The following is a 57,671-nucleotide window of genomic DNA, read 5'->3' on the forward strand; positions in this document are numbered from 1 at the left end:
TTCCTTTGACCCCCCCTCCTCCTTTTTGCACCAGCGGCGAGGAACAACCGAGGGGAACACCCCGATGGGAGGGTGTGTTGGCTTCTCTGGAGTTCTCCCCCCCCCCCCCCCACCGGCGCAGGCTCCAGGGGGATGGCAGCCGCGCAGGCGATCGGCCAGGGGGTATAGCCGATCGTGGTGACCAGGCTACCCGTACTCGCGGGTGCCCGGCCGGGAGCTAGCCGAATTCACCGTCTTTCACTCCGCTCAAGAAGGCGGCGAACTCGCCGGCGGACAGGTGCAGCACGGGGCCGCGGCCGTTCTGTTTGGTGTCTCGGATGCCAATGGTGCCATTGGGGTAGCGCCCGACCTCGACACAATTTCCGCTGTTGCCACTGAAGGACGACTTGCGCCAGGTCGCGCTGTCGTGGTCGGTGTTCATCGGGAGAGTCCTTCCATTGCCGATCTGATGAGCTCTTGCGATTCAGTTGTGTTCAGGGCGTTCTTTTTCAAATCACGCCAGACAAGTTCGTATGCGGCGACTTCCTCGGGCTTGGACATGTAGAGGCTGCCGGTGAGCGTGTCCATATAGGCCAGAGGTTGCTCCATCGGCTCCCCGTTCTTGCCCTCGGGGAACTCCAGCAGCGAGAACGGGTTGGACACCATCCCGCCGTGGACTCCGACAGTGGCCGGCAGGATCCTGACCGAGATCCTGCGGCGGGCACCGACATCGAGCAGGTGCTGCAGTTGGCGGCCGATGATCTCGGGATCGGCGAACGGTCGCCGGATCGCGGCCTCGCCGATGATCACCTCCAGGCGCGGCGGCGGCGCGTTTTCGTCGTCTCGATCCAGTAGCGCCTGGCGGTCCATCCGTACCCGGACCAGGTCCGATACCCGCTCCTCGCTGACATAACCCGCAGGTGTGCGGGCCAGGATCTCGGCATACTCCTGGATCTGCAGGAGGCCGGGGATCAGTTCGGATTCATACTGGCGGATCGACACCGCTGAGTCCTCGAGCATCACGTACTGGCTGAACCATGTCGGCAGCGACGGCTCGGTGTAGTCGTGCCACCAGGCGCGACCGTTGCGCCGCTCGCGCGTTTCGGCGGTCAAGCTCAGGATCAGGTCACGGTCGGTGGCGGACGCGCCGTAGTAGTCGAGCAGGGCTTTGACGTTCGGTTCCGGGAACTTGACGCCGTCCACGCCCTCCTCCATGCGGATCATCGTCGACCGTCCAACTCCGAAGGCCTGGGCGGCTTGTGTCTGCGTCGGATGCTTGCCCTCCGGCGTTCTGGCGTTCTCCCGCAGACGGGTGAGCTGCCGGCCGATGTAGCGACGCAGAAAATCCGCGCTGACCTGCTCGAGTGCCATCCGGACGCCTCCACTTCCCTCGGAAATGTGTCACCCAAATTAAACATTTCACCCAACGGTAGCAAACGCCGCTGTCTCATATGAGCCTCAATCAAACCGGTCGGTACTGAAACGAACAGATTCTTTTGAAACAGTTCCATTCTGTTCTGTCCTACTTTACTCTGGGTCGTACGACACGGTTTCAGTGATGGGGCAGGGGTGCCGGAGACAGCGAAATGCGCTGCGCGACAACCACCACTGGACCGCCCAGCTCGATGAGTCAGGGGTGAGAGCATGCAGCTCGCGAGTCCACACACTGCGCTGATCAGATATCGCGGCGGCGGTGAAAGAGCAGTCGACCGGTGTGCGCGTTACCGCCAGATGAGGATTCCGGCGAATGTCGCGCCGGGAACCGATCTGATCGTTGTGTCCCTGTCCGATGGCGTTGATTCGGTGACCGCGCCGCGCCTGCTGGCCCGGACCGCGTTCGACACACTGGCGGTCCGCGCGCAACTGGGCCCGGTCGTCGAGCACCAACGAAGCGACCGCCTCACATTTCTCACTGCTCCCGCCCCAGCCCAGCACGACTACAACAGCCGCCTGGTACATCTCAATGTCATTGCCGGAGGACAGCTCGCGCTGCTTCCGTCACCCGCCGATGAGCATGCACGGACCCGACGCTGGGCAATCGAACCCACCACCGCTTCGGCGCTCCCGGAGTTGCCCGCAGTAGTCCACGCGCTGAAAGAGGCCGCCACCCAGTTGAGGCCGGTCTCGCCGGCCGCGGACTGGGTGAGAAGTGGCGAGCGCTGATGGACCCCGAGCTTTCACCGAGGCCGCACGAGCCGGACACCCATATCCGGATCAAGTGGCGCGAGGTCGACTTCCACTTCCGTGCGTGCCTGACCGCGGCCCGCAACTTCCTCGAGAAGTGGGCCGACAGCCACGCACCCACTGCCGACGCCGCCGAGATCGGCGACGGCTGCCTTCCTGCCCGCCGATTGCCTTGCGAGGAGCTCTGGATATGACAGTTGTGACCGATTCCGTTGACGTTATCAAGGCCGACCGAACCACGGTCGTCTACATGTCCGGCGCCATGCCGATCTGGCATGTATCACCCAATCGAAGCACAGCGCGGTCGAGAAACACGCTGCGGCGATCCGTCAACAACTCAGCGTTTCTCGGGCATGATCAGCGTGGTACAGCGGAACCCGGTGTCGTTGTCGCGCATGGTCCGGGAGGCGTCGTTGAATGCTGCTGGTTGTGCACGGTCGAATGGCGAGGTGAAGGCCGATCCCTTGAGTTCGTAGCGATCTGGCGTGGTTTCTGTTGCGAGCCATTCCCAGACGTTGCCGCACAGGTCGTAGACGCCGTAGGGGGAAGCGCCGGATTTGTAGCGGTCGACCGGTGTGGTGGTGCCGGGTCCCGATCCGCGGCAGTTGCATTTTGCCGGTGTCGGCTGGTTGCCCCAGGGCCAGGTGGCTCCGCCGGTGCCGCGTGCGGCTTTTTCCCATTGCAGGCTGGTGGGGAGCTGTTTGCCTGCCCAGTGTGCGTAGGCTTCGGCGTCGTCGTGGCTGACCCATACGACGGGGTGGTCGGCGATCTCGGGCGGTGGCCGGTGGTCTGGCCAGTGTTGTGGTGGCCGGTGGCCGGTGGCGGAGACAAAGCGCGAGTAGTCGGTGTTGCTGACCGGATAGGTGTCGATGTAGAAGCCGGCCAGCCACTCCGGCTGGTCCTGGGGGCCCGAGAGGAAGACCCCTTCGGGTATCCAGGTCACGAGCTTTCCGTCGCCAGGGTGACGGATATATGCAGGTTGCACTACTACATCGGTGTCGTGGGCTTCACCGATTGCCTCGGGTGCGACCGAGCCGGTGAACCGTATTCGTTCAGCGGCATCGAGTCTGGCCAGCGAGGTGTCAAGCGCAGCTTGGTTGACAGGTCGTGGTGTGACTCGCGTGCCTCCCGCTTCCCATTTCGAGACCAAGCGCTCGTGGACGCCGAGGTGTGCAGCGAACTCCCTGATGCTCATGCGCCGCGCCTCGCGCATGGCACGGACGTCGGCTCCTGTCCAGGGCCGAACCAGGCTGATCATGGCGTGCAGTGTCCTTTTCCCGTGTGGTCGGAGTTCAGCCTATCGACGCGGGCGACACTTTTTCGGTCAGAGTCGCTGGGGCGGAATAGATTCGTATTCTTTGCGCAATGTGTCGATCAGTTCGTGCTCGGCGGGCCAACGGTGGTTGTCGAGGCCGGATACGGGCCGCACACCGACAGCAGCGTTGGTCGCTACGACGCCGGTAAACCGGTCGAGCTGGGACAGCGTGATGCGGTCGGTGACGACGTCTTCGTCGCGGGCTTGGTTGATCAGTCGCATGGTGGTGCCGACCAGGACGTCAGCGTGCGGCCAGACCAGCTGTCCGGCGGTGGTGATGAATCCGATATTGCTGGTGGCGATTTCGGTGATCGTGCCGTCGGGTTCGCTGAATACGACATCGTCGTAGCCGGCGCGTTGCGCGCTGGCGCGGTGGTGCATCGCGCCGAAAAGTCCGAGGTGTTTGACTTTGGGCAGGTCGCGGGCGTAGACCGCCGATTGCAGTCGCAGCGGGGGCGGCGGTGTCGAGGACGCCGCGCGCATGGTGACCAGGATGTGTGGCTCGGCGGCAGCGCCGGGCCGGCCCATCTGGATCGCGGGGTCGTAGACACTAACCCGCACGACGGCAGGCCGCTCGGTGTCGCGCAGTGCATGGCGGACGAGTTCGCGGACGCGTTCTGCGTCCAGATCGGTGTCGAACACTGCGCGACAGTCCCGGGTCAGCCGATCCAGGTGCAGCGTCAGTCCTCGGACAGCGCGGTCTTCGACTCGCATCGAGGTGAAGTGACCGAAGTTGACCAGCCCCAATGGAGCGAGGTCGGCGAGCGTGACCGGCACACCGTTGAGTTCCATGCGGCCAGTGTTTCACCGCCGCACGGTGTGATGGGAGTCGCCTGGCACCGAAGTTCGGCGCAAGGGCGGCGAGGTTCAGTGGCAGGGCAGTTCCCGATGGACAGATCCGAACCGAAGCTGAAGCGTGTGACGCCGGCGCGTCGTACGTCGGCGCCGGGGTGGCCGCATCCACGAACAGCCGGGCCTGTCGTCGCCGGTGCAAGAGGCGGTGCGAGTTCCAGAGCGGTAGGTACCGGAGCCACCACGCGATCGCGATGACTTCTGACAGGAATCGGCCTCGCGTCCACCGAGTCGAGGCACCGAACAACCGAATGGCAGGGGAGATTCACTGGTGAATGATCGAGCGGGGGAACCCGATATGGGCAACGGGACGGGTAATGACCGCGTCGCAGCGCTGGCTGCGGCGTTGGCGTCGACCGATCTGGAACGGATCGATGCGTGGGGTCGGATGATCGCGGACCGGTTCCGCCGGGGTGGCCGGGTGCTGGTGGCCGGTAACGGTGGCTCCGCGGCGCAGGCACAGCATCTGGCCGCGGAGCTGGTGGGCCGGTTCGAATGTGAGCGCAACCCGTTGGCGGCGCTGGCCTTGACACCTGATGCGGCGGTGGTAACCGCGATCGGCAACGATTACGGATTCGAGGAGGTGTTCGCTCGGCAGGTCCGTGCGCACGGCCGTGAGGGTGATGTGCTGGTGGCCCTGTCGACGTCGGGGGCCAGCGCGAACGTGGTGGCTGCGGTGCGTGAGGCGGATGCGCGGGGGATGCTCACCTACGCGCTGACCGGGCCGGTCGGCAGCGTGTTGAGCAGGATTTGCGATGAGACCGTGTCCGTCGACGCGGCGGCGACCTCGACGATCCAGGAAGCTCACCTGGTGCTCGCGCATCAGATGTGTGCGGTCATCGACGCCAGCCTGTCCGCCCCCGATGCCGGTCTAGTCGAGGCGCCACCGGGCGCCGAAAGCCCGTGTTCGCCGGAGCCGGTCCGGCATTTGGTGGTGGTCGGTGATGTGCTCGCCGACTGCGACTGGAACGGCGAGGTCACGCGCGTATCGCCGGAGGCGCCTGTCCCGGTCCTGGGCCCTGTGCACCGCCGATGGCGCCCAGGTGGAGCGGGTTTGGCAGCGACGCTCGCCGCGGCCGACAGGTGCGCGGTCACTCTGGTGACCGCTGTCGGCGATGACGACCCGGGCCGCCGGGTTCGTGCGGATCTCGAAGCGGCCGGAGTGTCAGTGATCGATTTGGGCTCGGCAGGACCGACCGCGGTGAAGATGCGGTTGCGGGCGCGCGGGCAAACTTTGCTGATGGTGGACGATTCTGGTGCGCCTGCCGCGGTGGGTGATCCGCTACCGGAAGTGGCTGATGCGTTGGCCGAGGCCGACGGTGTGCTGGTGTCCGACTACGGGCGCGGTGTCGCTGCGCAGCCGCGACTGCGGGCGCTGTTGTCGGCGGTGGCCCGGCGGATTCCGGTGGTGTGGGATCCACACCGCCATGGCGCCGAGCCGGTCGAGCGGGTGAGCGTAGTCGTGCCCAACCAGGATGAGGCCGCCATCCTCGACGGCGATCGTTGTGCTGTACACGATCTGGATAGCGTTGTCCGCCGGGCACGCAGTCTGCGGGATCGGTGGGGATGCGGGTATGCCGTGATCACCCGCGGAGCCGACGGCGCGGTTCTGGTCGGAGACGCCTCCGACCCCCCACAGGTGTTCCCCGCGCCTCGCAGCGAACAAGGTGACAGTTGCGGAGCCGGTGACCGGTTCGCGGTGGCGCTGCTCCACGAGCTGGTCGACAGCCAGGTCCCGGCGGTGGCAGCGCAGAAGGCCGTCGTTTCGGCAGCGGAGTACGTGGCCGGGTACCGCCCTGGTACTCCACCGCCTCCTCTTCAGCCCGGCGGCGGCCAGGACGCGGTGACGGTGGCGGCCCGGGTGCGTGCGGTCGGCGGCACGGTGGTCGCGACCGGCGGGGTGTTCGATGTGCTGCACGACGGGCACCGCCAGCTGCTGGAATCCGCGCGGGCGATGGGTGACTGCTTGATTGTGCTGGTCAACAGCGACGCGTCGGTGCGGCGGTTGAAGGGCCAGTCCCGTCCGTTGGTCCCCGCCGCCCAGCGCGCGGCACTGCTGGCTGCGCTGCGCTGCGTGGACGCGGTCATGGTGTTCGACGACGACACCCCCGCCCCGGTGCTGGAGGGGTTGCGGCCGACGGTGTGGGTCAAAGGTGGTGATTATGCTCATGGCCGGATGCCCGAAGCCGAGGTGGTTGAACGCCACGGTGGTCAGGTGGTCCTGGGCCCTTACCTGGCCGGGGTCTCCACGACGGAATTGATCGAACGCGCCGCCGATCGTCGGGCGGTGCTGTCATGACCGGCCGCACGGTACTGGTGACCGGTTCCTCCGGGTTCATCGGCGCGCACACCGCAGCTGGCTTACACGCCGCCGGATGGGGGGTGACCGGCGTCGACCAGGTGCCGACGCGGCAGTTCACGCAGTGGGAGTCGATCACCGCTGATGCCGCGGACCCGGCACTGCTGGACCGGATCGCGCGGGGAGAGTTCGCGGTGGTCGTGCACCAGGCGGCGGTCACCGATACCGGTGCTGCGAATGACCACCGGTTGCGGTGGGCGAACTCCACGGTGCCGTTGCGGATTTCGCGGGCATGCGCCGCGTCCGGGACGCGGCTGGTGTATGCCTCCTCGGGCAGCGTGTACGGGCGGGTTCCGTATGGGGTGGCGGTACGCGAAGCCGATGCCGAAGACCCAGCGCGCTGCTCCGGGCCGCTGAACTTCTACGCGCGGTCCAAACTCGCGGCCGACCGCGCCATGCGCCGCCGCGCGGTTGTGCTCGGCTTGGACTACGTCGGGCTGCGCTACACCAATATCTACGGCCCTGGTGAACACACCAAAGGACCGATGGCGTCGATCCTGTGGCAGATCGTGACCGCCGCGGCGGCCGGTGCGCCCGTGCGGTTGTTCGACGACACCCTCACTGCTGCCCGGGATTACCTGCCGGTGCAGGTGCTGGTGTCGACGCTGATTCGGTTGCTGGACACCCCGCGCGTGTCCGGTGTCTACAACCTGGGCTCCGGGATCCCGGTGCGGTTCGAGACGCTGCTGGGCTGGTGCACCGAATGGGCGGGTGCTCCCGTGCCGATGGTGGGCGTGCCGAACCCGGTTCGTGACCGTTACCAGTACTGGACGTGCGCCGATATGCACCACCTGGCCAAGGCCCTGCCCGGTCTCGAACCGGTGAGCGTGGACACGATCCGCGCCTATGCCCGGCGATTGTTCGACCTGGCCCGCCGCGACTGTGCGGCTGCGGCCGGTGAGCTCGTGAAATCCCTGTGATCGGAGGTCATCACCCCATGTCTGTCACCGAAGTCCTCGCGACCGAGAAAGCCCTGCGCCACCGAATCACCGCGTTGTCGCGGTCGTTGCGGGAGGTGACCGTCGTCGAGCATCTCCAGAAGCCGCGCTATGTCGGCTACGACACCATCCGCGACGCCGACGGCACCACCCACGGCCGCAAGAAAGCGATTCTGATGTCGGGCGGATGCAGCGTGCCCACCTGCACGATGTGCCCGTTCACCAACTACAACAACTTCGGTCTGCACGCCGCGAATCCCAACGGTTTGCGTGATCAGGTCGCTACGCTGCTGCACCGCAGCGACGACGAACCGGACTACGACGTGCTCGCCCTCTACAACGACGGCTCGTTCTTCGCCCGCCGCGAAGTCCCCGCCGACGTGCAGATCGATATCGCGCGACGGGTCGCGGCCACCGGCGTGCGCCGCCTGGTCGTCGAGAGCTTGCCGCAGTTCGTTACCACCGACACGTTGGAGCCGTTCGTCGATGCGCTCGGCGACGTGCAATTGGAGGTGGGGATCGGGTTGCAGTCGGCGGACCGGCTGGTGCGCGAAACTCTGGTCAACACCCGCGTGACCCGTGAATCGTTCGAGGCGGCGGTGGCGTTGATGCAGGCGCACACTGTGATTCCCAAGGTGTATCTGATGGTCGGCCCGCCGTTTCTCACTGAGGCCGAAGCGGTGACCGATGTGATCGACTCGACCGCGTATGTCGCATCGCGGGGCGTGGACGGGGTGACGGTGTGCCCGACTCGGCTGGCGCCGAACACTGTCGCGTGGTGGCTGTATCAGCGCGGCCACTACCACGCGCCGAACCTGTGGTCGGTCGTGGACGCGGTCCGCGGTGCGCACACCAAGGCGGCGGTGCGGGTGGCGTGCATCAACATGCGCGGCACCGACTTCGACTCGATCTACCCGGACTCGTGCGAACGCTGCGCGAATCCGATCGTGGACGGGCTGGTCTCCTACAGCATCAGCGGTGACCTCGTCGATCTGCCGGCCGCGTGCCGGTGCCGGGAGCCGATCCAACCGGTCGCCCTCGACCACGACCACATCCTCGCCCGTACCGCGGCCACGATGGATGCCTGCGAGGCGATCGCATGAACCTGCCACCGATCGTGGCTGGGCACCCGCCACCAAATCTGCCCGGATTCCTCACCACGCAGCGGCGCCGGCTCGGCGACGTCTTCGCTATCGAACCCGCCGACGGTGCGCCGACCGTGTATTGCCTCAGCTCGGCCGCAGTGGCCGAGATGTTCGCCCGAGAACGCGAGGGCGCGGTGGAGATCCACAACACCGACGTGGTGCACACCTTGTTCCAGCGCGCGGTATTCACCCTGCGCGGCCGCGAACACACCGCCGCCCGCACCTGGTTGTCGACAGGGCTACGCCACGACGCGGTCGCAAGCTACCTGCCGACCGTGGCCCAGATCGCGCACCAGCATGCCACCGGCTGGACGGCCCGGTCGGTGGTGGCGCTGGATCAGGCCGCACGCGACTACACCATGGACCTATGTCTCGCGGCGATCCTCGGTCTCGCTGCTGACGACGCTGTCGCGAAGCGAGTACCGGAACTGTTCGACCTGTTCGTTGCCGGCGCCGAACTACCCCCGGACGACAGTGATGATGAGATCTTCGCGGCCGCTGTCGACGCGGCCACTGAGCTACGCGAACTACTGCGCACCCACCTTGTGCACGTCACCGAGGCTGCACCGCCGTCGGTGCTGTCCACGCTGCTCGCCTCCCACCAGGCGCCCGGCCCGGCGATGGTCGATCATCTGTTGGCGCTGCTGATCGCGGCCCGGGAGACCACGGCGAGCCTGATCACCTGGCTACTGATCGAATGCGCCCTCGACGACCAGCTCGCCGACGCCGTGCGCGGCGAAGCCCACGCGGTCCTCACCGATCCCGTGCAGGTCATTGACCGCGGGGGTGCGCCCTTGCTACGGCGGGTGCTGACCGAATGTACGCGCCTGCACACCCCCAATACCGTCGCCACCCGCCACGCCGTCACCGATACGCGAATCGGCGGCTACACCGTCCCTGTCGGATGGCATGTGGCCTACAGCGCTCCGGCCACTCACCAGTTGCCCGAGCTGTTCACTGACCCTCACACATTCGACCCGCAACGCTTCTGCGGCCCGGCCGGGGCACGCCGCGCCGGCGGGCTCCTGGCGTTCGGGCGCGGCGCGCATGCCTGCGCAGGCCGCGGGTTCGCCGAAGCCAGTACCCTGTTGATGGCGGCGGCGGCATTCGCCGGGCATCGCATCACATTGGCTGCGCCGCAGCGGCCGCGCGTGGCCCGGTTCCAGCCGGTGCGCACCCCCGCCGGTCCGGTACATGCCACCGTGACGGCGGTGAGCCGGTGAACATCACCGATATCGTCGGCCACCTGGCGCGGTTCGACGCGCAGTCGAGCCAGCGGCTGCATTTGGTCGCCAGTGAGAATGGGATGCCTGATCAGGCACTGACCCCCTATGTCACCGACGCGTTGACCCGATACTGCTTCGGCACCAGCGCGGACACACACTGGGCGTGGCCGGGCCGCGACGTGCTCGCCGACCTGGAAGCACATGCCCAAGCTTGTATCGGCACGCTGCTGGGTGCTCGGTTCGTCAACCTCAAACCGGTGTCAGGGCTTTCCGCCATGACCGTGGCGGTCTCCGCGCTGTCCGGTTCGGCGGGCACCGTGTTCAGCCTGGCCGAGGCCGATGGCGGGCACGGCTCCACACCATTCGTGGCGCGCCGGTTCGGTCTGCACTGGCAGCCACTACCGGTCGACCCCCACAGTTGGGGTGTCGATGCGGAGGTACTCGCACGGCGCGCCCGCTGCCTCAGCGGGCCAATGCTGATCTATCTCGATTCGTTCATGGCCCTGTTCCCACACGATCTGGCCGCGATCCGCGCCGCAGTGGGAGAACACGCCCGCATCCATTACGACGGCTCCCATACCCTCGGATTGATCGCCGGCGGCCGATTCCAACAGCCGCTGGCCGAGGGCGCCGACAGTCTCGGCGGCAGTGTCCACAAAACCTGGCCCGGCCCCGTCGGCAAAGGCGTTCTCGCGACGAACGACCCACAGCTGGCAGGGGAAATCGACCTCCATGCCGCGGGCTGGATCTCGCATCATCACCCCGCCGATGTGGTCGCGTTGGCGATCTCGGCGACCTGGATGAGCGAGAAAGCCCCCGCCTACGCCGCGCATGTCGTGGCCAACGCCCGCCGTTTGGCCGCCGCGCTCACCGGCGCGGGGTTCACCGTGTGCGCGGCCGAGCGCGGCGGCACCGGCTCGCATCAAGTGTGGGTCGACATCGCCCCGGTCTGTCCGGCGGCGACCGCCGCACGGCTGCTATACGAGGCCGGGATGGTGGTGAACGCCATCGATATCCCGTACCTGCCCGCCCCCGGGCTGCGTCTGGGGGTGCAGGAGGCCACCTTCCTGGGCTTCGACCAGAGCGGGATGGACGACATCGCCGCGCTCACGGCCCGCGTACTGATTCACCGTGAATCGACCGCCACCGTCGCGCCCGCGGTCACCGCGCTACGCGACCGATACCGCCCCGCCGCCGAGCATCTGGTTTCCGACGAGCTGGCGCAGCGCCGCGGTTGGCGCGCCGAATCGAGGACTAGGACATCGTGACTACTAGTGATCTGCCGTTGACCACGAACGAGTTCACCTGGCGACCGGAATGCCGCCACTTCGTCGGTGGCCTGCCGTGTCGGCACTGGCGGGCCTGCCCGGGCTGCGACCTCTACGATCCGGTGACCCGCCGGATCTTGATCGTGATGCTCAAACGGATGGGCGACATGCTCATCGCCTCCCCGCTTCCGGCTCGGCTCAAGGCCGAACACCCCGGCGCGCACATCACCTGGGTTGTCGGCGCTGACTCCGCGCCCATCGTGGAGATGATCCCGCATGTCGACCGGGTCTTGATCTGGGACGCCGACACCGCCGAGACCCTGCTCGCCGAAAGCTACGATGCGATCTACTCTTTCGAGCGGCATCCGGCCGCCGCAGGTCTGGTGCCTCGAATCCGGGCCGACCATCGCGCAGGACTCGCCTACGGAGGCCCGCACAACAGCCTCTACCCGATCGGCACGCCAGCACGGCATTTCTTCGCCATGAATACCTGGAATGACTACCGCACCCGCGGCAACCAGAAAACCTGGACCGAACTGTATTTCGAGGTCGCCGGATACACCTACACCGGTGAGCCCTACCAACTAAAGGTCCCCGACCGAGCCCGGTCACAGGTGATGTCACGGCTGGGGCTGAGCGGCGGCTGGATCTGCCTCAACGTCGGCGGCTCCAAAACCACCAAACTCTGGCCGCCCGGGTGCTGGATCGACCTCGGGCAGAGGCTCCTCGACGACGGAAACCGCCTCGTCATCACCGGCGGCCCCGGAGACGCCCGCGTCTGCCATCAACTGCTGCGCGCGCTGGACACCGGTGTCGGCCGCGTCCGCCACGACCTGATGACCCTCGAAGAGTTCGCCGCGGTCCCCGACTTCTGCGAGGTGATGGTCACCGGCGATTCTCTGGGTTTCCATCTCGCCCTCGCCCACGACCTGCCCGTGGTGCTGCTGCTGGGCCCGAGCAATGGCGCCGAAGTCGTCCCCAAACACGCTGACACCGTCACCGTGCTGCGGTCATCCCTGGCGTGCTCGCCGTGCGCACATCAGGTCACCTGCGGCGGGGCCGGTGGCTGTATGGACACCATCACCGTCGATGCCGTCCACGCCGCCGTCCGTAACTCACTGGCCCCGTTCCCAGCCCGATCCGTGCGAGAGGGGTGACCGGATGGGATTCGTACTCGGGCTCGGCGGCCCCTACCACCACGACGCCTCCGCCTGCCTCGTCGCCGATGGCCACGTCATCGCGTTCGCCGAGGAGGAACGCTTCTCCCGGATCAAGCACCACCGCCACTCCCGCTCAGCCGCGGCCGCGGCCGCGTGGTGCCTGCACCAGGCCGGCATCGGGTGGAGCGATATCGATGAAGTCGCTGTCGCATGGAACCCACACTGGCCCAACCGCTGTGAGTACCTCACCGACGAGGACGTGATCGCCGAACTCATCGGCCCCCATGCACACCACGCGGGCGGACCACGGCAGCTGACCGTCATCGGCCACCACCGAGCCCACGCCGCGAGCGCCTTCTATCCGGCCGGTGTCACCGACGCCGCCGTAGTCGTTGCCGACGGCTCCGGGGACGGGGTAGCCACCAGCATCCACCACGGCACCCGCACCGGACTGCACACCGTGCACGAGATTCCTTTCACCCAGTCGCTGGGCTGGTTCTACCAAGCCGCGACCACCCACGCCGGGCTCGGAGACTGGACGAACGCCGGCAAGCTGATGGGCTTGGCCGCCTACGGCCGACCGGCCATCGATCTGGACTTCCTGCGCCCCACCCGCGGCGGCTACCACCTTGATCTCACCGGCTATGGACTCGCGCCCAGCATCGACCAGACCGCCCGCTACAGCGACTTCTCCTACTACCGCAACCTGCACCGCACCTACAGCAAAGCGTTCACCGACGCCGGAGTTCCCGCTCAACCATCAGCAGGATACGACACGCACCGCGGCATCGCCGCCGACCTCGCGGCCTCCGTGCAACTGCTGCTGCAACAGTGCCTGATCAGCGTGGTGACCACTGCGGTGAAGGAGACCGGGGCAAGCGCGGTGTGCCTGGCCGGCGGCGTCGCGCTCAACTGCACCACCAACGGAATCCTCGCCCGCACCCCCGAGATCACCTCCCTGTTCGTGCAACCAGCGGCCGGTGACGCCGGCTGCGCGCTCGGCGCCGCACTCGAACTCGCACACCGCCGCGGCGAATACACAATGCCCGGCCCGCACCAAACCCATGCACTGCTGGGCCCCGCCTACGACAACCACGCCATCGAGACCGCCTTGCACGCCGTTGGCGCGAACTACACCACCCCACCCGATATCGCGGCCGCCGCCGCCCGCTTGCTGGCCGACGGAAGGGTCATCGGCTGGCACCAGGGCCGCGCCGAGGCCGGACCCCGCGCGCTCGGTGCCCGCAGTATCCTCGCCGATCCCCGCACCACCGCACTGCGCGACCGCATCAACCGCGACATCAAACGCCGTGAACTGTGGCGCCCACTCGCACCGAGCATGCTCGACCTGGCCCCGTGGACGACTACACCGGACGGACCGGCAGAATTCATGATCGTCGCCCACGACGCCACACCCCAAGCACAGCAACACATCCCCGGTGTCGTCCACGCCGACGGCACCCTGCGCCCACAGCGAGTCACCCCGGACAACCAGCCCACCTATGCGCGACTGCTGCACGCGTTCGAAGCCGAGACCGGTATCGGCGTCGTGCTGAACACCAGCTTCAACGTCCCCGGCGAACCGATCGTCGAATCACCGGCCGATGCACTGCGCAGCGGCGCCCGGTTGGGCCTGGACGCCCTCGTGATCGGCGACTACCTCACCATCCCGCCCCAGAACACCACCCGATAGCACCAGCCGACGACCAGGACAGGATCATGACCAGCGTGACCGACACCAGCGCCCTCCTCATCGACCGGATCCACGCCCGCCACGGCGACGCGGTGCGCATCGGCACCGGCTGCGACCTCGCCGACGACGTCGAGTTCGTCATCGACCCCGACGCCACGATCACCCTCGGCGACCGGGTCAGCATCCGCCGCGGCACCACCCTGCAAGCCAACACCGGCGGGCACATCATCATCGACGACGACACCGCGATCGGCGAGAACGTCGTCCTCTCCGCCATGACCCACATCCGCATCGGCCGGGGCGTCGGCATCTCCAACATGGTCGACATCCACGACCACAACCACCGCCCCCGCACCCACGACACCCTCACCACCGACCAGCCGATCACCCCGTGGGCCAGCGGCTTCGACGCCGCACCCATCACCATCGAACCCGGCGCGATCATCTCGAACAAAGCCACGATCACCGCCGGGGTCACCATCGGCCAAAACGCTCTCATCGGCGCCAACGCCGTCGTCACCACCTCGATACCACCGAACAGCACCGCCCTCGGCGTGCCGGCCCAGGTCAAAGATCGCCACCCCGGCCCGCTCGACCCAAGACACCCCCGCCGACAACTACACATCGGCTGGTTCGGCACGTCGCTGATGGAGCATTACGAAGCCCATCACCCCCGCCTGTCGACTCAAGCCGATCTGCCTGCCGTCGGGGAGCAGATCGAGGTCACCGAATGGCGCCACCGCGGCTACGTTCACGCCCTGACCACCCGCTGGCAGTCGAGCTACCCATGGATCACCATCACCACCGACAACCGGGGCGAAGGAGGCGCGACCAGCCGAGACGTCCTGGTCAACGTCAACACTGCCGTCCACGGCGGCGGCCGCTGGGATCTCGCATTCCTCGGTGTCGGCATCAATGACATCTGGCGCCACCACCAAGGCCGGATGAGCGAAGCGGTCGGGATCGACGAGTACGACACCAATATCCGCACCGCCCTGGCGCTTCTGTCAGAGGCCACCCGCCGCATCGTTGTGATCGGCGAACCTCCGATCGGCTGGGACCCGGCCATCGACGTAGCCGCCGCGAACCGCGACCTGCTCGAATACAACCAGCGGGCTCGCCGCGCTGCCGACGATCACCACGCGCAGTACATCGACCTCTGGGACGACATCACCTACACCGCCACCTGCTTCGGCTGGTCACCCACCACCCCGACCGCCCCAACTCGGGGAGAACCCAGTATCTGGAGCGACGGCGTACACCTGTCCGAATACGGCGACGACCTGCTACACCAAATCGTTGCCCGACACCTCAGCGATCACCGAATCCACGACGGACTGCTCACCCTCGACCGTTTCGACCGCGCAACCGCAGCTCGGCGCTACCACGTTGCACGGTGACCGCGACAACCCCGCGGTTCGCGCTGATCGACCGCCTCGTGCAGGGCCCGAACCGGCCACGCGTCATCTTTTGTGATTGGCACGGGGTGCTGTGCCAGAAACCCTACTGGCACAGCATCACCGACGACAGCAACAACCCGCTACACGCGATCCTCGCCGGCGAACTGGACCGGTTGTTCACCGCAGGAAACCGAAACGGACGCGACTGGATGCGTGGGCTACACACCTCACACGATATTCTCCGCGCGCTCGCCGACAGGCACACACACCTTGACGTCGACGAACTCCTGGCTCGTCTCGTTGAGGATATCGCCCGGATGCCCGTCGACCAGCCACTGCTACAGACGCTTCGCCATGCTCGGGCTTTCGCAACGATAGTCCTGGCCACAGACAACATCGATACGTTCACCACGACGTTCCGAGACATCCAGAATGGTCGTGTCAGTGCAGGTACAGACCCAGAAGTGCTTTCGGGTGTCGTATCGGTGTTCGACGACATTCTCAGTTCCAGCGAACTCGGTGTGCTGAAATCCGAGAACTCGCAAACGTTCTTCGGTCCATGGCTGAGGAGGGCGGGCCTCTCCTTCGCCGACGCACTCCTTATCGACGACCGCGAAGACAACTGCATCGCATTCGAGCGGCACTCCGGGGCTGCATTACAGTGGGGCGCCGTGTAGCGCGGAGGCAACCGTTTTGGTCCGGCCAGTACAGGGGGCGAAACCTAGCCGATGCACACGGCCCGCCACCGGGCAGACCGAATGACAGCGTGTGGCTAGTCCAGTGCTGCCAGCATCGCGACTGCTGTCCCGGTTCCAAGGAGTTGCCCGGCAGCCAGCAGCCCAGCGGTCTCAGCTACTGGAACCTATGCGAGTTGTCCTGCTTCCTCGCCCACTGGCCGGGTGGCATCACATGGGAAAGGTGCCGCCTTCGTCGGACCTCCAGCATGGCGCGGGCGGAACAGACATCGGCGTGCGACGGATTCGAGAGCGGGACAGTGACCGGAGTTCAGGTGAGGCGGGTCGGGGTGGACAGTGAGTTCGGGGAGTTGCGGTCGGTGATCATGCGGTATGCCGGGCCGGTCACGCTGGACCTTTCCGGGTCGCTCGATCCGGTTCTGGCTCGTCAGCGCGAGACCAGCTGCTGGCGGACGTATTCGCCTGGCCGGGTGCGCGCGCAGCAGGCCCACTTCATCGATCTTCTGCGCCGTCGCGGTGTGGAAGTACTATTCGCCGACCAGGCTCCGGCCTCCTACGGCCAGCACTACACCCGGGACATCGGGTTCGTCATCGACGATGCGTTCGTGGTGTCCCGGTTGAATTCGCGGCGACGGCAAGCCGAGTTCGCGGGAGCACGGCACCTGGCGGAGCGAATCGAGAGGGTCGCCTACCTCGATGCGGGCACGATCGAGGGCGGTGATGTGATGTTGCACGACAGGCTGGTGCTGGTCGGCCTCAGCGAAGAGACTTCGCCGGCCGGGGTCGATGCGCTGCGCTACCAGCTCACCCGGCTCGGGCTCGACCGCACCATCCGGCCGATCGAGTTCGCGTGCGGTGGCATCGTGCACCTCGACGACCATTTCAATATCGTCGCCCCGCAGGTGGCGTTGGTGAATCCCGGGGTATTCGGCGATGCACAGATGCGGTGGTTCGCCGCACATTTCGATCTGATCCCGGTGACCGGCGCCGAGGCCGCGGCGGTGGAGGTGAACGCGCTGGCGCTGGCGCCGGGGGTGGTGGTTGTCGCCGAGCGCAGCGAGCGGATCGCCGCGCAGCTCGATGCCCGGGGGATCGAGGTCATCCCGCTGGATTATTCCGAGGTCACTCGGATTCCGGGCGCGTTCCGCTGTTCCACTTTGCCGTTGGTCCGCGCGAGCACGGTGGTGCCGTCACCGGGAGGGCAGCAGTTCGAATGCGGCCTCGGCGACGCGGCGGCCGTTGACCTGGATATGCAGCCGTCCGGTGCCGGGACCAAGCTTGCGGCCCGACGTTGACCGCAGCGGCTGAGTCCTCGACACGGTGCGGGATTCACCGGGTGCCAGCGTGAGCGTGGTGCCTTTGAATACGGCCTCAGCGTGGCTGCCGCGGGCCCGCGGGTAGGCCAGGACGTAGTCGATGACGAGGTGTTCGGTGGTGGTGCCGGTGGCCCGCAAGGTGCAGTCGATGCCGAGGCCGTCTCCGATGGCCACTTCTGTTGCGTCCAGGCGCAGGGTGATGACCTCGACTAGCGGGGTGGTCGAGAGCCCGAGGAATTCGAACGCGCCCGGGTGCCCCTTTTTGATGAGTGTGCGCAGCGATTGCCGGATGAGGAATTCCATTTCTTTCGGGCGCTGCCGGTTCGCCGCGCGCCACCGGCCCAGTGTGGCCAATGCCAGTTCAGGATCGATAGTGGTGATGTCGTTGAGGTGATTGGCGACCGATTGGGTGACAAACCGGGAACTGTCGGCGAATAGTTCGTCCAAAACCGGAATTGCGGCGTCGATGGGCAGCGTGATTCGCGACGACCACGGCAGTTTAGGCCGTGTTCCTTCGCTGACCAGGCGGCGGACGTGATAGTCGGGGTCCCGACTCCATTGCGAGACCGCTTTCATCGTCTCGTCCGGATAGGCGTTGAGAAAATAGCGCAGCGCGTCTTCGGCGGTGAAGTGCTTGGTCATTTCCTTCAAGGCATCGAGTGAAGTATCGAGGTTTTCACGGGTACAGCCGTAGCGGGCGATCCAGTCGGAGTACGGGGCGTAGGTGTAGAGGCCGAAATCGCTACCGGTGAAGGTCGCATCGTCGTGCGGGGGCAACGCAGCGATCAGGATCTTTGTCGCCGCGCCGACATCGGTGGGCAGATAGGATGCTAAAGCATCTGCAACACAAGCGATTCGAGACTTGAGTTCCAGGCGGGGAAGTCGGTCCATCACGGTCGCGATGAACCCATCGGCATCGAATCCGGCCGCGACCCGTGACAGGTCACCGGCCAGTGATTCGACCCGCGCACGGTTCATCGCGGACTCTTTCAGCGGAATCGACTGAGTCATACTGCAAATGATATCCCTATTCCCCAAGTCGCAAACGGACCGCCGCCCGGATGGGTTCGATTCGAACCCTGCGCAGGCTTGCCCAGTTGCTCAGTCGCGCACTTGGTTCCGGGTTTCTTGCTAGAATTTCTCGGTGCGTCGCTATCATATCGACTCGTTGACATCCACATTCGGTGCCCGGATTTTCGGTGTCGATCTGTCCCGCCCGTTGGAGGAATCGGTTTCGGCTTCCCTCGTGGGGGATCTTCTGAAATACAGGGTCCTGGTGATCCGGGGTCAGTCGTTGTCGCACGAAGACCATATCCGGGTGAGTCGATTGTTCGGAGAGCCGGAAATACATGTGCAAGATCAGTACGCGGTGCCGGGGTTCGCCCAAATCGTTACGATCAGCAATATTCATCGCAACGGGGTGCCCATCGGCTTGTACGACGGTGACAACGAACAGGAGTGGCACACCGATTTGTCGTTCCGGCCGGCGATGAGTTCGGTGTCGCTGCTGTATTCGGTGATCGCCCCGGAGTCCGGTGGGGAAACCCGGTTCGCGGATACGACCACGGCCTACGACGATCTACCCGCTGGGCTGCGGGCCCGGGTCGACGGGCTCAGCGCGGTGCACTCGATGGTGCATCTGTTCGAGCGCCAGGCAGCTGACAACCCTGCGAAAGTTCCGTTGACCGACGCTCAGCGGGCGCAGGTGCCGGATGTGGTGCATCCGCTTGTGCGTCGGCATCCGCGCACCGGGCGCCGGTCGCTGCTTCTGGGCGAGTTGATCATCCGCAATATCGTCGGTCTCGGCGAATCCGAGTCGACCGGCCTGCTCGAACAGCTGCACGCCCACGCCACCGCCGAGCGGTACGTGTATTCGCATCGGTGGGCGGTGGGAGATCTGGTGGTCTGGGACAACCGGGCCACGATGCACACCGCCTCGCCCTGTGATCGCACCCGCCACCAGCGTCTTCTCTATAGGACTACGGTCATGTGATCACGGCGGGTTGTGCCGGGCAGCGTTGCCCGGCACAGCCGGCCGTGTGGTCGGTGCAGGTCAGGGTTCGGCGTCGACGGTCTCGATGACCGGCAGCCACGGCACCGCGTTGTTCTTGAACGACTGGTGTACCGGGACCAGTCCGGCGCTGTCGTCGAGACTTGTGATCGTGACCCCGACCGTGCCGGGCGCATCGCCTTTGGAGGCCACGCTGGATCCGCATTTCGGACAGAATCCGCGGCAGATGCCGGGGAAGGTCTCGAACCAGGTCGGTTCCCCGCCGGGACCGATCCACTCGAATCCGTCGGCCGGGAAGTCCACCCAGGTCATCACCGGGGCACCCGATAGCCTCTGGCAATTCTGACACGAACAGACATGTGGCCAATCGGGCTCACCGTCGGCGCGGTATCGAAGAAGCCCGCACAGGCATCCACCTTCATGCATCACACGCACCCTCTCTAGTCGAAATTCATTGTCAATAAATCGGTTTGGTGGGTCCGCCTACGGGGGCCGGGCACCGTCCCGGCCAGACTAGAGCAGCACCCGCGGTGGATCCGGGATGCCACAGGTGTGCCGGATCGACCGGCGTCAGAAGACCGCGGATTGCCAGAACAGGTGAATGTCGCGGACTCCGGTGGCAGCCATGGCGAGCCGTTCGATCCCGATACCGAGACCGACACTGTGGGAGGGCACGGCACCGGCGAGGATCGCCTGCTGCACGAGCGATTGTTCGGGGTTGTACAGGCCGATTCCGCTCGCACGCTGGACGAAGGCTTCGGAGTCGGTCTCGTCCTCGTAGCCGTGGACGACCTCGATGCCGTCGATGAACACCTCGAACCGGTTGAGCACCGCGGCAGTGTCCTCGCGCAGTTTGGCGCAGGGCTCGTTGCCGCCGAGGGGCATATCGACCAGGAACAGTGCGGTCCCGGCGCTGCGCGGCTCCAGCTCGGCGGCGATATAGGCGTCGAGCAGCTCGTGCAACGGTGTTTCGGCCGGCACGTCGAGGTGCCGCGCGAGGGCGCCGGTGTGCCGGTCCAGGGTTTCGCGGGTGAGGTCGACGCCGAGGGTGGCACCGAGATGGTCGGCGACCGAGATCCGCTCCGCAGTGCCGGGGTGGGCGAGATGAACCAGGTCCTCGGCGAGGCTGATCAGGTATTCGTAGCTTTCCTGCGCTGCGTAGAGGTCGAGCATGCTGAATTCGGGGAGGTGGGTGTGGTCGGCGGGGTCGTTGCGGAAGCAGGGGCCGATCTCGAACGCCCGCGGGGTGTGGGCGAGTTGGTAGCGCAGTGCGGGGCCGATCATGCTGCGCAGCCACCCGTCTTGGCTGCCCACGGTGGCGTGGGCTCGTTGCCCGGTCAGGTCGTCGGCTTGCCGGAAGGTCGGGGTGGTGACTTCGGCGAACCCGTGGCCATGGAGGAGGGTTCGGAGTTTGTACAGCAGGTCGGATTTGGTCTCGATGGCCTCGCGCGGCGTCAGTGTCGGCCTGGTGGTGGTGCGGCTCATGCGAGGTAGTCCTCGGGGCCGCCGGCGCGGACGGTGTCGAGGGTGAAGCAGTGGAAGCCGCCGCCGAAGAGGCGGCGGTGGCGGTGCTGGACGGGGATGACGGTCAGACCGTGTTTCTCCAGGGTGCGCATCAAGTCGGTGCACAGGCTGTTGACGACGACGGTGTCTTCGTCAATGGACAGGACGTTGATGTCGATGTAGCGGCTGGTCAGGTTGAATCCGAAGTCGCTGTAGTCCGGGAAGGCATCCTCGGACTGTTCGGGTGGAATGATGATGTCCCAGCTGTGCAGTGGTTCGGGCAGCGTGTCGAGGTAGTCGCGCGAGCGCAGCATCAGCAGGCCGGGCCGCAACGGCACCACGATGGAATCGATATGACTGTCGGCGATGGCATCGACCCGGTGGAATCGCAGGCCGGGAAACGCGCGGCGCAGCCAGGTCAGGCCGAGGTCGTGGTTGGTGTTGGCGACGTTGACCAGGACGTCGCGGCCCAGGCGGATGCACTGGGCGCCATCGAAGATCAGCTCGTGTCCCAGTCCGGGTAGCACGCGGGTGTCGGTGTCGCCGGTGACGGCTGACAGGTCGACCGGCTGGCCGTCGAAGAAGCTGGGGTCCAGGGACTGGCGGGCCAGCGCCGGCCGCGGCATCGACAGCCAGCCGGATCCGGCGTTGAGGTAGCGGTAGAAGTGGGGTTTGAGGTAGTCGTTCTCGAACACCCGGCCCCGGATATGGGGCGCGGTTTCCACGATGGTGTCACCGAGGATGATCGTCTGGTCGCGCACGTTCAAGGGCGGTGTTTCCCGGGCCGACCACCAGGGTGAGCAGATCACGGTGCGGTCGGTGACCGGCTCGGGGCGCAGCACTTGCACTCCGGCCTGGGTCAGCGCGGCGCAGAAGCCCTCCACGTCTTCTTCCAGTTCGTCGACCAGCTGTGGTGGGATCGCCAGTTCCCGGCCGCCGGCGGCCGCGGTAGGAGTGACGTTGTCGAGGTAGAACAGGCGGAAGCTCGAATCGGCGTCGTGGGAGGTGTAGCCGTGAGGTTCACCGACGATCACCTCCCGTAGCCGGGTGAACTCGTCGAAGCTGTTGACTGGCAGAGACATCGGGTTCCTGTTCGGGTTTGTTCTCGCGGCGCGGGTTCCGGGTGCGGTCAGGTGTTTGGCTGGTGTTCGGCGAGCTGGCGGTGCAGGGTGGCCACGATGTCGTCGAGCACGCAGGGGATGTCCGGGGTGGCGCGGCGGCGGCGGAAATAGCCCGAGCACCAGGGCACTTCGTCCCAGCGGGGGTAGTGCGCGCGCAGAATTGCGGCGGCTTCGGGCAGCTCGCGCCAGCCGATATTGGGGAACCAGTGATGGATCGGGTGATACATGTCGTCGTTGTGGCCGCCGAGCAGGTGGCGGGTCAGCGCGTGCGAGGTCCAGCCGCGGGTCTGGCGGATGACGTCGCTGTTGTGAATGAGGCCGGCGTGGTTGCCCAGGTCGGTCAGCCAAGTGACGATGGGGCGCACCGCGATCAGCGGCAGCGCCCAGTAGAGCGCGAAATGCAGGCCCTGGCCGAGCGCGGTGGCCGCGGCGGCGGCCGCGGCCCAGGTCGCCCATCGGCTGGTGGCGGCTTTCCAGCTCTCGTCACCGGCCTTGCCGACCAAGGTGAGCAAGCCGTACGCGGGCAGCTTCCACACCGCGTTGCCGAGGATCACGTGGAGGACGAATGTCTTCTTGTCCGGCCATCCGGCGTGCGCGCGGCGTGAGATGTAGGAGCGCAGCATCGGATCTTCGGGGCTGCCCAGCTTGGCGTGGTGGATGCGGTGGCTGCGCCGGTACGGGGTGAACGGTTCGCCCAGCGCCATGCAGTTGAGGTGCCCGAGCAGGGTATTCGCGCGCCGGGAGCGGGTGAGCTTGGTGTGAATTGCCTCGTGGGTCAGATTCGACAGGTGCCGTTGCCGGATCCCGATATAGACCATGCACGCCACGGTCAGGACCGGGTGGCCGACGGTGATGCCGACCGCAGCGGTGGCGGCGGCCGCGAGGTAGTCCCGGGCCAGATCGCGCGGGCCTTCGGCGCGACCGCGGGCACACAGCGCGTCCATGCGCGCGACCAGCTCAGGGCCGAAAGTACGGCGGACCGGGCCGGATGCTCCTGCCGAGGGGCGTCGCCGGGTGGACTCACGCACCGCGATAGTCATGCTCACTTCTCCACGCTCAGTTCGGGGACGAGACCAGCCACGACCCGCACCAGTGGTTCGGGCGGGAAGGATGGCCTCGGGATTTTCGGGGTGGCGAGGCCACAAGACAGCACAACACTGGTGGTCTTGTGGCCCGCGCAGTTCGGGCTTAGGACGTCAGGAAGCGTCCGGACGCACCCCGGCTTTGAGGGCGTCCGGACGGACACCGGCTTTGAGCGTGGCGTCCGGACGCACCCCGGCTTTGAGGGCATCGGGTCGGACACCGGCCTTGAGTGCGTCGGGTCGGACACCGCTCTTGAGCATCTGCGACATGGTTGTTTCTCTCCTTCTTTTCGGTGGGTTACTGCGGAATTCAGGGGAGGGCGGCGGCGCGGGCGGTCAGCTGCGTCCACCACGCCGTCATGCCTTCGAGGATCTGGAGCCAGCCGTCCACGATTTGGGGCAGGTCCAGGCCGAACAGCTCGTAGTTGCGGATGAACCGGGCGATGCCCTCGATGTGGGCGGCCTCGACGCTCAGCCCTTCCACAGCTGCGGCCTCGTGGCCTTCGTCCAGGTGCAGCGAGTAGTAGTAGTTCAGGTGCGGCAGTTTCGCGTCGGCGCCGACGGTGAGTTCGGCGTAGCGGTCGGTGATCGCGCGCAGCAGTTCGGTTTCATCGATCGCCACGCCCTCGGTGGCGTAATAGCCGCCGCAGATGCGGCTGATCGAGGAGCCGATGACCAGCCAGTCGTGCAGCGACACCAGGGTCAGTGTTTCCGGTGCGGGCAGGTGCCCGTTGACCAGCAGGCCCAGATCGGCCAGTAGCGCCCCGGAGTAGAGGGTGTAGTGCGCGGGCACTTTGCCCCGTTCTCCGCCCTCTTCGAGGTGGTTGCGGCGGAATTCGTGTGCCAGCTCCATGCACCCGCCCTGCACCGTGTCGGCGGCCTGGCGCAGGAAATCGGAGTTGTATCGGGCGAATACCGACAGCTCGCGGATGTAGAGCGCGGCTTGCTCGGTGGTCAGGGTCGCCGGGGACACCTCGGCGGTGATCTGCTCGAACAGGGCGGCGACCATCGGCACCATGTGCTTGTCGACCAGGTCGTCGCCGCTGACTTCGGGGGTGTTGAGCAGCACGCTGGTGACGGCGGCTTTGGTGTCGGGGTGCTCGTCGAGATAGCTCGCGACCTTCGAACCGATCATGCCGACTCCTCCATCGGGTCGGTGTCGGTGAGGACCTGGATGCCGCCGGTTTCGAGCAGCAGCGCCAGCGTGTCCCCGCCGAGCTCGCCGGTGATGCGCACGGTGCGGCCGGCGGCCAGCGACGCCAACGCAGCCCCCCAGGCCGGGGACTCCGGCACCTGCAGCACCAGACCGCGGACTGTGACACCGATGTGCAGATGCTCGTCGATATCCGGATCGGCGTGCAGCGTGTACGGCGGTGCGACACGCACGTGGGTGCCGCCGGCGGCGAGCGCGGCCGCAGCCTCCCGCGCCGCATCTGCTCGGGCGAGGTCATGTTCGCTGGTCTCCCACCCGCCGTTGCTGAGCAGGGTGCGCCACCGTGCGGCGACCAGTTCAGCGACCCGAGTCTCCACCTGCTCGGAGACGGTGGCGAGCATGTCGGTGGCGGCCGAAGCCAGACCGGCGGCCACCAGGCCAGGGCCCGCAGTCAGCGCGTGCATCGGCGACGGTGTCTCGTCCGCGACGTCGCCGACTGCGGACTCGAGCACGGCGGGCAGGACCGACAGGGCCAGCATGCGCGTATCGGAGAACGTGTAGAGCGGGATCGCCACCGAGATCGAGAATTCGTCTTGGACCCCGACGTGGAACACCCGCCGCGGCAAGAACAACACATCACCGGGTTCGAGGTCGAACCGTTCGCCCTGCTCGAGCAGCGCGGTGTAGTCGCCGAAGGTCGGGGCCCGGCCACCGGTCAGCTCCCGGTACAGCTCACCGGACCAGCAGTAGAAGTGTTTGGTGCCGGGCCCGAGGTGGACCAGGAAAGCGTCCTCATACCCTTCGTGCACCCCGAAGGCCGTGCCCGCGTAGTTTCCGGCGAACGCGACCTGCTCGCTGCCGCCAATCGGCACGCCCCAGCCAGCGTGGGCGGATCCGATCAGCTCGCCGAGCACCGCGGCCAGCTTCGGGGAGGTGGTTTCCAGATTGTTGATCACCAGCGAGAATCGGTCGGCGCCAGTGAGATTCTGCATCCAGGCGACGAATTCCTCATCGGACCACGGCACCGACAGCACGGTGTCGATCACCTCATCGCGACGCTGTTCTCCGACGTAGACGCGGGTGCGGGCACTGGTGGGCTCCCCTTGGATGGCCGCGCGGCGCAGCCGGCGCAGGCCGTCGAGTACGTCGCCGGGACCGAGCCGATCAGCCGGCACGAGGCCCTTGAACAGATACGGCGCCACCGCACCACCGGTTCGGGCCGGAAACTGGGTCGACCAGAACTCCGGCGAGGGCGGCCAGGCGAGCACGGGTTCTGTCGCCGCGGTGGTCATGGCATCAGCCTCGTCGCGGGCGAGGACATGCAGATGATCAAGGTCTCTCCTCTCCTGCTGCACCACCCGCAGGGGACCCGCCTAACTCCGGCGGTGGATATCTCGGGGGTGCATGTTCCATCTGCTAAGGCTGCCGCCGGACCTGCCGCCGCGGCGACAGCCAACCTGGCCCGATGCCGATGTGCCAACTTGGCACATCGGCATCGGAATCGGCTCCCGCCGCCTAGATTTGAGCAATACGACCACGGGTCCGGATCAGGGGATGGTGATGACAGGGCAAGCCGGTGTCAGCGTGTGGGACTCACCCGAGTTCCAGCGGTTGCTCGCGCAACACCACGTGGGACCAGCATTCGCGCTACTCCGCAAGCAATACGGCCTGACACAGGCCGGATTCGGCGCCCTGGTCGGATGGGATCGCACCAACACCGGCCGGATCGAACGCGAAGAACGCCAGACCCTGTCCGACATACGCGAACTGGTGCGGGTTGCCGATGTCCTGGGAATTCCCCGCCGAAAACTGCTACCTGTCTTGCTGGGGGACGATGGTGCAGGCACCATCGAAGATACATACGCCAGCGGAGGAGACGACGTGGATCGCAGAGAATTCGGGCTAACCCTATTCGGTGCGGCGCTGGCAACAGCCGCCGTTCCCGCCGCCGCGGCAACCGCTGCCGCGCCCACCACCCCGACCAAAGTCGGTAGCGACCACATCGACTACCTGGGCCGCGTCGTCGACCACCTCTGGGAGATGGACAGCGCCGGTGGTAGCGGCGGCCTCGTCGATACCGCACTCACCCAATACCGCAACGCTCGCCGCCTGCTCGACCACGGCGACTACGGCACCCGCACCGGCACGCAACTCGCCGGAGTCACCGGCAGGCTCGCCAATTGCACGGGCTGGCTCGCCTTCGACTCCGGCCGACCCGACATCGCCCACGCCTGCACCCTCGACGGATTGGCCCTTTCCGAACGCGCCGGGGACGCCGACCTGCGCGCGAACAGTGTCGATGACCTCCGCCTGCAGGCATGGGGTAGCGGCCGGCGCCAAGAAGCGCTTCAGTACAGCCTGCGCGCCAGCGACATCTGCCGCCACGTACCGTCCTCACGACTCCAGTCGCTCTATGCCGCCCGGGAAGCAGTAGCGCACGCAGCCGTGGGAGACTCGCGCGCGGCCGAGCGAGCAATCGCCCTGGCCTGGCGCGAAGCCGACCGGGGACTCGACGACCCTGACGACCCCATCTGGCTCCTCTATGTCACCGAAGCCGAAATCAAATCCACCGAAGCCAAAGCCCGAGTACACCTCGGCCACCACGAGCAGGCCGCCGAAATCTACCGCGACACCATCGAAATCGGCGACCTGCAACCACGCGACGAAGCTTCCTATCGCGCCTACTACGCCGCTACCCTCGCCCACCTCGGCGACACCCACACCGCCGTAACCGAAGGCCTGGCCGCACTGACCATGCTCGAAAGCAGTGTCCGATCACCCCGACTGGTCGCCGAACTCCAACCCGTCCGGGCGCTCACCACCAGTAGCACTGACGCCGACGAATTCAGGACCCGCTTCGACCAAATCCTGCCGCGCACCCGGAACGCTGCATACGAAGACAGGTGATCGAGCCCACTTCGGTAAATATCTGACGGCGTACGGCGAGATTGGCCGAAGCTACCGCAACGCCCTTCGCGAGTATCAGCGCAATGTCGTGCATTCAATGCAATTCCGCGGGGTGAATCTTGTTCGTCTGGCTGAACGGCAGTTTTCGGAGCTGGCAAGACGTCGATCGCGAGGGAGCTGGTCGCGGCCGACCCGCAGCACTGGCGGCTGTTCGATCCCGAGTTCGTCGGTTTCATGCTGCGCGCGCAGTTCTCCGATTCCGACGCTACCGACTTCCAGGATCTCCCGTCGTGGCGGCGGCTGGTCCCTTTCGTCGCCGACGATATCGCCACCGACACCAGTCAGCACCTGGTGATCGTGCAGACGGTGCTGAACCAGAAATACTGGACAGAGATCGCGGCTGGCATCGCTGAACTGGGACATCGGCTGCATCACGTGTTGATCGACGCCAGCTCCGAGGTGCTGCGGCAACGGATCAGCGAAGACGAGGTGTTGCACCGCGCGGCCGGTTGGCGGCTGCAACACGTGCCCACCTACATCGAGGCCCCGCAACGACTGGCTGGCGAAGGCGGCCGATCTCGTGATCGACACCACTGCGATGAGTCCGCTGCGGGCCGCCGCCGAGATCACCGAGGCCATCGGGCGCTGGGCCGAGATCGACACCCCGGGGGGAAGTGATGAAGATTCGCAGTGACACCTGCACCGCCTATCCCGAAGCTTCCGCCGTCCCGGCACTGGACACCGCCGCGGCCGCGGGTCTCGCCCGGATCCGCGAAGACTGTCGGCGACACGGTTTCGCCCTGTTCACCGTCGCCGATCCTGTCGTGGCGGGGCGAGCGGTGTTCACCGAGGTGGCTCGGCTGCTCGGCTCGGCAGCACCTACGTGCCGACGGTCTACGCCGGCGATCCGGATCGATTCGGCTACGACGCCGACGGGTTCAACACCATCTCACCCACGCCGAGGGTGACCGGTCACGGGTCGTTCGGCACCTGCGAAGCCCAGGGCTTCCACACCGACGGCACGCTGGAACCGATCGGGCACGCGAGAACCTCGCTGTTGTGGTTCGACCGCGCCGCTCGCGAAGGCGGTCACACCACGATCTTCCAAGCTGGTACCTCTGTGCTCATCGAGGTTTGACATCCAACGCGAGAACGAGACCGTCGGGCAATGTGCGGAGCCGGATGGACTCAGGAACCGACTCGGTGATCAGGCCTGCGATCTCGTCGACAGCATGGACGAGGTCGAGGGCGCAGTCGAATTCCTGGGGAGTAGTCGGAATCGGGACAGTCAACCTTAATGCCCTCTCAAACGAAGATATCCGGACCAAGGGGAAGCCGTTGGCCGGCATGTAGCGGGATTTCAGGTGCCAGAGGTGAATACGCCGGGTTGTGTCGATGTGCCGGGTAGTCGGCGTACACCCGATAGCACGTCTTCAGACAGATGCTCGTAGCCGAGTAACAATTCGTCCAGGCTGTTCCACAGGTATTCGAGCTCGCATGGGTGACCCGAGCCGGGGGATGTATCGATCAGCGATGATATCCAGGCAAGACGGTCGATGATGGCGCCGATTGTCTCGGTGTGCAATCGAGCTTGGCGGACCATCGGCACTGCTTGGTGCACCCAAGCATCGATTTCCCTGATCACGGCCTTCCGTTGCTCTGAGATTTGGCACAGGGCCAGAGGGTTTGTCGTGGTGGTGCGATAGGTATGTTGCAGCATCAGATCCTGCGCCAGAGCGAGGAGTGGGTGGTCTTCGGTGCATAGAGGACCCCACATGCGTACTGCAGCAATCAATTGCGGCCTGGTGGGCAGTTCCATGCCCATTCAGCGTGAACAGTTCTGGCGCCCACCAGCGCGCGCCAGAGTCTCGACGCTTGTGTGCGTGCGCATATTTCGTGCTGTTTCCTTCCATTCGCCAGGTGCACCCGGTCGGTTGCGGTGTTTCCCTCGAACATTGACCACACTCTCCGCGAGGGGCCGGGACGGGCCGATGCCGGACACCGCTGCTCGCTCGTTTCGCCGCGAAGGCAAGCACGCCGACCGGGTGCTGGCTACGATGCTGACCGATCAGAGGCAATTCTGACCAGGGGTTCTTGGGGCCAGTTTGGGGCCAAAATTTTTGGCCCCAAACTGGCCCCAGCGATGTAACGACAGAGGGGTATAAGTGAGTCAGTGTTTCGGTGCCGCCATGAAACGGCGGAGGACGGAGTGTGGCCTCACGGCAGATGAACTGGCACGTCGGATCAGCTATGACCGGGGGGCACTGAGTCGTATCGAGCGCGGAGATCGGCTTCCGAACCCGGATGTCGCCGGACGTATAGACTCTGCCCTCGAAGCTGGCGGCACACTGATCGGTCTTGCCGAACGCATTTGGTCTCGCACCGGTCCTGAGGATTTGGCAGATGCGGCCCGCGAGTCGGCGGAGTTCGTGCGGTGGGCCGCCTCGGCGCAGGGCAGCATGGACGTGGACCAGATCGCCGACGAACTAACAGTGATCGGGCGGCAGTTCGTGTGCGCTACCCCGCTTCCTCTGATCGACAGACTCCGGTCGTTGCGCAATGACATTCGTGCAGCGCTGCAGGCCGGTCCGGCACCATCACGTGCGCGTGAGCTTTTGCTGTTGGGGGGCATCACAATCGACCTTCTGGCCCACGTCACGGAGAATCTCGGAGAAGCCCGCGCCGCCGAGCGCCATGCGCGTGCCGCCGAGGCGATCGGGGTCGAGCTCGGGCACCCGGGATTGCAGGCGTGGGCCGGAGGCACCCGAGCGTTGATCTGGGAGTGGAACCATCGCCCGGCCGAAGCGATGGAGTTGGCCGCCAAGGCGGCTGCCATCGCTCCGGTCGGCGAGCAGCAGGTGCGACTTGCAGCGATCGAAGCACGATGCGCGGCACGCGTAGGGCGCGCCGAAATCGCACATGACGCTGTTGCGCGGGCGGTCAAAGCCGCTGAGGTCACCGCCACGGACGAGCTCACCATGCTCGGTGGCGCGCTGAGGTTCCCGCCCAGCAAGGCGGCCTACTATTTCGGGTCGACTCACCGGCTACTCGGCGAATACGACCAGGCACAGCGGTGGGCACTGGCGGCGATATCCGACTACGAGACCGGGCCACCATCGGAGCGCTCTTACGGCGATGAAGCGCTCGCCCGGGCCGATGCCGCGATCGGCCGAATCCACGCCGGCGAACTCGACGGCGCGAAGGAAATTCTGCAACCGGTACTCCGGTTGCCCCGCGAACAGCGGATCCAGCCGATCACTGATGGTCTACGGGCAGTTGACACCGCGCTGTCGAGCACCCACTATGCCAACGATAGAGCCACCGCCCAGTTCAGCAAGGAGATCAACATGCTCGCCCCGCCCTGCTCCCAGGGATGACTCCTTCCGAGGAAGTCCTGTCGACAGCATGCGGGCTGGCCGGCTTCCCCGCCGGGGGTGCCCGTCTGCTGCGGGCCCACAGCAACTCTGTCTATCTCCTGCCGTCGGCCGATGTGGTGGCCCGAATCAACGGCAACGACCACGCCGGTCTGCGGGCGCAGGCCTCCCTGGCTCTCACCCGATGGCTGGCCGATAATGCTGTGCCGGTCACCGAGCCTGCCCTCGACCACGCGGTCGAGGTTGCGGGCGCGACAGTCACGTTCTGGCAGTACCATCCCCAGCCTCGCAGGGAACGGCCTGCTGCCCGGTACCTGGGCAAGATCCTGCGGCGCCTACACGCACTCCCGGCCCCGCCGTTCCCGCTGCCCGACTACGCGCCGCTGATCGGCCTCACCAGCATTCTCGCCTCCGGCGCGACAGCGACGGTGTTGTCCGGCGCTGATCGACGGTGGCTAAAAGAGCGCGCCGAGGAGGCGATAGGCGAATACCAGGGTCTGCGCACCGTGCTGGGCCGAGGCATGGTCCACGGCGACGCCTACCCCGGAAACACGCTCTGGTCCGGCGATGAAGTGTTACTGGGGGACTGGGACGAAGCTGCTATCGCGCCACGCGAACTCGACCTTGCCAATATTGTGCAGGCCCGGCGATTCGGCGCACGAGAAGCCGGGATAGAGGAATTCGTGCACGCCTACGGCCACGACCCGCGAGGTCATCCACTGTTCGAGGCGCTAGTCCGCATGCGTGACCTGCACACTCTCACCGGCTATATACGCCGCGCCCAGCGCGGCGACAGGATCGCGCACACCGAACTCGCGTCCCGCATCCGCAGCCTCCGAGACCCAGCAGTGACGACTCGGTGGATAAGCACCTAGCGCGGGAACAGTCGTTGCACGCCGCCGTGTGGCACCCGCTTGCCAGCACTCTCGTCGAGAACCGCCCCTCGCCAATGTCAGGAACCGAATCTGATGACCACCAACTATTCATTTACAGCCGGCGCCCGCATCGTCGACCACATCAGCCAGAACCCGATCCCGGGCCTTGTTCTCTTCGGGCAGGCCGACGATTCCCGACCGTACTCGGCCGGCGACAACAGCGCCGATGCCCCCGCACGTGGATATCGTGACGCAGCGACCGTCTTTTTTGACATCGCGCAGCTCACCCTCATGGCCGAGGATGGGCCTGTGCGGTGGTGGCTCGAGAAACGCGAGGTCGATGAACAAACTGGGATCGAGTCCTTCCGGCTAGTCGGCGGCGGCGAGTTGGTCAGCGATATCGGCCCCGTGATCGATGCTCTGCGAGACCTCGCTCTGGCCAGAAATTTGTAGGTCGTGGCCCGGTAAATCGGGGTCGACGATCAGCTTGGTGGGTCTTTGAGCAGGGCGAAGACCTCGTCAGGTGTGATGCTCCATTGGTCTTTCGCTGCTGTGAGGCGTTCGAAAATTGCTTCTGCGCCTTCGGCAAGACCGGTCGGTAGGTTTGCCTCTTTCTGGGTCGTCGAGATTTCCTGCATCTCGAAGGCCCAGCGCCATGCGCGAGCAGCGACGCTGGGAATAGAGTCGCGGTCGGCGAGCATCGATGCACCGAGGTGGTGTGCTTCCTGGATCAACGCGTCGGTGACGCCGTACTGGGCGGCCAGGGCGTGGGCTTCCATGGCAGCCGCTCTGGCCTCGCGCATGTATGACGCGGTCATCATTTTGAATGCGCTGGCCGCGCCTATCGTGTCGTTGAGACGGCGAGCGTCGAGTCGGCTGCCGACCAATAGTTCCTCGACTGCCGCTGTCGGCTCCGGTGGTCCTGCAAGATAGATTCGGGGCCCTTCGTCATCGCTGGGTGGTTTTCCGCTGATCGCTGCGTCGATTACTGTCGCGGTGTCGGCGAGTGCGTCGTTTATCGCGCGTGCCCGATCTGGGTTTATGGCGTTGGCTTCGACGTAAATGCCGGTGTAGCGGTGCTTCATCACAGATTCCGCGACCTCGCCGGCTGCACCTGCGGGGCAGATCGACAGCACGATCTCCGCGGTGGAGACGAGTTCTCGCGGGGTGCTCGCCTGCAGTCCTGCATCGGCGGCGCGCTCGACGGTGGTAGAACTGCGCCCCTCCGGGACCCACAGGACTATGTGGCCGGCGCGGGTGAGCCGTGCAGCGATCGCCGACCCCATCTGGCCGGGATGCAGGAGTCCGACGATCATTTCTCATCCTCACGTGCGGGGAGCATTGGAAGGGCATGCATAGAGGCGTCGGCTATACGGTCACGAAGGCTGATCGCCGAGGGAACGCCGCGGTATGTAGGTCCGTCGAGCGCGGCACGCAATTCGAAAAGGCGACGAGAAACCGCCTCGGTACGCCGCTCCGCGCCCACAGTAAGAACGTCGCCGATGTGCTCGGCGGCGGCCTCGAGTTCGTGCTGAAGGAGCCGAATTTCCGCCAAATCCAGCTGGGCCAGCGACATTTCTCCCACTCGGCGGTGTGAGCTCGGGTCCTGCATATACAGCGAAACCGCCTCGCTCGACAGATACTCGGCCTCGACCAGGTTGTACTGTCCGTCCAGCAACAGGCGCGCGGCACCGCTGTAGAACCGCTGCTTGGCCACCGGAAACCCCATCATCCCGCCGATTTCGTCGAAGTCTGTAATCGCGTCGCGTGCCTGCTCGGCTCGGTGCAACGCATCGTCAGCACCCCGAGAGTCGCCCATCCGGGCACGCGCGCGGGCTTCGATGGCCGCGGCGCGCACACGCGCTGTCCCCGACTCCGGGCCAGACACCCTCCATCCGTCCGCAGCAGCTTGGGCGGCGTCTGGGTAGCGTCGGTCCCAATAGGCAATCAATGCTTGCGTGCCCCGTACCCAGGCATGCAAGCCGTTGTGGCCCGCGTCGTCTGCGGCTGCCAGGGCTGAACGAGCATGGGTTTCGGCCACCGTGAAATGCCCGAGGTCGAAAGCGGCGTTGGCCAGCACACCGGACAGTGTGGCAGCGAATACGCTCAAATCACGCCGGTACCTGAGAGGTTGCTGGCCCTTCAAGAGCGCGAAGACCTCACGTCTCAGCCTCCAAGCATCCAGGAACGAGGGTGTCACCGGCCTGCTCGGATACCGGTGAACGACGTCATGGACCCCGGCATACAGTTGCTCGATCGTCTTCGCACCGACGTTGGATACCTCCGAACGTTGAATGAACTCGGAAGATTCCGACTCTGCCGCGGCCATCACCGTCGCCTCCTTCACGCGGCCCATACCCAATGAGCGGCTATCCCGCGCATCCCCGGTTGCCGCCACGGTCTCAACGATATCGACTGGCGCCAGTCCCAAAACCATGCGCGCTGGATCAGGCATTCTCAAGCCTTCGGCAATGCGCTCGAGCATTGCCAGTGCGGTCACACCACGTCTCCGGTTGACAATCAGATTCAGTGTGGATGGTTCCAGCCCCAGCTCCAAGGCCAGACGGGATTGAGTCACCGTGGGCACGTGGTGCTTGTGGACCAGCAGCAGAACAGTGGCAATGTCGCGCTGCGCCAAGGCGTGCCTCATCTCCGGCAAGCCCCACACAGATGCAGGCACAGTCAGCTCAAGCGATTCGTCAGGCATACCTGGGCCTCCCGATTGCGTTGTCCAGCACCCACTCGTCCGAGGGTGGGAAATTATCAAAAAATAATTTCAATCCGTAATTGATACCAGCACAAGGTTTTGGCCTACTTGTCAAGCGGCGCTTCGTATCCGATCGGCAACCGCAGAGAGAGGTATTCATGGCCGAACCGGCTCCTCGGACTGGGGTTCGCGTACCGGTCGGGGTGGACACCACCCGGCCGAGCATCGCCCGCGTCTACGACTACAGCCTCGGCGGTAAGGACAACTACGACGTCGACCGTGTGGCCTTCGAGCAGGTCATGGAATTCGCGCCCCGGCAGGGTGATGTCTCCCGGATGAACCGGCGCTGGTTGCACCGGGTGGTGCGGTACCTCGCCGGGCCGGCCGGAATCGACCAGTTCCTCGATATCGGCGCCGGATTGCCGACCGTGGGCAACACCCATCAGATCGCGCAGCAGGAGAACCCGGAAGCCAAGGTCGTCTATGTCGACAACGATCCGGTGTGCAACGCGCACGGACGGGTCCTGCTCGAGCAGAACGAGAACACCCACTACGTCTACGGTGACATCCTCGAAGAGGGCACCTTGCTGGAGAACAAGCAGGTAATGCAGTACCTGGACCCGGACCGTCCGATCGGGGTATTCGTATGCGGCCTGCTGCATCACCTTGACGACGATCTCGACCCGGCCGTCATGATGCACGAATACATCCAACGCTTGTCCGCCGGATCATACGTGGCAATCACCAACTTCTGGGACCCGGGCGACGAAGACCCACAGCTGCACACGCTGGCCAAACAGCTCGAGCGAGCTTTCACCGAAATGGGATTGGGTTCGGGATGGTATCGCACCCGCAAGCAGCAGCTCGAATACTTCGAAGGGCTCGAACTCATACCACCAGGACTATCCGAGCTCGAGGACTGGTGGCCGTCGGGACCACCCACCCGGCAGCGGCTACCGGAGGAAAAAGTCGTCATCGGCGGAGTCGGTTACAAGCGCCACGTCCCCACTCGCCCCACCGTGATCAACCCCCGCTCAGAGAAGTAGCAATGACCTACACTCAAACCCATTTCCCCGACGCGATCCTGCTTCAACATGCCTGCCGCGGCTTTGCACTTACCATCACGACTGCGTTCCTCGAGGCGTCAGCCGAGCTGGGCGAACTTCATGCTTCTCGGTTCACCAGTACGGCACCTCAGGGTCTGCTGTTTCATCGACAGCGCCTGATCCGAGTGATCGATGCCGAGATTCTTGCTGCCGATATCCCGCGGTCACAAGCCCTGTCCGAGACGCAGATCAGGTCCGTCGGTGCGGTGGTCGACCAGATCGCGCAATGCTGCGCGGTCGCGTTCCGGGCACCCTTCTCACGGGTCAGCCCGGAGGAAGTCGATGATGCCTACGCCGAGTTGGAGCTGATCTGCGCTGAGTACGACGCACTCGTCGACGAGATCGCCGCTGGCAGTGCTATCCCACCAATCAACCGACACCGCCTGCACGCGCGTCCGTTGTCGCACCTGCGCCGCACGGGATCCCCGCACTAAAGGTATCGGAAACCACCCCACGACAGCAGCACGCCGCATGCCTCCGATCCCCCGGCACGCCGTCGGAGCCACTCGGTGGAGACCAGGTCGGCGATATTTGTCTTGGTCTCGCCTGCTGTACCTGATGTCTCAACGACCGAATCGACCAGAAGGCCGCTGCCCATGCGTGATGACGACTACCGCTTGCCCAAATCGGGAGAGCTCGCGACCAAGGGGTTCTGCCGAGGCCGTGATTTCGACGAAGACCAGCAGTTTTCGTGCCCGATACTGAAGTCAGCGGCAGGGCTGGCTCATGCCCACCGTAGGCTCAGGCACGCCGAGGTGGATGCCGCCGACTTCGAGGTGACGTGCATCGGGCCGGGGACCGATCTGCGGATCTGGATGCCCGAACCGGCTGCCGAACCCTATTTCGACGCCTTGGAGGACATCCTCGGCTACATGTACTCGATAGATCAGGATGTGGCGGCCGCGCTCTCCCCGCCGAACCCATCGGCCACAACGCACCATGAAGGCATCGGTTCGATGATCGGGCGGCTAGCCTTCTTCCATACGCTCACATTTCCGCTGGGCCCCGGTGTCTTGCTGGACGCTGGACCACTAATGAGGTTGCTCGTGCCCGAATCCGTCCGGTACGACCAGCTGGTCGATGCGCTGATGGAAGGCGAACTCCGACTGCCGACGGTGGGCACGAATCGTGGGTCACCGAGGGCTCAGGGGCGGTAGCCGTACAAGGCCGATCTCGAGATTGTGAACCAAAGTCGTGTATACGCTGGTTCTGCTGAGTAGCTGCTCGAACAATTTGTTTCGGTTCTCGGCCCCGTACCGGCCCAGCGCGAAGGGCGTCGGAGGCGCGCCGGCCCACAGTCGTGCGAGTCGGCCGAGAAATGAACCAAATCGTTCGCTGTGTACCTCCGCCTCTGGTCGCGGCTCAGTAAGCACCGCTGCTACAGCGCAATCGATTGCGCGTTCGAGCTCAACGACCTCCAACCGAACGCTCTCCCATACACCGACGACACTGTCAGGGTCAGCCCCTTTGCCGGCCGCGCGTCGTTGGGCGGCAGCAAGGCCGGATGCGAGCCAGTGGACAGTGCTTGGGAAGTAACCTTCCCCCTTTGAGAAGTGCGGGTGCTCCAGGAAGGCCCAGTTCAATCCGGTCGACGTCGGCAACGCACCACAGTAGAACTGTTTCCGGCCCTGGATCGTCATCTCGGCATCGTGCTCCTGCCGGAAGGTCATTCCTTGATCCTCTCGAAGGCTCGTCGGATAGGCGAGACCGCCCATTGGCGCCAGCCTATCTCGAAGGAGCTGCGAGAACCGGGTGGTCACTTCCACGTCCTACCGTCTGGGCGTGTGACCAAAACCGCTCAAACCGTGCCGAGAACAGGAGATACTACTATACGTCGAGAAGTGCTGTGCAAATGAACTTCCGGGACACCAGAAGGCGACTCTGCCACCTGAGCCCCTGCGCGGCACACACTGTATTCGCCTCTGTGTAGCGACTGGGGCAGCCAGTCATGACTACCGGCCAGTAACCAGCAGCTACAGCCTGCGTCCGCGATGGGACACCGAGTAGAATGCTCGCGGTGCCCAAATCGGTTCCTGTGATGGACATTTGACTCAAGTGGTCGGTGACAGCACGGACACCTGCGATCACAGCCAGTGGTCCCAGGTCACAGGCCCGAGATGTGTTGACGTTTGCCGGAGGAACCCAGTGAGATTGCACCCCGTCTTGAACATCATTGCGTCCCCGCCCATGTCATCACGAACGCTCGATACACTACACCGATCCAATTGGCCCAGACCATATCAAGGTGTTCCGCACCGGTCCAGCCCGACACAAAGGCCATTCGTTCGCCTATTCAGTAGAAGTCCACTGGGCGCACCCCCCTCGATCCCAGCTCGACCTGGAGTTACCGTGGACATCGACCATTCGGTCCCGACCCCGCGATGCAACCAGGGCGCCACGAATCATTCGATGGTGCCCGAAACGGTTGCCTCAACCAGTCTCTTACCGGATGGCGCACGGCAGGTAAGCGTGCGGCAAGTTGCACCATGTGGGGGGGCCGCACAGTTCGGGCCTTGGCTGCCGAACCATCTGAATCGGGGTAAGCACGGTCCGGCCGCTGCCGCACGCACTGTTATTTCGTCCCGCAGTTCAGGCGTGCCCACCACGCTGTTGCCGTGTGGCAGCCGACCAGTTCGGACGTGACCGACCATTCTGATCATTCAAAAGGAGTTTCCGGGTGACCTACGCCCCACATACCGCAGCACAGCAACGAATGACTGTCGATGCACTCGGGCCACGCATGCCCATCTACACACCGGAGTTCGCTGCCGACCCGCACGGGCACTACCGGGCGATGCGGGAGCAGTACGGCGATCTAGTGCCAGTGGAGATCTGGCCCGGCCTCACCGCCACACTTGTGATCGGATATAACACCGCGTTGGCCATAGGTAATGACACCGCGCACTACAGCTCCGATCCGACCCGGTGGGAGCGGACGTTGACTCCGGAACTGCGTTCCGCGCCGGTCATGGGTATGCTCAAGCACCGGCGCAACGCCCTGTTCAGCGACGCCGACACCCACAAGCGTTACCGAGACGCAACCAATTATGCGCTAGATAACGTCGACCTCGGTGCGGTCCGTAAATCCGTCGGCAAGATCGCATCCCGGCATATCAATCGATTCATATCACGAAAAGCGCCAGACGGGTACGGGTATGCCGACCTCCTGGCCGAGTACGCTCAGCCACTCGCATTCGAGGTGCTGTGCACGATCGTTGGTTGCCCGGCGCACCTGGGCGAGCAGGTCGCGGCAGCCTCGGGAATGCTGTTCGAAGGCGCTGACCCCGACACTGTTGCCGCGGTCGACCGGTCGTTCGGCGAGACATTCGGCGAGCTGGCGGCACTGAAACAGACGATGCCCAGCGACGACATCGCGACTCGGCTACTGCAGCACCCAGCAGGTCTGGACGCTGACGAGTTCGTAGCCAATTCGCTGACGTTCTTCTCTGCGGGGTCGGAGATTCCACAGAACTGGATCGCCAACACCCTGTGCCTGATACTCACCGACGACCGCTACCTCACCACCCGCAACACACTCCAACTGTCCACGCGTACTGCGCTGGAAGAGGTTCTGCACACCGACCCACCGTTGGCGAACTACTGCGCATTGTATCCGCGAGGCCCGCAGCAGATCGAGATCATGCGGCACGGCCACCTTACGCCAATTTGGTTGGATGCCAATCAACCCGTCCTGGTCAGCATGGCCGCCTGCACCACCAGCCCGGAGGTTCAGGTGGCTAACGCGACGTTTACTGAGGCTCGGCACAACCTGGCCTGGGGTCTGGGCGCTCACGAATGCCCGGCCGGTGCACAGCGTGCTGCGAAGATTATCGCAGAAGAAGCGATCGACTACTTGTTGGACTGCATTCCCGAAGTCGAGACGAATTTCCCAGAGGGCCGGCCTCAGTGGCGGCCCGGGCCGTTTCATCGAGCCTTGGCGGCCCTGCCTGTGCGCTTCCCGCCGGGTCCACCGATCCCCTACGTCGGATAGATCCGACAGGGGGGCACACAGAGGTACGAGGTCCGGCACCATTGTGGTCCGGGCGGTTAGTGGGTGAGTGGCAATGACAATTTCAGATGCTCATGTGGACCTGGTCGGCAGCGAAATCGCCACCGACCCGGCGGCGGCAGTAACCGAGGCGCTGCAAAACTCCCTTTTCGGTCGTCACCTGGCACTCCATTTGCGGGTGCGCAACGCCCTGCTTGCGGAAGTGGATGACCGGCCCCGCCACGATCTGACCCACCTCAAGGAGGGTGAACTGGCGGCGGGACTGTGGCGCAAGGCCCTGCCCGCGGTGGGTACCACCATCACCGATCTGGCCACCGATACCCAGCTGCGCGGCGCGGTGCTGGACCAGGCCCAAGTCCTGGCGCCGCGCATGTTTCTGACCGGGACCGGACAGATCGACCTGTCGACCTACACGATCCTGACCCTCGGCGACGGCAGCGACTACCAGCAACGATGCTTATCCGAGCTCAACACCGTCACCGCGACGGGCGGCCTCGCGTTGACCGAGGTCGGCGGCACGAACGGAAACGACTGCCTGACCACCGCGACGTATGACCCGGTCACCGATGGCTATTGGGTGGACTCGGTGACCCCGGATGGTGCCAAGAAAATGCCGAACGTTGCTGTCGGCCGGAAAACGTTCGTCGTCACCGCCCGGTTGATCCACGACGGCACAGACCAGGGCGTACTGCCCTTCCTGGCGCGACTGCGGACCGCCGAGGGGCTGGCCGAGGGCGTACGAGTCCACCGGCTGGGTGGCAAAGGCACTGGGCCAATGGATCACGCCCTGATCTATTTCCGCCGGTTCTGGCTGCCGCGCGAGGCACTGGTGGCCGGGGCCACGGCAAGAATCGACGCAGGCGGCCGGTTCAGCTCCGACGAGCCGGACCCGCGGCGTCGTTTCGGCAAGGTCATCGCCGTACTGTCGCGGGGCCGGCTGGATCTGGCGACCGCGGCCGCGGCCGGCGGCCGGGCCGGTCTCGTGGGCGCGGTCAAATACGCCCAGCAACGTACCTCGGGGCGCGGCACGGTGATGCTCGAGCGCGATAACGTACTGGCGCAATACCTCCCCGCCACCGCGGCGGCCTATGCCACCAGCACGTTGGGCCGGATCCTGCGCGACATGCTCACCGATACCCCCGACGATCCGCGGCATGTGGTGCTGGCGATGCTGGCCAAACCGCTGCTGTCCGATACCGCCGCCGATATCTTGCGGGTCTGCAGGCGGCGTACCGGAGCCGAGGGTGTGATGCGCGACAACCGCATCATCGACTGGGTGGCCGGCACCGAGGACATCATCACCGCCGAGGGCGAGAACAACATCATGGCCGCGGCCGCGGCCGCGGTGGGTGTCGACTTGACCGCGATACAGCTTCCCGGCACCCCCGCGGGGCTGCCCTGGTATGTCGATGTGCTCGCCCAGCGTACACAGATCATCGGTGAGGGGTTGGCCAGCGGGCACTACGCGAATGCGGGGGCGGTGCTGGGCCGCGACGATGCGCGCGTGCAGTACACCACCACCACCGGGGAACGTCTGGCAGCCACGTCCCTGGTCATCGCGGCCGGCCAGTCCGCGGACCCGACCGGGAGGCAATTGCTGTTGCTGCTGGCCGAGGCGTATGCGCTCGACCGGATCAAAGAGCACGGAAACTGGTACAACGCGCGGGGATTGATGAGCGCGGCGCATGCCGACCGGTTGGAAAAACGGCTGGTGGTGGTGTGGCGGCTGCTGGCTGAAGCACTGCCGGTACTGGTGGACGCGTTCGCGGTGCCACCGATCCCCGGCGCGCCACTGTTTTCCCCGCAGGGCTACAAGGCGGCGATCGCAGCCGCCGCCGAGGCCGACCAGCCAGGTTTCTTCGACTGACCCACGCAGCTGCGGTTTCAGCGATGATCGACACAGCCCTCGCCCTAGAACCCAAGGTCCTTGGGCGGGGGCTGCAAGCTTTCAGATGGTTGGGTTCACCCCTTCAGGTACACGAGCACCCGGGCTACGTCGTTCGCGATGTAGCCCGGCCTCGTTCCCAGCTCACTCAGAGGCACAGCCAGCCGCATGTCGGGGAACCGTGCGAAGAGGGCCGGCAGACCGATGCCGGTTTCGAGTCGCGCCAGTGGCGCGCCCAGGCAGTGGTGAGCGCCGCGCCCGAACGCGAGATGGCTGTTGACGGTGGGACGGGTGGGATCGAATACGTCGGCGGTAGGCCCGTGTACTTTCGGATCGCGGCACGCGGCGGCATAGCCGGCGAGGATCGGCTCGCCTTTCGGAATTTCCACGCCGCCGAGGGTGATGTCTTCCACCGCGAACCGCAGCGGAAGGTGTGCCACGGGAGCTTGGTGCCGCGCAGCTTCTTCGATCACGTTCGGCCAGGACACCCGGCCTGCGATGACCGCCTCAAGCCAGTGCGGTTGAGAAAGCAGTTGGATAACCGCGTGGTCGAACAGAGCAACCGTAGTTTCATGCCCAGCAGTGACCATCAGCAGCATGGTGCTGACTGCCTGTTCGGGTGTCAGGTCGTTGTTCTTGTCATCGATGTCGCGCACGAGCAGGGTGGTGACATCGTCCTCGCCCGGGCTGTCGCGGCGGAAGTCGATCATCTCGTATAGCAGTGCGAACATCCGTCCGTAGTTGGCCTGCGCTGCCTCCGGAGTGAGGGTGGTATCGAATATGCCGTTGGCGCACTCATGCAACCCGGGGATCAGGTGATCCGGAACGCCCAGCAGCTCGCTGATAACCCGGATCGGCAGCGGGTTACAGAACCGCTCTCGCAGGTCGACCACCTCACCAGCCGGGACGTCGGCGAGTTCGTCGAGGAGTTCGGTGGTAAACGCTTCGACCCGGGCGGCCCGCTCCTGGGTTCTGCGGTTGGTGAAGTGGCCGGCAACGAGTTTGCGTAGCTTCCGGTGGTCGGCACCGTAGTGGGTGAACATGTTTTCCGGCGTCAGCCACGTTAGAACCGGGTGATCATCGGCGATCTCGTTGTTGCGGAACGCGGTCCAGTGCAGGCGGGCGTCTTTTGACACCAGCGGGCTGGTCAGCGCTTCGTCCAGAACTTTGGCATCGGTGATGGACCAGACACGCAAACCGTCTTGTAGTTCGACCAGGGTGACCGGGCCTCGGGCGCGGATTTCAGCGTTCTGTCCCTGAATGTTCGTGCCGGACAGGTCCATGACAATGGGATCGGGATAGTGGGTCACAGCGGGTCTCCTCACAAGTGGTCTGGTCAGGGGGTGGACAGCGGGCGGGCGGCATTGATCGGTGGACTCGGAGGAAAGTTCACTGGCAGCGCTGTCAGAGCGCGGTGGAACCCTCCTGGCCTCCAGCGCAGCTCATCCTCGGCAATTGCGAGTGTGATCTCGGGCAGTGCATCCAGGAGCTGGTCGATGGCGTCTCGTGCGATGATTTCGGCGACCTGGCGGGCCGGGCAGGCATGTGGCCCGGCGCCGAACGCGAGGTGTGAACGGTTTTGGGTCACAGCGGCGCCGCGAATCGCGGGATCGGTGTTGCAGGCGGCCAGACTGATCACCACTGGCTGGTGAGGTGGAAGCCATGTGTTGTCGACCAGGATCGGTTGACGGGGGTAGCTCATACAGAAATTGGCCATTGGCGAGTCGTCGAACAGCACTTCGTCGAGCGCGTCGCGGGTAGCGAGGCTGCCGCCGAGTATTCCGGCGGCGAACCGGTCGTCGGTGAGCATCAGCAACAGTGTGTTGACAATCAGATTCTGGCCGGGTTCGACGGCTGCGACGTAGATGGTGACCAGCTGGTTCACAATTTCTTCGTCGCTGAGCTCGACGGAGTGACCGATCAACCAGCTCGTGACATCACTGCCAGGAGCCTCACGTTTCTGTGCAGTCAGTTCCGCCAGTGCTTCGGTGAATATCCTGTTCCCTTCGGCAGCATCGATGCCGTCGAACATCGCGGCGGCGCCTTCGGAGACGCGCCGACCGATGTCGGGGGAGCATCCGACCAGTTCGTTGACCGTCGCGAAGACCAGGGGCTTGGCATATTGGGTGATGATCTCGCAGTTCCCCGTGGTGCTGAACGTATTGATCAGTGGTGTGGCGACTCGTTCGATCGTGTCGCTCAGCCGGTAGAGGTCGATTTCGGCGAGTGCTGCGGAGTTGGCAGCCCGGTATCGTTCGTGTTCGAAGCCCGATGTGCGGAGCGCGTTGGGCCGGTACTGCATCATGGGAAGAACGGGGCAGTCGGCGGGGATGTCTTTTTGCCAGTTCCGCGGGTCGGCGGGGAATCGACTGGGGTCGTTGAGGATGTCCAGCGCGGTGCGGTATCCGATTACCAGTGTCGCCGGCACTCCGGGCGCGAGTTCTACTGGAACCAGCGATCCGTAACGGCTGCGCATCATCTGATAGTGCCCGTACGGGTCGGCGCCGAATTCGTCGCTGTAGAGCGGAATCCGCGGCCCATCGAGGTCATGGGGTACTGGGCGTGGGGTCTTCGCGTATTCGGTGCTCGAGGTCAATGCGGTACTCCTTGCTTCCCCTGCCGGGGGACAGGTCGACGAGGTCTGGTCGGCAGCGGCATTTCCAGCGGGGTGCGACGAGCTTGCGTATCGAATAATGCTGTCGTACAGCGCTTTTGCCGAATTTGGGGCAGTGTAACAATGATCGGCTCAAAGAGCTGCGTGAGCCGAACCGCGCTGAATACTTGCCAGGAGGCCGCGTCAAATGCGCCCGGGCCGACCCCCATCGCCGTGTGGTTGTCCGCAGCATGCACGTGTGTGAACTCGCCGGCCCCGCTGCACAGTGGGGACTCTCGTCCGGAATGCGCGCTGGCCTCTATCGCGGCGCCCGTTTCGCGCGGCCCCATCGCGGCGTTGAACCCGCACGCCCACTCTGTCTGAAGCAGGGCGCGGGCACGCGGCAGTTACTGTCATGTTCGAGCCCCGGGGGAAATCAGCGTCTCTCGCGCGGACGGCGGATCGGCGGCTGGTGTTGTGACCACTCACGACGCAGCGGCGTCGAGTGATCCCCCTGCTGATACCTCCCGGCGTCACCATGCCGCGAGCAGCCACAACACCCCCGGGCAATCCGACGGGCTCCCTCGACACGTTCGCCGCAACGGGGAGGGGTTAACCAACGGAGCAAGATGGGCAGGGGCGCGCATCCTGCTACCCTTCGGCACCGAAGTCGGATTGTCCGGGAGCAAGCACCGGCCCCGCATCCGGGTGAGTGAACGAGGACCACCCGGAAGCCTGCCACTGACGTGTCAGAGCCGGGCCGGCTCCTCGCGTGTGGCGAGGCCGGAGCAGTCTCTCGCCGAGTTTCCTCATCGATGCGGTACCGGTACATCTCAGAAGAGCCTTGGATCCAGCGCGATCCCACTGGACGTTCGCGCAGTGAGCGCCGACTCTACGGACTACGAGCATGCAGGGGCAGCACACGATGATGGTTAGCAGGTTTCATCGCAACCCCTGACGACGGCAGCGTCACGGATCGTACATAGCCCTGATCCCTCCCGTTGCCGCAGTAAAACCGGCGTGTTGTCGGTTCGAATAGGGAGAGGCTAGGCGTCCGAATGCATTGATTTCTACCGTTTTTCGGAAATCTCGCGGACAATTTCGGAAATCTGCTCTGACGGAGAGGCGCGCAGCTTCGGTCTCCGTGGCGCAGGCGTGCGGCAATCAGAGTCCTGCGGAATGCCACGACCGGCACATGGCCTGCCGGCGGCGTCAACAGCGACGGGGATGCCAGCGGACGACTGGTCATGGCACGCCTCCGATGGATGGCACCTCGTATCGCCGCGACACCGTCACAGTGACCGCTGACCCCTGGCAATCCCCGACAGCGGTTTCGGATCGGCGCGGGCCACGCCGCCGTCGTCGCGCATTACGCTGTGCCGCCAGGCCGGCGGGGCCATCGCGGCAACCGGGATGAAGCCGCATCAATGGACGTTGACGGAGGGCTCGTCGCCGACCAGTTGCCGCGGGTAGGACGCGCTGCACACGACGTGTGCCACACCGGCTCGGCTCCGGCTGGCGGGAACGAGGGGTGGACATGGAGAACTCGGAGACCCGGTTGACGGACGCAAAGCCTCACGCAGAGCGGCGATCCACTCACGCAGCCATGACACTTCGCGGCCTCTGCCCTGCGGTGTCGGGATCCCCGGCGTGCCGGTCGGCGCCGACCGGCTGCTGCGTCGTCTTGGGCGGAGTCCAATCACCCGGCGGCCGTGCACGGGGGCGATTGGTCCGGTCCTCTTGACTGGGCGGGCGAGCTACCTTGTTGTAGATTTGCGGTCAGTTATTGCTGATGTTGGCGCGGGAAAGGGGGGTGGCGTGGCCGAGTCGGGGTATTGGAGTGAGGACTTCGACACGCAGAGGGATTCCACTGACCCGGCGGCGGCGTGGCATGAGTATCTGCATACCAAGCAGGGCAGTGTAAGCCTTCGTTTCGGACGGGACTCCGACTTCCGATCGACCGCTTTCGCCCAGCGTGCCGGCAGGTTTCAAATCGTGGGGTTCACGAACAGTCCACTGGACTACCGTCGTTCCCGCCGCGATGTGAACGAGGACGGCGATGACAGCTACCGCTTGCTGATTTCGTTGAAGGGCAAGTTCTACACGTCTCAACGCGACGCCCGCGACCTCTTGATGCCTGGAGAGGCGGTGTTCTTCCGCTGGTGCGACCCGTTCTTGTTGGCCAATGACGAACCGAGCACCGCGTTGATCCTGACCGTGCCGGAAGAACTGATCGATCCCGATCGTATGAGGGCAGGCTCTGTGCGGCTGGACACGAGCAGGGCCCTGGTACGCACGCTCGTGGGGGATGTGTGTGAGCTCAACAGGACTCGAGAAGGCTGGAACGCCGATGATTTCCGAGTGGCCTATTCTGCCGCGGTGCAGAAGCTGAACTGGGCGCTGGCTCCACCTGCTCCCGTCCTCCAGGACGACCCGAGCCGGGTCGACCACGTGCGCCAGCTGATGTATGAACACGCCTCCGACCTCAGTCTGACACTCGAGTACATCGCCGAGCTGTGCGGCGTGACCCTACGAACATTGCATAACTGGCTGAAAGAGGAGGGATTTACTCCGGGCCAGATGCTCCGCGACATCCGCATCGACCAGGCTCATCAGCGGCTGGCTCAACCGCTCGACCTGGATACGATTGCGTCTCTGGCCGGATTCTCCACCACACGGCGCTTCATCACCGCCTATCGAAGGCGTTACGGAATGACCCCCACCGAAATGCGCCGCAAAATGGCGGCCGAATACGCCCATGCACTCACCCGGAAGCTGGGCGATCAGGAGTAGCGAACCCATGTTCCAGCCGTCTCACCGCTGGACCGGTGGTAGATAGACGTCACCGGCTTCCAGGGCACTGGACAGTGTCGAATAGGCACGCTCAGCGGCGATGAGCTGTCCTTGGTCGGAGCTGAATCCGTGTTTGACGAAGCCGAAGTTGTTGTGCAGCAGCGCGAAATGGCAGGCGAAGCGGGCGATCACCGTACTGAGTGGTTCTCGGTACAGTTCTGCACCGGTCAGTGGACGGGGTAGTAATTGTTCAGCGTCGATATCGATGCTGAACTGGTAGCCGAGAATTTCCTCGATGGCTACGTGGAACGCTACGGCGTGCGGACCAGATAGTGTCACTCCGTCGGGAACAAGGACGTCGTTGGGCCAATCGAGGGGGAGTTCCCCGGTGTCGTGCCAGATTACGACCGACCGCCGATATGCGTCGACCAAGCCTGCTGTGCATTTCGAGAAGGTGTCGGGATAGGTCTGGTCGTCCTCGTCGAAGCCGCTTCCTCGCCTGCACGCTACCCACAGCTGTTCTTTGGTGGGCAGCAGTTTCCCCGGACCCTGCTCGATCACGACATCCTCCAACGTTCTTCCACACCCGAGCCTGCGGAACCCCACCCTGCCATAGACGTTAGCGAGAACATAGCTAGGCATGTCAGTCCGGCTAATAGCGTATGCGAATCGCATTGGAGGCGCTAGGTGCACGTCACAGTTGAGACGGACATGATCTGCGGCGTACTGCAACTCGGACCCACAGCGCCTATGTGCCGGTCGGGACGACAGCGAGAAGACTCAGCGAATCGCCGTGCCCGCCGCAGAGATAGGTCCGCATGGTGTAGTTCTCCCACGTCGAATCATCGTCGCCGAGGAGGGTGAGTGTGGGGTCGTCGAACAGCTCGGGGGTGGGGTCACTCCGCCACATCGCCTCGAACTCGGGAGCCTGCCGGCATGCAGCGGTGATCTCTTCGATTCGCTCGGCTGGCACCGACCCTGGGCCCTCGATACGGAACCGGGTGAGCATCACGTGTGTGCGGTCATACCAGCTACCTATCTGCACTCGGGCTGCCCGGTGGCACATCTGCCACACCAGCAGGTTCGGAGGCCCGTCGACGAACGCTTCGATCTGTTTCAAGCCCTGAAATCGCTGGTAAAAGGCATCGTTGGCCGCGGCGATATCGAAAACCGTGGTGTGGTGGTAGCACGCCGGATGCGGGAACGCGTCCAGGTGCCGCAGGTCGTCCTCGTCGATCTGCGCAGGGAAGGGCCCGCGCTGCCCCAGTTCCTTCGGAAACATCTTCTGCAAGGTCAGGGACAGGATTCTGTCGCGATATATTTCGGGAGGGTCGACGGCGATAAACCATCCGGCGAGACTGTCTGGGGTAGGTATGCTTCCCTGCAATTCCCACTTTTCGATACTCGACGCACTGATATTTCCACGGATTGCGACTTGTGCTCGAGAAAGTCCTGCGCGGTCTCGACATTCGCGCAGGACGTAGGCGAGCAGCGATGGCGCCTGCTCGGCTTTCCTGTGATCCAGCATCAGTGTCCTCCTGACGTTCACCCGCCAGCCCCCGGTGAGGAAAGATTGCAGCTTGCCACTGGTTTAACCCCCATGACCCCCTCGCAAAACCCGGCCTCACACAACTGCTGCCGACAGAGACTATCCACACGCGGACCGGCGACCCGATGCCGATCCGGGATCCGATGCACGCTCACCACCTGATTCGGCAGGGCAGCGTCCATCACGGATCGTCCATAGCCTGATCCCTCCCCGTGCCGTAGGTGAACCGGTGTGTTGGCGGTTCGAATAGGAAGAGGCTAGGCGGCAGAAAGCCTTGATTTCTACCGTTTTTCGGAAATCTTGCGGACAATTTCGGAAATCTGCCCTCGGGGAGACGCGTGCAGCTTCGGTCTCCGTGGCGCAGGCGGCCGCCGGGGGCTGGGGAGCGGGCCGAGGGGCCTCGTCTACTTCTGAGGCGGTGTGGCCGCCGCCTCTGATCGGAGTTCTGAGGCGCGGCGGTATGTTCGGATCGCGGGTGAGTCCTGCTCGGCGTCGGCCACATCGGGGGAAGGTGAGGCAAGTGAATTATCGTCGCCGCGTTGGGAATCAGCGGCCGGAACTCGCAATTACTGTCCGAATTCAGGTAATTGACAGCGCATTCTTCATCACGAATGCTTGATGCCAGTTCCGGCGACACCGTATTTCATTCCTTGCATTTGAGGGAAATCGGGAGCGGAAAATATTCGAGATGGGCCACTTTTCCGTGCTTTCCGGAGCGGCACTGAAAGCACGTCGTCGCGCTGGTCATCGGCCGATATTTCATGTTGGAGGCATATTCGTGATAGGAGCGGATTCTCCGGGCTGCGAGCGTCTTGGTGCGGCCGGGGCACGTGGGACCGTGGTGGTGATCGGTGGTGGTCTGGTCGGCACGCTCACGGCGTGGGCGTTGCGGGGTCTGGCGAGCCGGGTGATCGTGGTCGAACGCGATCACTATCCCGAGGCGCCGCAGTTCCGGCCGGGAGTTCCGCAGGCGCGCCACGCGCACCTTGTCCTGGAGGCGGGCCACCGCACGCTGGAAGCGTTGCTGCCGGGCATCGGTGACCAGCTGCGCGCCGCGGGAGCGACCACGGTCGCGATGTCGCGGGACCTGCGATGGCTCAGCTCGGCCGGGTGGATGGCCGATCACGACAGTCGTCTCGGTTTCCTGTCGTGTACCAGGCCGGTGCTCGACCATGTGGTGCGTACCCGTGTACACGCCGAAATCGGCAGCCGGCGCGTCGACGACGTGGATGTCGGTGTGCTCGACGGCACCGAAGTGCAGTTCTGGCCAGGCTGCGAGGTCGTCGGTTTGCTGGGGACACCGCACCAGCTGCGTGGTGTCCGGGTGCGCCGGCGAGGAGAAAGGCAGCAGGAATCGCTCATCTCGGCCGAGTGGGTGATCGACGCCTCGGGTCGGTCCACGCGGGTTCCGCGGTGGCTGGACAGGCTCGGGTGCGCCCAGACGCCGACCTCGCAGATCAATCCCCAGGTCGCCTATCAATCTCGGATTGTGACGCGACCGCAGACCGATCTGGGGTTCCGTGCTGTGTATTTGCAGACCAGGGCCCCTGATTCGCCGTTCACCGCTGCGCTTCTGCCGGTGGAGCAGAGCAGGTGGCTGGTCTCGGTGGGTGTCATGAACAGTGGAGCGGGGGTCGGGGAACAGGGTTTCGACGCCATAGTGAGTCAGCTTCGCGATCCGATCGTGGCAGAAGTTCTCGCCCGTACCGAGCCGGTGAGCGATGTGTGGGGGTTCCGTCCCGGTGCGAGTGTGCGGCGCCGCTACGAACGCCGAGCGCCCGAAGGTCTGGTGGCGATCGGGGACGCGGCGTGCACATTCAATCCTGTGTACGGCCAGGGGTGCACGGTGGCGATCCTGGGTGCCGCCGCGTTGCGGGAGGCTGTTCTTCAGCAGGGCGGGATCAGCGAGAAGGCGGCCCGGTCGGCGCGCCACCGGATTGCTGCGGTCGCGGCGCCGGCGTGGATGATCTCGGCCAGTGAGGACCTGAGGTTTCCGGCGACGACCGGTGGCGCAGCGGGGGCATTCACGCGGACTCAGCACCACTATCTGGACCGGGTGCTGGCTGCATCGACCACCGACACTCGCGTCACTGCGGCGTTTCACGAAGTGATGTCGCTGGTCGCTTCCCCGACGGCATTGTTCCGTCCGCAAATCCTGAGCCGGGTGCTGCGGGGATCAGGGGTCCGCTGATGACATCGGGCGACGGTCAGCGCCTCGGTGATCCGCCGTTGTTCTCCCAGTTTCCGTTCACGGTCGCGCTGCGCCGTTTCCGGGGCGATGTGCGGGCAACTGCCGGGCAGCGGCGTACCTATCTGCAGGCCTCGACCCGCACGGGTGACCCGGAAGCCGACGCGCTGGTGGAGATGTTTCGGCGGCTCCCGGCCGGTGAAGGACGGCGCCTGTTCGAGACGGCCGTGGATCACGGCCTCACCGCTGTCGAGGACCCGCCGCCGGAGCTGACCACGTTCTTCGCCTCGATCGATGCCGAACCGTACTGGCTCGATCGCGACCAACTCGATCTTGCTGCGCGGGCGATCGGCCGCAGCGGCGTGGTCGGCGATATCGCGTTGTCCATGGGGGCACTGCTGGGTGGATATCTCGCGAAAAGGGTCGCGAAGACTCTGGTCGGGAGCGGCGATCTGGAACGGATGGCGCCGCGACGCATCGCCGAGACCATGCACTGGTACGTCGAGGCGACGGCGGTGGGCGGTCTGCGCAGGTTTGCGCCGGGGTTCCGGTCCACTGTGCGAGTTCGGCTGATGCACGCGATGGTGCGGGCAGGGATGAGCCGCCGCCCGGACTGGGATTGGGATGGCTGGGAGCATCCGGTCAACCGCAGCCAACTCGCCGGCACCATCACGTTTTTCGCGGTCGCGCAGATTTCGGGCACCCAGGCACTCGGACTGCATTATTCCGCCCAGGAAAAGGACGCGATCTGTGCGTTCTTCCGTTACCTGGCTTACCTGCTCGGTGTCGGTCCGGATCTGCTTGCGGCGACCGAGCGCGATTATTGGCGGCTGTTCTGGCTGCAAATCGAGCACGAATTCGGTGCGCCCGACCAGGACTGTGTTCGGCTGGCGCAGGCGCTTGTGCGTGCGATCGGCCCGGCGGTCACCGGTGACGGCGCTGATCTCGCGCACAAGGTAGCGCGCCGGGCGGCCACCGGCTTCCTGTGCGGCTATGCCCGGTTGATCGTGGGCGAATCGAATGCCGATTTCCTCGGACTTCCCGACAGCGCAGCGTTTAGGGCCGTGGTTGTCGCTGCGGCCGCGGCACTGTCCGCGGCGGAAGTGGTGCGGCGCGTCACCCCGGGAGCGACCCGGCTGTGCGAGCACTACGGGCGGCGCAGCCGGGTGAGGACGGTCCAGAAGATGATGGCCCGCCACCGCGGCGATCACCGATTTGCCCGCAGCGACCGCCATCTGCGCGAGCACGAGCCCGCAGCTTATCCACTGTCGACTCCGCGGCCGATCGCCGCGTCCCGGGAGACCACATGACCCTCACCCAACCCGCCGACACCGCACCGGTGGCGGCACAGCAGACAAGCGCACCGTCGAATCCGGGCCCGCCGCGGGACACGGATGTGCTCTTGCGGCGGGCCCGGCGGCTGGTTGCGCCGACGCTGCATGCGGCGGTCGAGGCGCTACCCGAGCAGACCCGCGCGCTGGCTTCCTACCATTTCGGGTGGACCGATCTGTCCGGTCACCCAGATTCCGCGTCCTGGGGCAAGGGGGTGCGCACCGCGTTCACCCTGGCGTGCGCGCGCGCCGCCGGCGGGGACGAACTGTCTGCGGTGCCCGCCGCGGCCGCGGTGGAGTTGGTACACAACGCCAGCTTGATCCATGACGATCTGCTCGATACCGACACAATGCGCAGGCATCGGCCGGCGGTATGGGCCGCGTGCGGTACCGCCGCCGCCGTCCTGGTCGGCGATGCGCTGTTCCATGCCGGGGTCCGCGTACTGCAGGGCGAGCTCGCTGAGCACACCACGGCGGCGACCGTGGTGTTGCTCGATGCCGTGCTCGAGCTGATCGAGGGCGAGAAGGCCGACACGGCGTTCGAGGCGCGCCACGATGTGACGCTGGATGAATGCCTAACCATGGTGGAGGCGAAAACCGGTGCGCTGCTCGGTGCGGCGTGCGCGCTCGGTGCCCGCTACGGCGGCACGACCGACCCCGATCACCTCAAGGCCATGGCACGGTTCGGCCGTCACCTGGGCCTGGCCTACCAGGCAATCGACGACTACATGGGTATCTGGGGTGTGACGGCCGGGACCGGCAAACCGGTGCTGGCCGATCTGGTCCGCCGCAAGAAGTCGCTACCGGTCGTGTATGCGCTGAACACGGCCACGCCGGCGGCCGCCGAACTCACGCAGTTGTATTTCGGCAACGGCGATCTCGCCCCGAGCGATGTGCATCGCGCCGCGGAGCTGGTGGAGCAGACCGGCGCCCGTGACTGGGTGCGTGAGTTCAGCCGCGGCCATACCGCGACCGCCCGCGAGTACCTGGCGGCTGCGCGGCCGACCGCCGACGGCCTCGCCGATCTGTGCGCCCTCGTTCGCCTTGTGAGCGAACGTGAGGCCTGACCTTCGGAGCTACAGTGACCTTCTTTCCCTCCCCATCGGCAACCACCCCACCTTCCCCCCAGGGATTGCCCCGCGAAATCAGTCTGTATTGCCCGTTTCCGGACAGCAGCTATCCAGGTGACGTGGCCGCCCTCGACCGGGACGCCGTCGAATGGTGTCTGCGACACCGGCTGTTCGAACCGGATGACGTCTCAGCCCGGATGGGTTGCGGCTACGGGATAGCTCACGCGCTGCCGCACGCGCCGGAATCGACCATCGCGGCGGCGACCCGCCACTTCTATTGGGGCGCGGCGTTCGACGACTACTGCGATACCCACCCCGATCCGATGGTTTTGGCCGCCGAGGTAGGGGAGTTGCACCGGGTGATGGACACGGCGCCGGCCGCGGCCGTCCCGTCGGGGAACCGGTGGGTGGCGAGCCTGCGCGCGCTGCGCAACGAGCTCGAGGCCGTGCTCACCGAGGACGAGTTCGCGGTGTTCACCCACGCGCACGCGGTGTGGCTGACCGGTCAACTCTGGTTCACCGCTTTGCAGGATCGTCCCACGGCTCCACGGGTCGAGGAATGGCTGCGCATGCGGTGGGCGAAATCCGGGGTCGCGACCCTCGTCCCGTTCACCGGCTCGAGCTGCGGAATCGACGCACTCGCTGCCCGACACCGCGGGGAGCCGGCGGTGCGTGCGTTCACCGAGTCGGTCATGATGTCGTGCGCGCTGCTCAACGATCTGGCTAGCGCCGCAAAGGAAATCGCGACCGGCACCGCGGTCACCAACCTGGTGACCGTGCTGGCCGGACCCGTTCACACGACGGTGAATCCAGTAGCCGCGGTAGAGCTCTACGAGAGGATTGTGGGGCTGGCCTACCGGCTGCAGCAGCGGTTGCGGATCGATCCCCGCCCCGACGTGGCCCGCTACGCCGTCGAGCTGCCGCGCTGGGTCCCTGCGGGAATCGCCTGGGCCAGCTCCACCGCCCGCTATCACGACCTCACAGCGACGGACACCGTCAAGAGCGTAGCGCCGCACGTGACCGTCACAACCGTCCCGACGGTGTGGGATCCCGACGACCGCACACCACCGCCGTATCCCGAAATCTCGTGGTGGTGGGAGCAGCTGCGATGAGGGCCGAACCGGTGAAGCGCGGCGCGGAAGCGGGGGAGACGACGGTATTGCTGGCGTCCCCGCGGAGTTGGTGTGCCGGCGTGGAGCGCGCGATCGAGACCGTCGAACGCGCCCTGGACCAGGCCGGTGGAGACCCGGTGTATGTCCGCAAGGAGATCGTGCACAACCGCACAGTGGTCGCCGAGCTGGCGGCGAAGGGCGCGGTGTTCGTCGATGAACTCGACGCGGTCCCAGACGGCGAGGACGTGACCGTGGTGTTCTCCGCCCACGGCGTGTCCCCGGCTGTACGCGCCGAAGCCGACCGGCGCGGCCTGCGAGTGATCGATGCGACGTGTCCGCTGGTGCGCAAGGTTCACACCGAAGCACACCGTTTCGCCGAGCAGGGCAAAACAATCGTACTGATCGGCCATGAGGGGCATGAGGAGGCCGAGGGCACGATGGGTGTCGCACCGGATTCCACGGTGCTGGTAGAAACCGCCGAGGACGTAGCCGACCTCGCGTTGCCTGCCGACGCGGAGGTTGCGGTCTTGACGCAAACCACGCTGGCGGTGGATGAGACCACCTCGGTGGTAGATGCGCTGCGGCAGCGTTTTCCGCGTCTTGCGCTGCCGCCGTCCGACGATATCTGCTACGCCACCACCAACCGGCAGCGTTCTGCGGCCGCGGTAGTCGCCGACGCGGACATTCTGCTGGTGATCGGCTCGGCGAACAGTTCGAACTCACGACGCTTGGTCGAACTCTCGCACCGCCAGGGCGTGGCGGCCTACCTCATCGACGACGCCGGCGATATCGATCCGTCCTGGTTGGACGGTATCGGCACGGTCGGTGTCACCGCAGGTGCCTCCACACCGCCCGCGCTGGTGACCGAAGTGGTCGACGCGCTGCGACAGCGGGGGCCGATGCAGGTCTACGAACGCGAAACCGTTACCGAGAACATGCGTTTCACCCTGCCGCGCCCATCGACCATCCGAGGGGAGCGGTCATGACAGCAGCCACCACACGATCCGCCACCGCCGAACCTGGAGGGGTCCTCGACTCTGTCGAGACCCCACGCGACCTTGATTCCCTCACCGTCGATCAGCTCGCCGCATTGGCCGGTGAGATCCGTGACCTGCTGGTTACCACCGTGTCCCGCACCGGCGGGCATCTCGGAGCTTCTCTCGGCACTGTCGAGTTGACGATCGCCCTGCACCGGGTTTTCTGGTCGCCGCACGATGTGCTGATCTTCGACACCGGCCACCAAGCGTATGTACACAAGCTCCTCACAGGCCGTCGCAGCGAGTTCGCCACCCTCCGTGCCGCAGGCGGGATGTCCGGATACCCCAGTCGCAGCGAATCCGACCATGACTGGGTCGAAAACTCCCATGCCTCGGTCAGCGTGGCGTGGGCCCACGGCATGGCCAAAGCCCACCGGTTACGCGGCGAATCCGACCGGCGGGTGGTCGCTGTGATCGGAGACGGCGCGCTCACCGGCGGTGTCGCGTGGGAGGGGCTGCACAATCTCGGTGCCACCGATCTGCCGGTGGTTCTGGTAGTCAACGACAACGGCCTGTCCTACGACCCGACCGTCGGCGCGCTCGGCGCGCATCTGGCCCAGCTGCGGCGCGGCTACAGCCACGACAATCTGTTCGCCACGTTGGGGTTCGGCTACCTCGGCCCGGTCGACGGCCACGACATCGCCGCCACCGAGCAAGCGTTGCGGCGAGCAGCCGCCCTCGGGACTCCTGTGGTAGTGCATGTGGAGACCCAGAAGGGCCGCGGGTACCCGCCTGCCAGCGAGCATGCCGACCGGATGCATGCCTGTGGTGTCGTCGACCCGCTCACCGGGCGGCCGCACGCGCCCAGTCCGCGTACCTGGACCGATGTGTTCGAAGACGAACTGGCAGCGTTGGCCGGCACACGTCCCGACCTGGTGGCCGCGACCGCGGCGATGCGGGCACCGACCGGACTGTCAACGATGTCGAAAGCGCATCCCGAGCGGGTGCTCGACTCCGGGATCGCCGAACAACACCTGCTGGCCTCCGCGGCGGGCATGGCCGCCGCCGGCCTGCACCCGGTCCTCGCCGTGTATTCCACCTTTTTGGCCCGTGGCCTGGATCAGGCGATTTACGATATCGGGCTGCACCGGCTGCCGGTCACGCTCGTACTCGACCGGGCGGGCATCACCGGGCCCGACGGCCCCAGCCACCACGGCATCTACGATCTCGCGTTGCTGAGCTGCGTACCGGGCATGCAGATCGCCTGCCCCCGCGATCCCGCCCAGCTGCGGGAGCTGCTCGGCGAAGCCACCACGACGGCCACCCCGTCCGCGCTGCGGTTCCCCAAAGCCACCGCAGGCCCCGACATCGCGGCGCAGGCCCGCATCGGTGGTGTCGACATCCTCTACCGCAGCCCACACCACAGGCAGCACCCCGATGCCCTGCTGGTGTCGGTGGGCGCGATGGCCGGCGCGTGCCTCGCGGCGGCCGAAGAACTGACCGCCGAAGGGATCTCGGTGACAGTGGCCGACCCCCGGTGGGTGCAGCCGATCAACCCGGCCCTGACACTGCTGGCCGCACACCACCGCAGCGTGGTGTGCGTCGAGGACGGTGTCAGGGACGGGGGGATCGGTTCTCGCCTGGCCGCCGCGGTAGCCACACAGAACCCGGCCCGCCCGCCGGTGGGCGTGCTGGGGCTGCCGACAGAGTTCATTACCCACGCCGCCCGCGCCGAGCTGCTGGCCCACTACGGGCTCACCGGGCCCGGGATCGCGGCCGCGGCCCGCCAGCAGCTGATCGAAACGCGCTCGATCGAGCCTGCCGTGTCCGCCAGGAGTGCCTGATGAGTATGACCACCGCCCGCCCGATCGACCTGCCGCCTCCGGTCGTGGCCACATCCACGTTGCGGCCACGGCGCAAGTCTCGCCAGCTGCGAGTGGGCCACGATACCCGCGCCGTGCTGGTCGGCGGGTCGGCCCCGATCTCGGTGCAGTCGATGACCACCACCAAAACCGCCGAGGTGGATGCGACCTTGCAGCAGATCGCGGAGCTGACCGCGGCGGGCTGCGATCTCGTGCGGGTCGCGTGCCCGCGCCAGCAGGACGCCGACGCGTTACCCGAGATCGCGCGACGCTCACCGATCCCGGTGATCGCCGACATCCATTTCCAGCCCCGCTACATCTTCGCCGCCATCGACGCCGGATGCGCAGCCGTCCGCGTAAACCCGGGCAACATCAAGGAATTCGACGGACGCGTCAAGGAGGTCGCCCACGCCGCGGGCGCGGCCGGGATCCCGATCCGGATCGGCGTCAACGCTGGTTCCCTCGACCAGCGGATCATGGCCAAATACGGCCGCGCCACACCCGAAGCACTGGTCGAGTCGGCGCTGTGGGAGGCCGGCCTGTTCGAAGAACACGGATTCCACGACCTGAAGCTCTCGGTCAAACACCACGACCCAGCAGTCGTGATCGACACCTACCGCCTGCTGGCCACGCGCTGCGACTACCCGCTACACCTGGGAGTCACCGAGGCCGGCCCGCTCTTGCAGGGCACCACCAAATCCGCAGTGGCGTTCGGGGTGCTGCTCGCCGAAGGCATCGGCGACACCATCCGAGTATCGCTGTCGGCGCCACCGGTGGAGGAAGTCAAAGTCGGAACCCAAATTTTGGCCGGCCTCGGCTTACGTGAACGCCGCCTCGAAATCGTGTCGTGTCCGAGCTGCGGCCGCTCCCAAGTCGATGTCTACACCCTGGCAACTCAGGTCGAGGCCGCGTTCGACGGGTTTCCGTACCCGT

The 57,671-nt window shown here is 65.5% G+C and carries 50 protein-coding genes and 4 pseudogenes (1 of these 54 running past the window's edge); 35 read left to right on the forward strand and 19 right to left on the reverse strand.

Annotated features, from left to right (window positions below; all coding sequences use genetic code 11):
• Positions 1-217 precede the first annotated feature (217 nt).
• Positions 218-421 carry a DUF397 domain-containing protein gene (locus ACFWPH_RS27810; protein ID WP_378755102.1) on the reverse strand — a complete coding sequence of 68 codons (204 nt, stop codon included), beginning with the start codon at positions 419-421 and terminating at the stop codon, positions 218-220.
• Positions 418-1,350, reverse strand: coding sequence for a helix-turn-helix domain-containing protein (locus ACFWPH_RS27815; RefSeq protein ID WP_378755103.1), 933 nt, complete (start codon positions 1,348-1,350; stop codon positions 418-420). The genes ACFWPH_RS27810 and ACFWPH_RS27815 overlap by 4 nt, the downstream gene beginning before the upstream one ends.
• Positions 1,351-1,782: 432 nt before the next feature.
• Here ACFWPH_RS27815 and ACFWPH_RS27820 point away from each other — a divergent pair, with 432 nt between their 5' ends.
• The gene (locus ACFWPH_RS27820; RefSeq protein ID WP_378755104.1) at positions 1,783-2,142 is read left to right on the forward strand and encodes a hypothetical protein; all 360 of its coding nucleotides are present in this window, start codon (positions 1,783-1,785) and stop codon (positions 2,140-2,142) included.
• Positions 2,142-2,357 (forward strand): hypothetical protein, encoded by a 216-nt coding sequence (locus ACFWPH_RS27825; protein WP_033247422.1) that lies wholly within the window; start codon positions 2,142-2,144, stop codon positions 2,355-2,357. Before ACFWPH_RS27820 ends, ACFWPH_RS27825 begins: the two co-directional genes overlap by 1 nt.
• Before the next feature lie 143 nt (positions 2,358-2,500).
• On the opposite strand, the gene ACFWPH_RS27830 is transcribed toward ACFWPH_RS27825, so the two are convergent.
• Positions 2,501-3,421 carry an SUMF1/EgtB/PvdO family nonheme iron enzyme gene (locus tag ACFWPH_RS27830; protein ID WP_378755106.1) on the reverse strand — a complete coding sequence of 307 codons (921 nt, stop codon included), beginning with the start codon at positions 3,419-3,421 and terminating at the stop codon, positions 2,501-2,503.
• A 66-nt stretch (positions 3,422-3,487) separates the two neighbouring features.
• Positions 3,488-4,270: an aminotransferase class IV family protein gene (locus tag ACFWPH_RS27835; RefSeq protein WP_378755107.1), complete on the reverse strand. Its 783-nt coding sequence runs from the start codon at positions 4,268-4,270 to the stop codon at positions 3,488-3,490.
• Positions 4,271-4,628: 358 nt separating this feature from the next.
• Between ACFWPH_RS27835 and ACFWPH_RS27840 the strand changes: the two are divergent.
• The 12 genes and pseudogenes from ACFWPH_RS27840 to ACFWPH_RS27895 all read left to right on the forward strand — a co-directional run.
• Positions 4,629-5,198, forward strand: a pseudogene (locus tag ACFWPH_RS27840) (SIS domain-containing protein); the annotation flags it as partial.
• Between the two features lie 69 nt (positions 5,199-5,267).
• Positions 5,268-6,104: pseudogene (locus ACFWPH_RS27845) on the forward strand (bifunctional heptose 7-phosphate kinase/heptose 1-phosphate adenyltransferase); the annotation flags it as partial.
• A gap of 108 nt (positions 6,105-6,212) precedes the next feature.
• Positions 6,213-6,629, forward strand: coding sequence for an adenylyltransferase/cytidyltransferase family protein (locus ACFWPH_RS27850; RefSeq protein WP_378755301.1), 417 nt, complete (start codon positions 6,213-6,215; stop codon positions 6,627-6,629).
• Positions 6,626-7,609, forward strand: a complete 984-nt coding sequence (locus ACFWPH_RS27855) for an NAD-dependent epimerase/dehydratase family protein (RefSeq protein WP_378755108.1) — start codon at positions 6,626-6,628, stop codon at positions 7,607-7,609. The genes ACFWPH_RS27850 and ACFWPH_RS27855 overlap by 4 nt, the downstream gene beginning before the upstream one ends.
• A 17-nt stretch (positions 7,610-7,626) precedes the next feature.
• Positions 7,627-8,730: a hypothetical protein gene (locus tag ACFWPH_RS27860; protein ID WP_378755109.1), complete on the forward strand. Its 1,104-nt coding sequence runs from the start codon at positions 7,627-7,629 to the stop codon at positions 8,728-8,730.
• Complete coding sequence (locus ACFWPH_RS27865) at positions 8,727-9,995, forward strand: cytochrome P450 (protein ID WP_378755111.1); 1,269 nt, start codon at positions 8,727-8,729, stop codon at positions 9,993-9,995. The genes ACFWPH_RS27860 and ACFWPH_RS27865 overlap by 4 nt, the downstream gene beginning before the upstream one ends.
• Positions 9,992-11,266: a hypothetical protein gene (locus ACFWPH_RS27870; protein ID WP_378755113.1), complete on the forward strand. Its 1,275-nt coding sequence runs from the start codon at positions 9,992-9,994 to the stop codon at positions 11,264-11,266. The genes ACFWPH_RS27865 and ACFWPH_RS27870 overlap by 4 nt, the downstream gene beginning before the upstream one ends.
• Positions 11,263-12,423, forward strand: coding sequence for a glycosyltransferase family 9 protein (locus ACFWPH_RS27875; RefSeq protein WP_378755114.1), 1,161 nt, complete (start codon positions 11,263-11,265; stop codon positions 12,421-12,423). Before ACFWPH_RS27870 ends, ACFWPH_RS27875 begins: the two co-directional genes overlap by 4 nt.
• Positions 12,424-12,427: 4 nt before the next feature.
• Positions 12,428-14,119, forward strand: coding sequence for a carbamoyltransferase (locus ACFWPH_RS27880; protein WP_378755115.1), 1,692 nt, complete (start codon positions 12,428-12,430; stop codon positions 14,117-14,119).
• 26 nt (positions 14,120-14,145) lie between these two features.
• A complete protein-coding gene (locus ACFWPH_RS27885; RefSeq protein WP_378755116.1) occupies positions 14,146-15,519 on the forward strand; it encodes a GDSL-type esterase/lipase family protein in 1,374 nt (457 codons plus the stop codon).
• Positions 15,516-16,196, forward strand: coding sequence for a hypothetical protein (locus ACFWPH_RS27890; RefSeq protein WP_378755117.1), 681 nt, complete (start codon positions 15,516-15,518; stop codon positions 16,194-16,196). The genes ACFWPH_RS27885 and ACFWPH_RS27890 overlap by 4 nt, the downstream gene beginning before the upstream one ends.
• 332 nt (positions 16,197-16,528) lie before the next feature.
• Positions 16,529-17,509, forward strand: coding sequence for a dimethylarginine dimethylaminohydrolase family protein (locus ACFWPH_RS27895; RefSeq protein WP_378755118.1), 981 nt, complete (start codon positions 16,529-16,531; stop codon positions 17,507-17,509).
• Here the strand turns inward: ACFWPH_RS27895 and ACFWPH_RS27900 are convergent.
• Positions 17,405-18,541: a hypothetical protein gene (locus tag ACFWPH_RS27900; protein WP_378755119.1), complete on the reverse strand. Its 1,137-nt coding sequence runs from the start codon at positions 18,539-18,541 to the stop codon at positions 17,405-17,407. The genes ACFWPH_RS27895 and ACFWPH_RS27900 overlap by 105 nt on opposite strands.
• 133 nt (positions 18,542-18,674) lie before the next feature.
• Here ACFWPH_RS27900 and ACFWPH_RS27905 point away from each other — a divergent pair, with 133 nt between their 5' ends.
• Entirely contained in the window at positions 18,675-19,523 is an 849-nt protein-coding gene (locus ACFWPH_RS27905; RefSeq protein WP_378755120.1) for a TauD/TfdA dioxygenase family protein, read from the forward strand.
• A 60-nt stretch (positions 19,524-19,583) separates the two neighbouring features.
• Here ACFWPH_RS27905 and ACFWPH_RS27910 read toward each other — a convergent pair whose 3' ends face one another.
• The 7 genes from ACFWPH_RS27910 to ACFWPH_RS27940 all read right to left on the reverse strand — a co-directional run bounded on the left by ACFWPH_RS27910 (position 19,584) and on the right by ACFWPH_RS27940 (position 25,692).
• Positions 19,584-19,967: a GFA family protein gene (locus ACFWPH_RS27910; RefSeq protein WP_378755121.1), complete on the reverse strand. Its 384-nt coding sequence runs from the start codon at positions 19,965-19,967 to the stop codon at positions 19,584-19,586.
• A 144-nt stretch (positions 19,968-20,111) separates the two neighbouring features.
• A complete protein-coding gene (locus ACFWPH_RS27915) occupies positions 20,112-21,026 on the reverse strand; it encodes an amino acid--tRNA ligase-related protein (protein WP_378755123.1) in 915 nt (304 codons plus the stop codon).
• Positions 21,023-22,126: an inosamine-phosphate amidinotransferase 1 gene (locus tag ACFWPH_RS27920; RefSeq protein WP_378755124.1), complete on the reverse strand. Its 1,104-nt coding sequence runs from the start codon at positions 22,124-22,126 to the stop codon at positions 21,023-21,025. Before ACFWPH_RS27920 ends, ACFWPH_RS27915 begins: the two co-directional genes overlap by 4 nt.
• Before the next feature lie 47 nt (positions 22,127-22,173).
• Entirely contained in the window at positions 22,174-23,205 is a 1,032-nt protein-coding gene (locus ACFWPH_RS27925; RefSeq protein WP_378755125.1) for a fatty acid desaturase family protein, read from the reverse strand.
• A gap of 156 nt (positions 23,206-23,361) precedes the next feature.
• Positions 23,362-23,517, reverse strand: a complete 156-nt coding sequence (locus ACFWPH_RS27930; RefSeq protein ID WP_378755127.1) for a hypothetical protein — start codon at positions 23,515-23,517, stop codon at positions 23,362-23,364.
• Between the two features lie 40 nt (positions 23,518-23,557).
• Positions 23,558-24,382 carry a DUF3865 domain-containing protein gene (locus tag ACFWPH_RS27935; RefSeq protein WP_378755128.1) on the reverse strand — a complete coding sequence of 275 codons (825 nt, stop codon included), beginning with the start codon at positions 24,380-24,382 and terminating at the stop codon, positions 23,558-23,560.
• The gene (locus ACFWPH_RS27940; protein WP_378755129.1) at positions 24,379-25,692 is read right to left on the reverse strand and encodes a JmjC domain-containing protein; all 1,314 of its coding nucleotides are present in this window, start codon (positions 25,690-25,692) and stop codon (positions 24,379-24,381) included. The genes ACFWPH_RS27935 and ACFWPH_RS27940 overlap by 4 nt, the downstream gene beginning before the upstream one ends.
• A gap of 268 nt (positions 25,693-25,960) precedes the next feature.
• Here ACFWPH_RS27940 and ACFWPH_RS27945 point away from each other — a divergent pair, with 268 nt between their 5' ends.
• From ACFWPH_RS27945 to ACFWPH_RS27955, 3 genes and pseudogenes are all read left to right on the forward strand, one after another.
• Positions 25,961-27,307, forward strand: a complete 1,347-nt coding sequence (locus tag ACFWPH_RS27945) for a helix-turn-helix transcriptional regulator (RefSeq protein WP_378755130.1) — start codon at positions 25,961-25,963, stop codon at positions 27,305-27,307.
• A 159-nt stretch (positions 27,308-27,466) separates the two neighbouring features.
• A pseudogene (locus tag ACFWPH_RS27950) lies at positions 27,467-27,985 on the forward strand (hypothetical protein); the annotation flags it as partial.
• A gap of 205 nt (positions 27,986-28,190) precedes the next feature.
• Entirely contained in the window at positions 28,191-28,445 is a 255-nt protein-coding gene (locus ACFWPH_RS27955; protein ID WP_378755131.1) for a hypothetical protein, read from the forward strand.
• A 222-nt stretch (positions 28,446-28,667) separates the two neighbouring features.
• Here ACFWPH_RS27955 and ACFWPH_RS27960 read toward each other — a convergent pair whose 3' ends face one another.
• Positions 28,668-29,126: a DUF4254 domain-containing protein gene (locus ACFWPH_RS27960; RefSeq protein ID WP_378755132.1), complete on the reverse strand. Its 459-nt coding sequence runs from the start codon at positions 29,124-29,126 to the stop codon at positions 28,668-28,670.
• A gap of 370 nt (positions 29,127-29,496) precedes the next feature.
• On the opposite strand from ACFWPH_RS27960, the pseudogene ACFWPH_RS27965 reads away from it, so the two are divergent.
• The 4 genes and pseudogenes from ACFWPH_RS27965 to ACFWPH_RS27980 form a co-directional block, all read left to right on the forward strand.
• Positions 29,497-29,646, forward strand: a pseudogene (locus ACFWPH_RS27965) (helix-turn-helix transcriptional regulator); the annotation flags it as partial.
• Between the two features lie 282 nt (positions 29,647-29,928).
• Positions 29,929-30,684 (forward strand): hypothetical protein, encoded by a 756-nt coding sequence (locus ACFWPH_RS27970; protein WP_378755304.1) that lies wholly within the window; start codon positions 29,929-29,931, stop codon positions 30,682-30,684.
• The gene (locus ACFWPH_RS27975) at positions 30,681-31,556 is read left to right on the forward strand and encodes a phosphotransferase (protein WP_378755133.1); all 876 of its coding nucleotides are present in this window, start codon (positions 30,681-30,683) and stop codon (positions 31,554-31,556) included. The genes ACFWPH_RS27970 and ACFWPH_RS27975 overlap by 4 nt, the downstream gene beginning before the upstream one ends.
• A gap of 93 nt (positions 31,557-31,649) precedes the next feature.
• Positions 31,650-32,009 carry a hypothetical protein gene (locus ACFWPH_RS27980; RefSeq protein ID WP_378755134.1) on the forward strand — a complete coding sequence of 120 codons (360 nt, stop codon included), beginning with the start codon at positions 31,650-31,652 and terminating at the stop codon, positions 32,007-32,009.
• 29 nt (positions 32,010-32,038) lie between these two features.
• Here the strand turns inward: ACFWPH_RS27980 and ACFWPH_RS27985 are convergent, their stop codons facing one another.
• Positions 32,039-32,872 carry a DUF1932 domain-containing protein gene (locus tag ACFWPH_RS27985; protein ID WP_378755135.1) on the reverse strand — a complete coding sequence of 278 codons (834 nt, stop codon included), beginning with the start codon at positions 32,870-32,872 and terminating at the stop codon, positions 32,039-32,041.
• Entirely contained in the window at positions 32,869-34,263 is a 1,395-nt protein-coding gene (locus ACFWPH_RS27990; RefSeq protein ID WP_378755136.1) for a hypothetical protein, read from the reverse strand. The genes ACFWPH_RS27985 and ACFWPH_RS27990 overlap by 4 nt, the downstream gene beginning before the upstream one ends.
• A 158-nt stretch (positions 34,264-34,421) precedes the next feature.
• Between ACFWPH_RS27990 and ACFWPH_RS27995 the strand changes: the two genes are divergently transcribed.
• The 5 genes from ACFWPH_RS27995 to ACFWPH_RS28015 all read left to right on the forward strand — a co-directional run bounded on the left by ACFWPH_RS27995 (position 34,422) and on the right by ACFWPH_RS28015 (position 41,245).
• Positions 34,422-35,309 carry an SAM-dependent methyltransferase gene (locus ACFWPH_RS27995; protein WP_378755137.1) on the forward strand — a complete coding sequence of 296 codons (888 nt, stop codon included), beginning with the start codon at positions 34,422-34,424 and terminating at the stop codon, positions 35,307-35,309.
• Between the two features lie 2 nt (positions 35,310-35,311).
• Positions 35,312-35,803: a hypothetical protein gene (locus ACFWPH_RS28000; RefSeq protein WP_378755138.1), complete on the forward strand. Its 492-nt coding sequence runs from the start codon at positions 35,312-35,314 to the stop codon at positions 35,801-35,803.
• 75 nt (positions 35,804-35,878) lie between these two features.
• Positions 35,879-36,526 carry a hypothetical protein gene (locus tag ACFWPH_RS28005; protein WP_378755139.1) on the forward strand — a complete coding sequence of 216 codons (648 nt, stop codon included), beginning with the start codon at positions 35,879-35,881 and terminating at the stop codon, positions 36,524-36,526.
• 1,520 nt (positions 36,527-38,046) lie between these two features.
• Positions 38,047-39,360, forward strand: coding sequence for a cytochrome P450 (locus tag ACFWPH_RS28010; protein WP_378755140.1), 1,314 nt, complete (start codon positions 38,047-38,049; stop codon positions 39,358-39,360).
• Positions 39,361-39,433: 73 nt separating this feature from the next.
• The gene (locus tag ACFWPH_RS28015) at positions 39,434-41,245 is read left to right on the forward strand and encodes a hypothetical protein (RefSeq protein WP_378755141.1); all 1,812 of its coding nucleotides are present in this window, start codon (positions 39,434-39,436) and stop codon (positions 41,243-41,245) included.
• A gap of 95 nt (positions 41,246-41,340) precedes the next feature.
• Here ACFWPH_RS28015 and ACFWPH_RS28020 read toward each other — a convergent pair whose 3' ends face one another.
• Entirely contained in the window at positions 41,341-42,573 is a 1,233-nt protein-coding gene (locus tag ACFWPH_RS28020; protein ID WP_378755143.1) for a cytochrome P450, read from the reverse strand.
• 26 nt (positions 42,574-42,599) lie between these two features.
• Positions 42,600-43,739 carry a cytochrome P450 gene (locus tag ACFWPH_RS28025; RefSeq protein WP_378755144.1) on the reverse strand — a complete coding sequence of 380 codons (1,140 nt, stop codon included), beginning with the start codon at positions 43,737-43,739 and terminating at the stop codon, positions 42,600-42,602.
• A gap of 1,935 nt (positions 43,740-45,674) precedes the next feature.
• On the opposite strand from ACFWPH_RS28025, the gene ACFWPH_RS28030 reads away from it, so the two are divergent.
• Positions 45,675-46,649, forward strand: coding sequence for a helix-turn-helix transcriptional regulator (locus ACFWPH_RS28030; protein ID WP_378755145.1), 975 nt, complete (start codon positions 45,675-45,677; stop codon positions 46,647-46,649).
• A gap of 21 nt (positions 46,650-46,670) precedes the next feature.
• Here ACFWPH_RS28030 and ACFWPH_RS28035 read toward each other — a convergent pair whose 3' ends face one another.
• A complete protein-coding gene (locus ACFWPH_RS28035) occupies positions 46,671-47,210 on the reverse strand; it encodes a hypothetical protein (RefSeq protein ID WP_378755146.1) in 540 nt (179 codons plus the stop codon).
• Between the two features lie 187 nt (positions 47,211-47,397).
• Positions 47,398-48,177: a helix-turn-helix domain-containing protein gene (locus tag ACFWPH_RS28040; protein ID WP_378755147.1), complete on the reverse strand. Its 780-nt coding sequence runs from the start codon at positions 48,175-48,177 to the stop codon at positions 47,398-47,400.
• An 859-nt stretch (positions 48,178-49,036) separates the two neighbouring features.
• On the opposite strand from ACFWPH_RS28040, the gene ACFWPH_RS28045 reads away from it, so the two are divergent.
• From ACFWPH_RS28045 to ispG, 7 genes are all read left to right on the forward strand, one after another.
• A complete protein-coding gene (locus ACFWPH_RS28045) occupies positions 49,037-50,389 on the forward strand; it encodes an NAD(P)/FAD-dependent oxidoreductase (protein WP_378755148.1) in 1,353 nt (450 codons plus the stop codon).
• The gene (locus ACFWPH_RS28050) at positions 50,389-51,696 is read left to right on the forward strand and encodes an oxygenase MpaB family protein (RefSeq protein WP_378755149.1); all 1,308 of its coding nucleotides are present in this window, start codon (positions 50,389-50,391) and stop codon (positions 51,694-51,696) included. Before ACFWPH_RS28045 ends, ACFWPH_RS28050 begins: the two co-directional genes overlap by 1 nt.
• Positions 51,693-52,784, forward strand: coding sequence for a polyprenyl synthetase family protein (locus tag ACFWPH_RS28055; protein ID WP_378755150.1), 1,092 nt, complete (start codon positions 51,693-51,695; stop codon positions 52,782-52,784). Before ACFWPH_RS28050 ends, ACFWPH_RS28055 begins: the two co-directional genes overlap by 4 nt.
• A gap of 122 nt (positions 52,785-52,906) precedes the next feature.
• The gene (locus ACFWPH_RS28060) at positions 52,907-53,899 is read left to right on the forward strand and encodes a hypothetical protein (protein WP_378755151.1); all 993 of its coding nucleotides are present in this window, start codon (positions 52,907-52,909) and stop codon (positions 53,897-53,899) included.
• A complete protein-coding gene (gene ispH / locus ACFWPH_RS28065) occupies positions 53,896-54,885 on the forward strand; it encodes a 4-hydroxy-3-methylbut-2-enyl diphosphate reductase (protein ID WP_378755152.1) in 990 nt (329 codons plus the stop codon). The genes ACFWPH_RS28060 and ispH overlap by 4 nt, the downstream gene beginning before the upstream one ends.
• On the forward strand, positions 54,882-56,720 hold the full coding sequence (locus ACFWPH_RS28070; protein ID WP_378755154.1) for a 1-deoxy-D-xylulose-5-phosphate synthase: 1,839 nt from the start codon (positions 54,882-54,884) through the stop codon (positions 56,718-56,720). Before ispH ends, ACFWPH_RS28070 begins: the two co-directional genes overlap by 4 nt.
• Positions 56,720-57,671, forward strand: the 5' portion of a protein-coding gene (gene ispG / locus ACFWPH_RS28075) for a flavodoxin-dependent (E)-4-hydroxy-3-methylbut-2-enyl-diphosphate synthase (RefSeq protein ID WP_378755155.1). 188 nt of this gene lie beyond the right edge of the window; the window shows 952 of its 1,140 coding nt (coding positions 1-952); it begins with the start codon at positions 56,720-56,722; its stop codon lies off the right edge, out of view. The genes ACFWPH_RS28070 and ispG overlap by 1 nt, the downstream gene beginning before the upstream one ends.

The sequence above is a fragment of the Nocardia sp. NPDC058499 genome, assembly GCF_042719915.1.
Lineage (GTDB): Bacteria > Actinomycetota > Actinomycetes > Mycobacteriales > Mycobacteriaceae > Nocardia.

Bases quoted from the DNA above. Each gene is read 5' to 3' on its own strand.
- ACFWPH_RS27995 (WP_378755137.1), top strand. From the start codon at position 34,422: ATGGCCGAACCGGCTCCTCGGACTGGGGTTCGCGTACCGGTCGGGGTG.
- ACFWPH_RS27990 (WP_378755136.1), bottom strand. From the start codon at position 34,263: ATGCCTGACGAATCGCTTGAGCTGACTGTGCCTGCATCTGTGTGGGGC.
- ACFWPH_RS27985 (WP_378755135.1), bottom strand. From the start codon at position 32,872: ATGATCGTCGGACTCCTGCATCCCGGCCAGATGGGGTCGGCGATCGCT.
- ACFWPH_RS27865 (WP_378755111.1), top strand. From the start codon at position 8,727: ATGAACCTGCCACCGATCGTGGCTGGGCACCCGCCACCAAATCTGCCC.
- ACFWPH_RS28000 (WP_378755138.1), top strand. From the start codon at position 35,312: ATGACCTACACTCAAACCCATTTCCCCGACGCGATCCTGCTTCAACAT.
- ACFWPH_RS27885 (WP_378755116.1), top strand. From the start codon at position 14,146: ATGACCAGCGTGACCGACACCAGCGCCCTCCTCATCGACCGGATCCAC.
- ACFWPH_RS27920 (WP_378755124.1), bottom strand. From the start codon at position 22,126: ATGTCTCTGCCAGTCAACAGCTTCGACGAGTTCACCCGGCTACGGGAG.
- ACFWPH_RS27975 (WP_378755133.1), top strand. From the start codon at position 30,681: ATGACTCCTTCCGAGGAAGTCCTGTCGACAGCATGCGGGCTGGCCGGC.
- ACFWPH_RS28040 (WP_378755147.1), bottom strand. From the start codon at position 48,177: ATGCTGGATCACAGGAAAGCCGAGCAGGCGCCATCGCTGCTCGCCTAC.
- ACFWPH_RS27945 (WP_378755130.1), top strand. From the start codon at position 25,961: ATGACAGGGCAAGCCGGTGTCAGCGTGTGGGACTCACCCGAGTTCCAG.
- ACFWPH_RS27835 (WP_378755107.1), bottom strand. From the start codon at position 4,270: ATGGAACTCAACGGTGTGCCGGTCACGCTCGCCGACCTCGCTCCATTG.
- ACFWPH_RS27935 (WP_378755128.1), bottom strand. From the start codon at position 24,382: ATGATCGGTTCGAAGGTCGCGAGCTATCTCGACGAGCACCCCGACACC.
- ACFWPH_RS28050 (WP_378755149.1), top strand. From the start codon at position 50,389: ATGACATCGGGCGACGGTCAGCGCCTCGGTGATCCGCCGTTGTTCTCC.
- ACFWPH_RS27880 (WP_378755115.1), top strand. From the start codon at position 12,428: ATGGGATTCGTACTCGGGCTCGGCGGCCCCTACCACCACGACGCCTCC.
- ACFWPH_RS27855 (WP_378755108.1), top strand. From the start codon at position 6,626: ATGACCGGCCGCACGGTACTGGTGACCGGTTCCTCCGGGTTCATCGGC.
- ACFWPH_RS27915 (WP_378755123.1), bottom strand. From the start codon at position 21,026: ATGAGCCGCACCACCACCAGGCCGACACTGACGCCGCGCGAGGCCATC.
- ACFWPH_RS27940 (WP_378755129.1), bottom strand. From the start codon at position 25,692: ATGACCACCGCGGCGACAGAACCCGTGCTCGCCTGGCCGCCCTCGCCG.
- ACFWPH_RS27910 (WP_378755121.1), bottom strand. From the start codon at position 19,967: ATGCATGAAGGTGGATGCCTGTGCGGGCTTCTTCGATACCGCGCCGAC.
- ACFWPH_RS28070 (WP_378755154.1), top strand. From the start codon at position 54,882: ATGACAGCAGCCACCACACGATCCGCCACCGCCGAACCTGGAGGGGTC.
- ACFWPH_RS28025 (WP_378755144.1), bottom strand. From the start codon at position 43,739: ATGCGCAGCCGTTACGGATCGCTGGTTCCAGTAGAACTCGCGCCCGGA.
- ACFWPH_RS27810 (WP_378755102.1), bottom strand. From the start codon at position 421: ATGAACACCGACCACGACAGCGCGACCTGGCGCAAGTCGTCCTTCAGT.
- ACFWPH_RS27825 (WP_033247422.1), top strand. From the start codon at position 2,142: ATGGACCCCGAGCTTTCACCGAGGCCGCACGAGCCGGACACCCATATC.
- ACFWPH_RS28015 (WP_378755141.1), top strand. From the start codon at position 39,434: ATGACAATTTCAGATGCTCATGTGGACCTGGTCGGCAGCGAAATCGCC.
- ACFWPH_RS27960 (WP_378755132.1), bottom strand. From the start codon at position 29,126: ATGGAACTGCCCACCAGGCCGCAATTGATTGCTGCAGTACGCATGTGG.
- ACFWPH_RS27860 (WP_378755109.1), top strand. From the start codon at position 7,627: ATGTCTGTCACCGAAGTCCTCGCGACCGAGAAAGCCCTGCGCCACCGA.
- ACFWPH_RS27830 (WP_378755106.1), bottom strand. From the start codon at position 3,421: ATGATCAGCCTGGTTCGGCCCTGGACAGGAGCCGACGTCCGTGCCATG.
- ACFWPH_RS28055 (WP_378755150.1), top strand. From the start codon at position 51,693: ATGACCCTCACCCAACCCGCCGACACCGCACCGGTGGCGGCACAGCAG.
- ACFWPH_RS27925 (WP_378755125.1), bottom strand. From the start codon at position 23,205: ATGACTATCGCGGTGCGTGAGTCCACCCGGCGACGCCCCTCGGCAGGA.
- ispH (WP_378755152.1), top strand. From the start codon at position 53,896: ATGAGGGCCGAACCGGTGAAGCGCGGCGCGGAAGCGGGGGAGACGACG.
- ACFWPH_RS27980 (WP_378755134.1), top strand. From the start codon at position 31,650: ATGACCACCAACTATTCATTTACAGCCGGCGCCCGCATCGTCGACCAC.
- ACFWPH_RS27930 (WP_378755127.1), bottom strand. From the start codon at position 23,517: ATGTCGCAGATGCTCAAGAGCGGTGTCCGACCCGACGCACTCAAGGCC.
- ACFWPH_RS27900 (WP_378755119.1), bottom strand. From the start codon at position 18,541: ATGACTCAGTCGATTCCGCTGAAAGAGTCCGCGATGAACCGTGCGCGG.
- ACFWPH_RS27815 (WP_378755103.1), bottom strand. From the start codon at position 1,350: ATGGCACTCGAGCAGGTCAGCGCGGATTTTCTGCGTCGCTACATCGGC.